The sequence below is a fragment of the Azospira sp. genome, from assembly GCF_030247495.1.
GTDB classification, from domain to species: Bacteria; Pseudomonadota; Gammaproteobacteria; order Burkholderiales; family Rhodocyclaceae; genus Azospira; species Azospira oryzae.
Window position 1 is genome coordinate 57,672 of record NZ_JAOTRW010000004.1, and the last position, 57,493, is coordinate 115,164.

General features: G+C 66.6%; 50 protein-coding genes and 1 tRNA gene (2 of these 51 only partly in view). 24 read left to right on the forward strand and 27 right to left on the reverse strand.

The features are described 5' to 3' along the window. The 15 genes from OEL49_RS06150 to motA all read right to left on the reverse strand — a co-directional run. Window positions 1-240: the 5' end (the start) of a chemotaxis protein gene (locus OEL49_RS06150; RefSeq protein WP_014236802.1), read on the reverse strand. The gene continues 699 nt to the left of window position 1, outside the view; the window shows 240 of its 939 coding nt (coding positions 1-240); its start codon is at window positions 238-240; its stop codon lies beyond the left edge, outside the window. Between the two features lie 21 nt (window positions 241-261). Continuing rightward, entirely contained in the window at window positions 262-1,230 is a 969-nt protein-coding gene (locus OEL49_RS06155) for a chemotaxis protein (protein ID WP_014236801.1), read from the reverse strand. Window positions 1,231-1,409: 179 nt separating this feature from the next. Continuing rightward, the gene (locus tag OEL49_RS06160; RefSeq protein WP_287874219.1) at window positions 1,410-2,990 is read right to left on the reverse strand and encodes a methyl-accepting chemotaxis protein; all 1,581 of its coding nucleotides are present in this window, start codon (window positions 2,988-2,990) and stop codon (window positions 1,410-1,412) included. A 161-nt stretch (window positions 2,991-3,151) separates the two neighbouring features. Next, window positions 3,152-4,906 (reverse strand): ATP-binding SpoIIE family protein phosphatase, encoded by a 1,755-nt coding sequence (locus OEL49_RS06165; RefSeq protein ID WP_014236799.1) that lies wholly within the window; start codon window positions 4,904-4,906, stop codon window positions 3,152-3,154. 14 nt (window positions 4,907-4,920) lie between these two features. Further along, on the reverse strand, window positions 4,921-5,226 hold the full coding sequence (locus tag OEL49_RS06170; protein WP_014236798.1) for an STAS domain-containing protein: 306 nt from the start codon (window positions 5,224-5,226) through the stop codon (window positions 4,921-4,923). 68 nt (window positions 5,227-5,294) lie between these two features. Continuing rightward, the gene (locus OEL49_RS06175; protein ID WP_014236797.1) at window positions 5,295-6,320 is read right to left on the reverse strand and encodes a protein-glutamate methylesterase/protein-glutamine glutaminase; all 1,026 of its coding nucleotides are present in this window, start codon (window positions 6,318-6,320) and stop codon (window positions 5,295-5,297) included. 6 nt (window positions 6,321-6,326) lie between these two features. Beyond that, window positions 6,327-6,974, reverse strand: coding sequence for a chemoreceptor glutamine deamidase CheD (gene cheD / locus OEL49_RS06180; RefSeq protein ID WP_014236796.1), 648 nt, complete (start codon window positions 6,972-6,974; stop codon window positions 6,327-6,329). Further along, window positions 6,949-7,827 (reverse strand): CheR family methyltransferase, encoded by an 879-nt coding sequence (locus OEL49_RS06185; RefSeq protein ID WP_014236795.1) that lies wholly within the window; start codon window positions 7,825-7,827, stop codon window positions 6,949-6,951. The genes cheD and OEL49_RS06185 overlap by 26 nt, the downstream gene beginning before the upstream one ends. Before the next feature lie 72 nt (window positions 7,828-7,899). Further along, a complete protein-coding gene (locus OEL49_RS06190; protein ID WP_014236794.1) occupies window positions 7,900-10,767 on the reverse strand; it encodes a methyl-accepting chemotaxis protein in 2,868 nt (955 codons plus the stop codon). Between the two features lie 70 nt (window positions 10,768-10,837). Beyond that, on the reverse strand, window positions 10,838-11,341 hold the full coding sequence (locus OEL49_RS06195; protein WP_130459976.1) for a chemotaxis protein CheW: 504 nt from the start codon (window positions 11,339-11,341) through the stop codon (window positions 10,838-10,840). A 16-nt stretch (window positions 11,342-11,357) separates the two neighbouring features. Continuing rightward, window positions 11,358-13,817 (reverse strand): chemotaxis protein CheW, encoded by a 2,460-nt coding sequence (locus tag OEL49_RS06200; RefSeq protein WP_287874220.1) that lies wholly within the window; start codon window positions 13,815-13,817, stop codon window positions 11,358-11,360. 49 nt (window positions 13,818-13,866) lie between these two features. Next, window positions 13,867-14,232 (reverse strand): response regulator, encoded by a 366-nt coding sequence (locus OEL49_RS06205; protein ID WP_014236791.1) that lies wholly within the window; start codon window positions 14,230-14,232, stop codon window positions 13,867-13,869. Window positions 14,233-14,247: 15 nt separating this feature from the next. After that, window positions 14,248-15,408 (reverse strand): methyl-accepting chemotaxis protein, encoded by a 1,161-nt coding sequence (locus OEL49_RS06210; protein WP_287874221.1) that lies wholly within the window; start codon window positions 15,406-15,408, stop codon window positions 14,248-14,250. 113 nt (window positions 15,409-15,521) lie between these two features. Continuing rightward, window positions 15,522-16,469, reverse strand: coding sequence for a flagellar motor protein MotB (gene motB, locus OEL49_RS06215; RefSeq protein ID WP_014236789.1), 948 nt, complete (start codon window positions 16,467-16,469; stop codon window positions 15,522-15,524). Window positions 16,470-16,499: 30 nt separating this feature from the next. Continuing rightward, window positions 16,500-17,357, reverse strand: a complete 858-nt coding sequence (motA, locus tag OEL49_RS06220; RefSeq protein ID WP_014236788.1) for a flagellar motor stator protein MotA — start codon at window positions 17,355-17,357, stop codon at window positions 16,500-16,502. A gap of 275 nt (window positions 17,358-17,632) precedes the next feature. On the opposite strand from motA, the gene OEL49_RS06225 reads away from it, so the two are divergent. After that, a complete protein-coding gene (locus OEL49_RS06225) occupies window positions 17,633-18,181 on the forward strand; it encodes an NUDIX hydrolase (RefSeq protein ID WP_130459979.1) in 549 nt (182 codons plus the stop codon). A gap of 14 nt (window positions 18,182-18,195) precedes the next feature. Here OEL49_RS06225 and OEL49_RS06230 read toward each other — a convergent pair whose 3' ends face one another. Next, complete coding sequence (locus OEL49_RS06230) at window positions 18,196-18,921, reverse strand: energy transducer TonB (protein ID WP_287874222.1); 726 nt, start codon at window positions 18,919-18,921, stop codon at window positions 18,196-18,198. Between the two features lie 213 nt (window positions 18,922-19,134). On the opposite strand from OEL49_RS06230, the gene OEL49_RS06235 reads away from it, so the two are divergent. Beyond that, entirely contained in the window at window positions 19,135-19,767 is a 633-nt protein-coding gene (locus tag OEL49_RS06235; protein WP_205231526.1) for an HNH endonuclease, read from the forward strand. A gap of 82 nt (window positions 19,768-19,849) precedes the next feature. Next, window positions 19,850-20,560 carry a DUF599 domain-containing protein gene (locus OEL49_RS06240; RefSeq protein WP_287874223.1) on the forward strand — a complete coding sequence of 237 codons (711 nt, stop codon included), beginning with the start codon at window positions 19,850-19,852 and terminating at the stop codon, window positions 20,558-20,560. Between the two features lie 12 nt (window positions 20,561-20,572). Here the strand turns inward: OEL49_RS06240 and OEL49_RS06245 are convergent, their stop codons facing one another. Then, the gene (locus tag OEL49_RS06245) at window positions 20,573-20,929 is read right to left on the reverse strand and encodes a DMT family transporter (protein ID WP_287874224.1); all 357 of its coding nucleotides are present in this window, start codon (window positions 20,927-20,929) and stop codon (window positions 20,573-20,575) included. 101 nt (window positions 20,930-21,030) lie between these two features. Continuing rightward, a tRNA-Ser gene (locus OEL49_RS06250) sits at window positions 21,031-21,123 on the reverse strand. Window positions 21,124-21,243: 120 nt separating this feature from the next. Here OEL49_RS06250 and mltF point away from each other — a divergent pair. Further along, window positions 21,244-22,680, forward strand: a complete 1,437-nt coding sequence (mltF, locus tag OEL49_RS06255; RefSeq protein ID WP_205231527.1) for a membrane-bound lytic murein transglycosylase MltF — start codon at window positions 21,244-21,246, stop codon at window positions 22,678-22,680. Between the two features lie 175 nt (window positions 22,681-22,855). On the opposite strand, the gene serS is transcribed toward mltF, so the two are convergent. From serS to OEL49_RS06285, 6 genes are all read right to left on the reverse strand, one after another. Next, window positions 22,856-24,139, reverse strand: coding sequence for a serine--tRNA ligase (gene serS / locus OEL49_RS06260; protein ID WP_287874225.1), 1,284 nt, complete (start codon window positions 24,137-24,139; stop codon window positions 22,856-22,858). A 36-nt stretch (window positions 24,140-24,175) separates the two neighbouring features. Beyond that, on the reverse strand, window positions 24,176-24,541 hold the full coding sequence (locus OEL49_RS06265) for a GxxExxY protein (protein ID WP_287874226.1): 366 nt from the start codon (window positions 24,539-24,541) through the stop codon (window positions 24,176-24,178). Between the two features lie 30 nt (window positions 24,542-24,571). Further along, window positions 24,572-25,897, reverse strand: a complete 1,326-nt coding sequence (locus OEL49_RS06270) for a replication-associated recombination protein A (RefSeq protein ID WP_287874227.1) — start codon at window positions 25,895-25,897, stop codon at window positions 24,572-24,574. A 1,150-nt stretch (window positions 25,898-27,047) separates the two neighbouring features. Next, window positions 27,048-27,680 carry an outer membrane lipoprotein chaperone LolA gene (lolA, locus tag OEL49_RS06275; RefSeq protein ID WP_287874228.1) on the reverse strand — a complete coding sequence of 211 codons (633 nt, stop codon included), beginning with the start codon at window positions 27,678-27,680 and terminating at the stop codon, window positions 27,048-27,050. Continuing rightward, window positions 27,680-29,995, reverse strand: coding sequence for a DNA translocase FtsK (locus OEL49_RS06280; RefSeq protein WP_287874229.1), 2,316 nt, complete (start codon window positions 29,993-29,995; stop codon window positions 27,680-27,682). Before OEL49_RS06280 ends, lolA begins: the two co-directional genes overlap by 1 nt. A 49-nt stretch (window positions 29,996-30,044) precedes the next feature. Continuing rightward, complete coding sequence (locus OEL49_RS06285; RefSeq protein WP_014236776.1) at window positions 30,045-30,704, reverse strand: Crp/Fnr family transcriptional regulator; 660 nt, start codon at window positions 30,702-30,704, stop codon at window positions 30,045-30,047. Between the two features lie 156 nt (window positions 30,705-30,860). On the opposite strand from OEL49_RS06285, the gene trxB reads away from it, so the two are divergent. Both trxB and OEL49_RS06295 read left to right on the forward strand, forming a co-directional pair. Continuing rightward, window positions 30,861-31,820 (forward strand): thioredoxin-disulfide reductase, encoded by a 960-nt coding sequence (trxB, locus tag OEL49_RS06290; RefSeq protein WP_014236775.1) that lies wholly within the window; start codon window positions 30,861-30,863, stop codon window positions 31,818-31,820. An 18-nt stretch (window positions 31,821-31,838) separates the two neighbouring features. Next, the gene (locus OEL49_RS06295; protein WP_287874230.1) at window positions 31,839-32,885 is read left to right on the forward strand and encodes a Smr/MutS family protein; all 1,047 of its coding nucleotides are present in this window, start codon (window positions 31,839-31,841) and stop codon (window positions 32,883-32,885) included. 191 nt (window positions 32,886-33,076) lie between these two features. Here OEL49_RS06295 and glnK read toward each other — a convergent pair whose 3' ends face one another. From glnK to ppa, 3 genes are all read right to left on the reverse strand, one after another. Further along, entirely contained in the window at window positions 33,077-33,415 is a 339-nt protein-coding gene (glnK, locus tag OEL49_RS06300) for a P-II family nitrogen regulator (protein WP_014236773.1), read from the reverse strand. 74 nt (window positions 33,416-33,489) lie between these two features. Continuing rightward, window positions 33,490-35,115, reverse strand: coding sequence for an NAD+ synthase (locus tag OEL49_RS06305; protein ID WP_014236772.1), 1,626 nt, complete (start codon window positions 35,113-35,115; stop codon window positions 33,490-33,492). A 118-nt stretch (window positions 35,116-35,233) separates the two neighbouring features. Beyond that, the gene (gene ppa / locus OEL49_RS06310; protein ID WP_014236771.1) at window positions 35,234-35,782 is read right to left on the reverse strand and encodes an inorganic diphosphatase; all 549 of its coding nucleotides are present in this window, start codon (window positions 35,780-35,782) and stop codon (window positions 35,234-35,236) included. Between the two features lie 196 nt (window positions 35,783-35,978). On the opposite strand from ppa, the gene OEL49_RS06315 reads away from it, so the two are divergent. From OEL49_RS06315 to OEL49_RS06400, 18 genes are all read left to right on the forward strand, one after another. Beyond that, complete coding sequence (locus tag OEL49_RS06315; protein ID WP_152090708.1) at window positions 35,979-36,638, forward strand: energy transducer TonB; 660 nt, start codon at window positions 35,979-35,981, stop codon at window positions 36,636-36,638. Window positions 36,639-36,644: 6 nt separating this feature from the next. Next, entirely contained in the window at window positions 36,645-37,388 is a 744-nt protein-coding gene (locus OEL49_RS06320) for a MotA/TolQ/ExbB proton channel family protein (RefSeq protein WP_014236769.1), read from the forward strand. After that, window positions 37,389-37,820 (forward strand): ExbD/TolR family protein, encoded by a 432-nt coding sequence (locus OEL49_RS06325; RefSeq protein ID WP_152090707.1) that lies wholly within the window; start codon window positions 37,389-37,391, stop codon window positions 37,818-37,820. After that, the gene (hemP, locus tag OEL49_RS06330; RefSeq protein ID WP_014236767.1) at window positions 37,804-37,992 is read left to right on the forward strand and encodes a hemin uptake protein HemP; all 189 of its coding nucleotides are present in this window, start codon (window positions 37,804-37,806) and stop codon (window positions 37,990-37,992) included. The genes OEL49_RS06325 and hemP overlap by 17 nt, the downstream gene beginning before the upstream one ends. Window positions 37,993-38,242: 250 nt before the next feature. After that, the gene (locus tag OEL49_RS06335; RefSeq protein WP_287874231.1) at window positions 38,243-40,555 is read left to right on the forward strand and encodes a TonB-dependent hemoglobin/transferrin/lactoferrin family receptor; all 2,313 of its coding nucleotides are present in this window, start codon (window positions 38,243-38,245) and stop codon (window positions 40,553-40,555) included. 1 nt (window position 40,556) lies between these two features. After that, window positions 40,557-44,672, forward strand: a complete 4,116-nt coding sequence (gene cobN / locus OEL49_RS06340) for a cobaltochelatase subunit CobN (RefSeq protein ID WP_287874232.1) — start codon at window positions 40,557-40,559, stop codon at window positions 44,670-44,672. 1 nt (window position 44,673) lies between these two features. Continuing rightward, window positions 44,674-44,946: a hypothetical protein gene (locus tag OEL49_RS06345; RefSeq protein ID WP_014236764.1), complete on the forward strand. Its 273-nt coding sequence runs from the start codon at window positions 44,674-44,676 to the stop codon at window positions 44,944-44,946. A gap of 24 nt (window positions 44,947-44,970) precedes the next feature. Continuing rightward, the gene (gene rpsD / locus OEL49_RS06350) at window positions 44,971-45,588 is read left to right on the forward strand and encodes a 30S ribosomal protein S4 (protein ID WP_014236763.1); all 618 of its coding nucleotides are present in this window, start codon (window positions 44,971-44,973) and stop codon (window positions 45,586-45,588) included. Between the two features lie 49 nt (window positions 45,589-45,637). Next, window positions 45,638-46,129, forward strand: coding sequence for a MotA/TolQ/ExbB proton channel family protein (locus tag OEL49_RS06355; RefSeq protein WP_287874233.1), 492 nt, complete (start codon window positions 45,638-45,640; stop codon window positions 46,127-46,129). Between the two features lie 79 nt (window positions 46,130-46,208). Further along, the gene (locus tag OEL49_RS06360; RefSeq protein WP_014236761.1) at window positions 46,209-46,535 is read left to right on the forward strand and encodes a DUF2149 domain-containing protein; all 327 of its coding nucleotides are present in this window, start codon (window positions 46,209-46,211) and stop codon (window positions 46,533-46,535) included. Window positions 46,536-46,539: 4 nt separating this feature from the next. Next, the gene (locus OEL49_RS06365; RefSeq protein ID WP_287874234.1) at window positions 46,540-47,268 is read left to right on the forward strand and encodes an EAL domain-containing protein; all 729 of its coding nucleotides are present in this window, start codon (window positions 46,540-46,542) and stop codon (window positions 47,266-47,268) included. 1 nt (window position 47,269) lies between these two features. Further along, a complete protein-coding gene (locus OEL49_RS06370) occupies window positions 47,270-47,776 on the forward strand; it encodes an RNA polymerase sigma factor (protein WP_130460006.1) in 507 nt (168 codons plus the stop codon). Then, window positions 47,776-48,708, forward strand: coding sequence for a FecR family protein (locus OEL49_RS06375; protein ID WP_165397537.1), 933 nt, complete (start codon window positions 47,776-47,778; stop codon window positions 48,706-48,708). The genes OEL49_RS06370 and OEL49_RS06375 overlap by 1 nt, the downstream gene beginning before the upstream one ends. A gap of 78 nt (window positions 48,709-48,786) precedes the next feature. Beyond that, entirely contained in the window at window positions 48,787-51,633 is a 2,847-nt protein-coding gene (locus tag OEL49_RS06380) for a TonB-dependent receptor (RefSeq protein WP_287874235.1), read from the forward strand. 8 nt (window positions 51,634-51,641) lie between these two features. After that, window positions 51,642-52,751 carry a cytochrome-c peroxidase gene (locus OEL49_RS06385; protein WP_014236756.1) on the forward strand — a complete coding sequence of 370 codons (1,110 nt, stop codon included), beginning with the start codon at window positions 51,642-51,644 and terminating at the stop codon, window positions 52,749-52,751. Between the two features lie 28 nt (window positions 52,752-52,779). Then, the gene (locus OEL49_RS06390; protein WP_014236755.1) at window positions 52,780-54,198 is read left to right on the forward strand and encodes a trypsin-like peptidase domain-containing protein; all 1,419 of its coding nucleotides are present in this window, start codon (window positions 52,780-52,782) and stop codon (window positions 54,196-54,198) included. Window positions 54,199-54,300: 102 nt separating this feature from the next. Further along, window positions 54,301-55,425 (forward strand): alpha-hydroxy acid oxidase, encoded by a 1,125-nt coding sequence (locus OEL49_RS06395; protein WP_014236754.1) that lies wholly within the window; start codon window positions 54,301-54,303, stop codon window positions 55,423-55,425. 249 nt (window positions 55,426-55,674) lie between these two features. Continuing rightward, on the forward strand, window positions 55,675-57,493 hold the 5' portion of the coding sequence (locus OEL49_RS06400; RefSeq protein ID WP_287874236.1) for a TonB-dependent receptor. 485 nt of this gene lie beyond the right edge of the window; the window shows 1,819 of its 2,304 coding nt (coding positions 1-1,819); its start codon is at window positions 55,675-55,677; the stop codon falls past the right edge of the window.

The following is a 57,493-nucleotide window of genomic DNA, read 5'->3' on the forward strand; positions in this document are numbered from 1 at the left end:
CAGGGACAGCACCGGGATCACGTTGCCGCGCAGGGAAATCAGGCCTTCCACTCCCCGGGGCATGTTCGGGGTCTTGGTGATATGGGGCGTGCGACCGACTTCCCGCACCTTGAACACGTTGATGCCGAAAGTCTCCCGGGTTCCCAGGGAGAACAGCAGGATTTCCATCTTGTTGGAACCCGCCAGACGGGTACGCGCATCCACGCTTTCCAGGAGATTCTTCTTTTCCGACATATCCATGATGGTCAGCTCCGGGCAGTATCAGGCTTCAACGGTGGCGGGAAGGGTAGCCCCCAGGCGCCGCGCCAGGGTCTCGGAAAGCTTCTGGGGCTCGAACTTGGGCACATATTCATCCACCCCGACCGATTGGCCCAGCTTCTGGTTGGACATGCCGGACAGGGAGGAATGCATGATCACGGGCACACCGGCAAAGCGCGGATCACTCTTCACCTTCTTGGTCAGGATGTAGCCATCCATTTCCGGCATTTCGATGTCGGTCAGCACCAGGCTCACCATTTCATTGACCGGACGCCCCAGGGAAACGGCATAGGCGGCCATTTTCTCCAGTTCTTCCCAGGCCTGACGGCCGTTGATGGCAGCCACGTACTTGACGTTCATGGCCTGCAGGGTACGTTCGATCTGCTTGCGCGCCACCACCGAGTCGTCGGCAAAAAACACCGTACATTCGGGCTTGTCGATGGGGACGATGCTGCGGTACATGAACTCGTCGTCGTACTTGGTGGTTTCGGACAGGACCTTTTCCACGTCCATCATCATCACCAGACGGCCATCGGCCAGTTCCGTCACGGCGGTCACCAGGCCGCCCATCTGGGCCACCAGCATCTCCGGCGGCACCCGCATCATGCCCCAGTCAAGGCGCAGGATGGTATCCACCGCCTCCACCAGGAATCCCTGGGTGTGGCCGTTGTACTCGGTGACGATCATGATGTCCCGCGGCGTGTCGGTCTGGACCCCGGCGTACTTGGCCAGATCCACCACCGGCACCAGGGCGCCGCGCAGGCTGACCATGCCTTCGACTGCGGCCGGCATGTCCGGCGCCGCCGTGATGGGCGGCGTGCGCATCACCTCGCGGACCTTGAAGACGTTGATACCGAAGGTTTCCCGCCGGCCATTGCGCGAATCGGTGCCCAAGGTAAACAGCAGGATTTCCAGCTTATTGGTGCCGGCAAGTTTAGTGCGGGCGTCGATACTTTTGAGCAGTTCAGACATGACCACTACCCCTCGAATGCGGGAACGATTGTTCTTAGAGATTCTAATTGCAATGGGCCAACAATCTACCTAGGTCGTTTCCCAGGGAAACCCATCACTTTTAACGACAATATACCTATAACCTTAAGAATACATGCAAAACCATGGGAGCGGAAAGGTAGAAAGCCACAGGAAGCCCATCAGGACTCCGTCCGGTAGCCAATCCGGACACCTCCCCAATGCTTGCCCTTGATGTAAACGGGGGCGGAAATGTCGTGCATGATTTCCCCCGTGTCGCGCCGGTAGGTCTGCAGCAGGAAAGGCTGTTCATGGGAACCGCAGCGCCGCCCGACCGGGTCGTCAAACACCCGCTTGGTGCGGTTGTTGATGAAATCCACTTTTTCATCACCGGTCAGGGGCTTGGAAAAGCGCTTGTTATGGGTCGGCACGTAACCCTTGCGATTGGTGGAAATGGCATAAACCACATGGGGATGCCGTTCCAGCAGCGGCTCCTGCAACTTTGGCAGCAACTGGTCGCACAGGGTGTCGAAGCGGGTGGAAAACTTCTGGGGCCGGGTTCCGGCGATGGGGGAGTAGTTTTCGTCGAACAGGTCCGCCAGGGAAATCTTGCCGGAATCGATGGCCTGCTCCAACAACTGGCCGACGCTGCCGGCCAGTTCCTGCACCATGGACGGCATGCTGGCGTGGACCGCCACGGACTCCTCGCCGGCGCTGCCCAGGCGGAAGACGTTGCCGATTTCCTTCAGATTCGTCGCCAGGTATTCCAGCTGACGGGCTTCCTGCAAGGTGAGCTCGGCGGCGGCACTGTTCGACTGGGCCATTTCCATGATCTGGGCCACATGGGAGGCGATGTCCTGACCGGCCTGGCTCTGTTGTTCGATGGCCCCGGCGATGGCATCCACCTTTTCCATGGTCTCCTGGGCGCCGCCATTGATGCGGGTGAGGGAGTCTGCCGCCTGGCGGGCAAGATGGGCGCCGCTCTGGGCCTGACCGGTACCGGCCTCGATGCTGGTGATGGCGGTGGCGGTTTCCTCCTGGATGGAACCGATGACGCTGCTGATCTCGCCCGTCGCCAGGGACGTCCGCTCGGCCAGCTTGCGCACTTCGTCGGCCACCACGGCAAAACCGCGCCCCGCCTCGCCGGCCCGGGCCGCCTCGATGGCCGCATTGAGGGCCAGGAGGTTGGTCTGGTCAGCGATTTCCCGGATGGTCTGGACGATCCCGGAAATCGCCTTGGAGCGGTCACCCAGGGCTCGCACCACCTCGGCGGAATGGGTCACCGACTCGGCGATCTTCTCCATTTCCCGGGAGGCATCATTGACGATGCCCACCCCCTCGCCGGACAACTCGCTGGCAAACTGGGCAATGGACGAGGTCTCGTGGGCCCGCTGGCTGACCTCGTGCATATTGCTCGACAGCACATCCACGGCTGCTGCGGTGGCCTGGGCGGCGTCATGCTGCTGGGTGGAGCCGGCAGCAACCCGGTTGGCCTCCTCCAGAACCTGGCGGGAGGCCTTGGCCACCTCGACCGCATTGAAGATCACCTTGCCGATGATGGTATGGATGCTGGCCACCAGGCGATTGAAGGAGGCGGAAGTCTCGGCCACATCGCCCTTGCCGGCCACCGGCACCCGTTTGGTCAGGTCGCCGTCAGCATACATGGTTTCGATCCCCTGACGCAGCACCCGCATCGGGCGCAGGAACAGGGCATCCATCACCGCCCCCAGCGCCAGGGACGTTCCCAGGGCCAGCAGCAGCATGGTCCCCGCCGCCGCCCAACCACCGCCGAGAGCCCCCCAACTCCACGCCCCCGATCCGAGAGCTGCCAGCATCACCACCAGGGCGATCGCCCGCCATGTCCAAACGGCACTCATCTTGTCTCCATCCCCTGGTTTTCCCAGTGTCTATAAGTATCTTCGGCTTACTGTCGGTCCCCGGCGTAGCCAAAGTCGGTCATATCATAATACGCGATGACCTCGTTACCCGGTGCGCAATAGTGCAGGGCGCTGCACAGGGAATGGACCAGGCGGATGCCCCGGCCATGGGGAACCTTGCCGCTACATTCGCTTTCCAGACTGGCCATGAAGGCAGCGTGATCGAAACCGGGGCCGGAGTCCCGCACCCGCATCACCAGCTCCGTGCGGCCACCGCGATGCTGCTGGGTCACTTCGAGGTCCACCGTGCCGTCGCGCAAGGCGGCCAGACGCCGCCCCCGCTCCTCCAGGTAGCGCTCAAATCCCTGGCTCTGGGCCTTGAGGCCCGAATCCAGGCCGAGCACCCCATGATCCAGGGCGTTGTTGTACAGCTCGGAGAGGATGAGGAAGATGTGGCTGCCATGGTCCTTGTCCCGATTGAACTGGCTCAACACCCCCATCAGGGTCGGCACCGGGTCCAGGTTGCGGATATCGTCGGCGGAGAGGGACATGGTGACCTGCCAGGAACCGGAGTGGCGCAGCACCCGGGGAGTTCCGCCACCGATGCGGGGGCTGCGGGCCGTCTGGTGGTAGCAATGCACCAGCATCAGGGACAGGTCGTCCTGGGCGCCGCGACCGGCCAGATGGGCATCCAGGGCGCCCACCACGCCGGCCAGGCGTTCTTCCCGTTCCTGGCTGAGCAGGGCATTGAGTAGGCGCTCCCGGCCGAAGGGCGTACCGCTGCCGTTTTCCGCCTCCACCACACCGTCCGAGTAGATCACCAGCTGCTTCGGCTCCTCGATGAAATGCACCTCGGTGGAGGCATCGAAGTCCTCGTCGGCGAGGATGCCCAGGGGCAGATGGGCCTTGGCAAAAGTGATGCTGGACAGCAACCCCTGGCTGTTCACCAGGAACGGCGGAGGATTGCCCCCATTCCACACCTGGATGGAACCGCTGGCCGAATCCACGGCGGCCAGGGTGGCGGCGACGAAACGCCCCACGGGCAGCAGTTCGGCCACCTTGCGGTTCATCTCCCGGGCGATGGCATCGATGCCGAAACCCTTTTCGGTCATGCGGTAGAAGGGCTGGGTCACCGGCATCACCGCCAGGGAGGCGGCCAGACCGTGGCCGGTGGCATCGGCCAGAAGAACATGCAGGATGCCTCCCGGGGTACGGGCGGCGGCGATGAGGTCGCCGCTGTAGGTTTCCGCCGGCCGCATCCAGTGGCTGACGGCCAGATCCCCCAGCAGTTCGGCATTGACCAGGCGATGCATCAGGTGCAGGGCGACGCTCTTCTCCTCCTCCACCTGGTCCCGATAGCGCTGCAGCAGCCGCTCCCGGGCCTGGGCCTCACGCTGCAGGTGCAGGCGCTGCTGGAAGACGCCCAGCTTGGCTTGCAGCACCGGGCGGCTGATGGGCTTGTGGATGAAGTCGTCGGCACCGGCCTGGTAGGCCTCCACCAGGGAGCTTTCGCTCTGGGCGCCGCTCATGAAGAGCACCGGCAGCCAGTGGGGGTGCTCCCGGGACTTGAGCTGGCGGGTCAGTTCGCAACCGCACATGCCCGGCAGGGAAATATCCGTCACCACCAGATCGGGACGGAAGCTGGCGTACAGGGCCAGGGCCTCCTCGCCGCTGCGGGCGACGCTGACCCGGTGGCCGAAACGTTCCAGCTCGAGCTGGGTCAGTTCGGCATCGAGGGGATCATCCTCCACCAGGAGGATGGCGAGCGCGGGAACAGCAATGGGGCCGGCTACCGCTTTCATGGCCCCGAACGGCATCAGGAGATTTTGAACAACTTGCCGAAGTTGGCGATATCCAGCACCTGCCGCACATTGCCCTGACAGTTGGCCAGGGAGACGGCCTTGTTTTCCAGGGCCACCTTGTCGCGCAGCAGGAGCAGCATGCCCAGAGCCGAACTATCCAGATAATCGACGCCGCCCAGATCGACCACGAATTCCTTCAGGTCGCCACGGCCGAGAAGGTTCTCGTAGGCAGCGCGGAATTCCCGGTGGGAATTGAAATCGAAGCGGCCGGAAAGCTTTACCACGGCCCGGCCATTGTCCTGCTCAACACTGGTATGCATACCACTCCCTTATCAATTATTCGCGTCTTGGCACTGCGGCCTATTATCTATGGAGCCGCAAGCGGCGGCTAGCGCCCCAGGCCGGCTAGCACCCGGCGCGACATTTCGTCGAGGCTGACCACCTCGTCCACCGCACCGATCTGGGCGGCTTCCCGGGGCATGCCGTAGACCACGCAGCTGGCCTCGTCCTGGCCGTAGGTGCGGGCTCCGGCCTGATGCATGGCCAGCAGGCCCTGGGCGCCGTCCTTGCCCATGCCGGTGAGGATCACCCCGAGGGCGTTGCGCCCCACCAGCTGGGCGGCAGAGTGGAACAGCACATCGACCGCCGGCCGGTGCCGGTTCACGGGCGGGGTCTGCAACAGTTCGGTCACCAGACCAGAGGCGGTCTTGCGTACCTGCAGGTGGGAATGGCCGGGGGCGATATAGACGGTTCCGGCCTCCACCTTTTCATTGCCCTTGGATTCAATGACCCGGGGCGCGCACAGGCTGTCGAGGCGCTTGGCGAAGGAGGCGGTGAAGGTCTCGGGCATGTGCTGCACCACCAGGATGGGTGGGCAATCGGCCGGCATGCCCAGCAGGAAATGCTTGAGGGCCTCGGTGCCGCCGGTGGAGGCGCCGACGAAAATGATCTTGTTGGTGGTCACGCCCCGGGGCACGGAGGGTACGGGCTGGGCTGCGGCCGGCGGCTTGCGCAGGCGCGCCCCCTTGGCCGCCCGGATCTTCTCCGCCAGTTCCTGGGCGTAGTCGTCCAGGGAATGGCCGGGCTCCACCCGGGGCTTGCCGATGAATTCGACGGCGCCCAGTTCCAGGGCCTTGAGGGTGGTATCGGAACCGGCCTCGGTATAGGAGGAGACCATCACCACCGGCATGGGCCGCAGGCGCATCAGGCGCTCGAGGAACTCCAGGCCGTCCATTTTCGGCATGGCCACGTCCAGCGTCAGCACGTCCGGATTGACGGTCTTGATCATCTCCCGGGCCGTCGGCGCGTCGGGAGCGGCTCCCACGACCTCCAGGTCGGGCTGGGAATTGATGAATTCGGTGAGCAGCTTGCGCATCACCGCCGAATCGTCGATTACGAGTACACGGATAGGCATGGCGGGTCAGGTAAAGAGTTCGATGTCCCCTTCCACCTTCGCTTGGCCCAGACGGGACTGGTACTCCTTTTCGCGGGTGAACAGGGTGTCGTTGTGGACCCGGTGCAGTTTCTTCACCAGGACCTTGCCGGTCTGGGGAAAGTAATAGACCTTCCGGGGATAGGAATCGAGCAGGTCCTTGGCAACCACGGGTATTTTTTCGGTCTTCAGGAAATTCAGCACGAACTCCGCATTGCGGGCGCCGACCTGGGCGGACGCCAGGCTGGAAAGGACCGCCCCGCCACCGAAGACCTTGGCCTCGAGGCGGCCGCGACGGGCGCCCAGCTTGAGCAGATGGTTGATCAGCACTTCCATGGCGTAGGTGCCGTAGCGGGCCGAGGTGCTGACCATGCCCTCACCGCCCGCTTCGGGCAGCATGAAATGGTTCATGCCGCCGATCCCGGAATCGCCGTCGCGGATACAGGCGGCGACGCAGGAGCCGAGGACGGTGACCAGCAGCATGTCGTCCCGGGCGACGTAGTACTCGCCCGGCAGGATCTTGGCGGCCGGCCGTTCGAAGCTCCGGTCGAAATATCGGTTGCTCGCCAGATGCTCCACATATTCGGCGCTGCCGGCGGCGGCAGCCAGGCTATCCCGGCTTTCGCGCCAGCTCATAGACCGTCTTTCCGAGGGAACGGAACAAGTCCGCAGCATGCAGGAAGCTCTCGGAATGGCCGGCGAACATCAGGCCCTCCGGGTTCAGCATGGGCGCAAAACGGGAAAGAATCTTGTACTGGGTCGGCTTGTCGAAATAGATCATGACGTTGCGGCAGAAGATCACATCCAGGGGGCCGCGCACGGACCAGCTGGGGTCCAGCAGGTTGAGGCGCTGGAAGGTGATCATGCGGCGCAGTTCCGGCCGCACGCAGACGTAGCCCTCCTGGTTGCCGGTGCCCTTGAGGAAGAAGCGCTTGACCTGCTCCGGGGACATTTTCTCCACCCGGTCGGCAGCATAAACGCCCTTGTCGGCCGTTGCCAGGACATTGGTATCCAGGTCGGAGGCAATGATGGAAACATTGCTCGCCGCGTTGCCCAGGGCCTCCTGCACGGTCATGGCGATGGAATAGGGCTCCTCGCCGGTGGAGGCGGCACAGCACCAGATCTTCAGGGGCCGCTTGCCGGCATGCTTCTTCAGGTAGTCGGCCAGGATGGGGAAATGGTGGGGCTCTCGGAAGAAGGAGGTGAGATTGGTCGTCAGGGAATTGACGAATTTCTCCCACTCCTGGGAATCGCTGTTCTTTTCCAGCCGGTCCAGATAGTCGCTGAAGGACTTGATGCCGGTGGCGCGCAGGCGCCGGGCCAGGCGGGAATAAACCATGTCCTGCTTGACCGGCGACAGGGAGATGCCCGCATGCTTGTAGATGAGCTTGCGGACCCGCTCGAAATCGGCGCTGGTGAAGACGAATTCCCGGGTGGCCGGGGCTGCCGCCGGCGGCAGGTTGAACAGGGGGCGCTTGGCATCGGTCATGGCTGACACTTCCTTGCTCGGAGAAGCTCCCGGCAACAATGGCCGGGAGCGGGCTGGGCGGATGGAAAGGGCTTAGAACTCTTCCCACTCGTCATCGAGGGAGGCCGGCAGGTTGACGGGCTTGCCGCCGAACTTGGGCGACGGCACCCGCACTTCCTGCTGCAGATGGGGAATGGCGGCCTGCGCCTGCCCCATGGCCGGGCTCGGGCCGGCGTGGCGGCCTGCCGGCGCCTCGTGGCCGAGGCGGAACACGGAAACCGCCTCCATCAGGCCGTGGGCCTGCTCCTCCAGGCTTTCGGCGGCAGCAGCGGCCTCTTCCACCAGGGCGGCGTTCTGCTGGGTGACTTCATCCATCTGGCTCACCGCCAGGCCCACCTGCTCGATGCCGGCGCTCTGCTCCCGGCTGGCCTCGGCGATGTCGGCCATGATCTTGGCGACGCGCTTGATGGAGGTCACCACCTCTTCCATGGTGCGGCCGGCGGAATCCACCAGGCGGGAGCCGTTCTCCACCTTCTCCACGGAATCGGAGATGAGGGCCTTGATTTCCTTGGCGGCGGCGGCGCTGCGCTGGGCCAGGTTGCGCACCTCGGTGGCCACCACGGCAAAACCGCGGCCCTGCTCGCCGGCCCGGGCCGCTTCGACGGCCGCGTTGAGGGCCAGGATGTTGGTCTGGAAAGCGATGCCGTCGATGACGCCGATGATGTCGGCGATCTTGCTGGAGGAGTGGTGGATGGCGCCCATGGTCTGCACCACCTGTTCCACCACCTCGCCGCCCTTCACTGCCACCTGCTGGGCGCCGCTGGCCAGCTCGTTGGCGGTACGGGCATTGTCCGCATTCTGCTTCACCGTGCTGGTCAGCTGCTCCATGGAGGAGGCGGTCTCTTCCAGGCTGGAGGCTTGCTCCTCGGTGCGGGAGGAGAGGTCGGTGTTGCCGGAGGCAATTTCCTGGGCCGCCGTGTTGATGGCCTCGGTGGCGCCCTTGATGCGCTCGACGATTTCCTTGAGCTGCTCGACGGTACTGTTGGCGTCGTTCTTCAGCTGGCCGAAGGTGCCAGCATAGTCGGCCTCGATACGGCTGGTGAGGTCGCCCTGGGACATGGCGTTGAGCATGCGGGCCACGTCGTCCAGGCCCTTCTGGCTGGTTTCCAGAAGACGGTTGATACCCTCGGAAAGCTGGCGGAAGAAGCCGTCCTTGCCCTCCAGCACCAGGCGCCGGGTGAAGTCGCCGTTGGCGGCACCGTTCACGATGTCGGCCACCTCGGCCTCCACCGCCACTTCGGCGGTCCGGTCCAGCCATTCCACGGCGGAGCCGAGGCGGATGCCGCGCTCGTTCACCACCGGGGTCACGGTCAGGGAGAAGGTGCGGCCGCCCAGGTGCACGGTGGCGCGGTGGGAGCCGCTGAGGCGCGACAGCAGCCCGCGCTGGTGGGCCGGGTTCTTGTGGAAGACGTCGATGTTGGAACCGAGCAGAGTGGCAGCGCGGAAGTCGGGCAGGTCGCGGCGGATGTCGTCCTCCACCCGGCGGAACATGTCTTCCACCGCCTTGTTCATGTAGATGATGTTGTGCTGGTCGTCCGCCACCATGACGTTGGTAGCCACGTTGTCCAGGCCGATCTTGATGCGCAGGTTCTCGTTGGCGATGCGCTGGGCCTCGGCCACATCGAAGCCCAGCTTGATCTGCATGGCCTGAATGCCCTGCAGCAGGCGGCCCATCTCGTCGTTGCGGGTGATGTCCACCTGGTGGTTGTAGCGGCCCTGGCTGACGGCGCCGAAGGCGGCCTGAGCATCGGCCAGGGAGCGCAGGATGCCGCCGGAAAGGCGCCAGGCGATGAAGGTCAGCAGCACGATGACCAGCACGATGGCGCCGACGATGGTGCCGGTGGTGGTGGCCTTCAGGTCATCGGCAGCCTGGGCGTCCTTGCGCGCCTGGTCGGCGTGGTACTGGTAGAGGGCGTCGGTCTTGGCGGAAACCTCGTCGTAGAGCGGATTGATCTTCTCCGAGAGGATGCGCTGGGCTTCGGCGAAATGGCCTTCGTTGAGGGCGTCCCGGGCCGGGTTGATGCCCTCGTCCACATACCGCTTGCGGGCGATGAAGTAGGCTTCGGCCAGGGCCTTGTGCTCGTCGCTGCGGATGCTCTGCTGGTAGCGCTGCCAGATGGCCGTCAGCTCTTCCCGGTTCTTGGCGATGATGTCGGTGTGGGCCGTCACCGGATGCTCGTGGCTGGCCGCATTGCTGGTGCCCGGCTCATGCTGCAGGCCGAGCAGCACCTGGGCCCGGTTGTCCGCCACCAGCTTGCCGATGCGGGCCAGACCCTGGACCGGCTGCAGGCGGTCGGTGAAGGCCCGCTCCAGGCTCTCGTTGGTGTTGTTCAGGGCATACAGGCCCAGCACGCCGACCACCACGGCAAACAGGACTGCCAGGCCGAAACCCAGGCCCAGACGGGTAGCCAGGGACAGGCTGGCAAAACGGTCGCCCAGGCTGGGGCCGCCGCGCACCACCTTGCCGCAGAGGATGCGCAGGGAGCCGGCCCGGTTCTCGCGGAACAGGCGGTAGGCATTTTCCGCCGCTTCCACCTGGTCCCGGGAGGGCTTGCGGCGCACCGACATGTAGCCGACCACCTGGTCGTTTTCCCGGATCGGCGTGGCATTGGCCTCGACCCAGTAGTGGTCCCCGTTCTTGCAGCGGTTCTTCACCAGGCCGGTCCACGGCCGTCCCGCCTTAAGGTGGGTCCACATATCCGCATAGGCTTCGGACGGCATATCCGGGTGGCGCACGATGTTGTGGGGCTCGCCGATCAGCTCGGCCTCGGTGAAGCCGCTGATCTCGATGAAATCCCGGTTGATGTAGGTGATCTGACCCTTGAGATCGGTCTTGGAGACGATCAGGGTGTCATCCCGCAGGGGCACTTCCACATTGGTGACCGGCAGATTGGTGCGCATGTTGGTCTCTCCGTCTGTTCCGGCCACCGCTTCCGGCGGCCAAGCAATTTTCTCTGTCTGGGTGCCTGTCTCAGGCCAGGGCGGCCACGTCGTCCATCAGTTCCATGTCCCGGGTGCTCATCAGCTGCTCGATGTCGGTGACGATCAGCATGCGTCCTTCCACCGAGGCCAGGCCCAGGATGAAGCGGGTATCGAAACTGGCGGAAAAGTCCGGGGCGGGGCGAATCTGGGGCGGGGTCAGGGCGATGACGTCGGAGACGCTGTCCACCACGATGCCCACCACCCGGCTCATCACGTTGAGGATGATGACCACGGTGAAGGGGGTGTATTCGATCTTGGGCTGCTTGAACTTGATGCGCAGATCGACGATGGGCACGATCAGGCCCCGCAGGTTGATGACGCCCTTGATGAATTCGGGCGCATTGGCGATCCGCGTCACCATATCGTAGCCGCGGATTTCCTGGACCTTGAGGATATCGATGGCGTATTCCTCCTGGCCCAGGGTGAAGGTCAGGAATTCGCTGGCCACCTGGTCTTCGTCGGTGGCGCCATTGCCGGCATTGTAGTTTTCCACTGTCTCGCTCCTTCGCTCAGGCTGCCCCGTCCGTCGCCTGGCCCTTGGCCATGGCCACCAGGGCCGAGGTATCCAGGATCAGGGCCACCCGGCCGTCCCCCATGATGGTGGCGCCGGACACGCCCTGCACCTTGCGGTAGTTCTGTTCCAGACTCTTGATCACCACCTGGTGCTGGCCCACCAGTCCGTCCACGAACAGGGCGGCCTTGGCCCCGTCCGCATTGAGCACCACCATGATCCCTTGGTGGAACTCCCGCACCTTGGGCTCGGCGGCGAAGACCTCGTGCAGCACCACCACGGGCAGGTATTCGCCCCGCACCTGGATCACCCGGCCCTGGTTGGAAACCGTCTTGATGTCGCTGGGCTTCGGCTGCAGGGACTCGACCACGTAGGACAGGGGAATAATATAGATTTCTTCCCCGACGGCCACGCTCATGCCGTCCAGGATGGCCAGGGTCAGGGGCAGGCGCACCGTCATGCGGGTGCCGATGCCGGTCATGGATTCGATTTCGATGCGGCCGCCCAGGGCCTGGATGTTCCGCCGCACCACGTCCATGCCCACGCCCCGGCCGGAAACGTCGGTCACCTGGTCGGCGGTGGAAAAGCCGGGCTCGAAAATGAGGGCCCACACGTCCTGGTCGCTCATCTGGTCGGAGGCCGCCAGGCCCTTCTCCCGGGCCTTGGCGAGAATTTTCTGGCGGTTCAGGCCGGCGCCGTCGTCCCCCACCTCGATGACGATGTTGCCGCCCTGGTGGGCCGCCTTGAGGGTGATGGTGCCGCCCGGCGGCTTGCCGGCGGCGACGCGCTTCTCCGGCGATTCGATGCCGTGGTCCAGGCTGTTGCGGATCAGGTGGGTCAGGGGGTCGGTGATCTTTTCGATGAGGCCCTTGTCCAGCTCCGTGGTCTCGCCGCTCATCTTCAGTTCGACCTGCTTGCCCAGCTTGCCGGAAAGATCCCGCACCACCCGGGGGAAACGGGAAAAGACGAAGGAAATGGGCAGCATGCGGATGGACATCACCGCTTCCTGCAGATCCCGGCTGTTGCGTTCCAGCTGGGTCAGGCCGTTGAGCAGACGCTCGGGCGCCGCCTCCTGCATTTCCTGGGCCGTGGCCAGGAGCATGGCCTGGGTGATGACCAGTTCCCCCACCAGATTGATGAGCTGGTCCACCTTTTCCACCCCGACCCGGATGGAACTGTCGCCCGCGGCCACCGGCGGCGCCTTCGGACGGCTTTCGACGCGGGCTTCGGCTGCCGGCGCCAGTGGCGCCGGCGCCGCGGCGGCAACGCTTGCCGGAACCACCGCAGGAGCGGCCGGAGGCGACGCCAGCGGAGCGGGCGCAGGCTCGCTCACCGCCGGCATGGTGCCGGCCTGGGGGAGCGGCACAAAGAAACCGTAGCCCTCCCCTTCCTCCAGCACAGGAGGCTCGCCCACCCCGGCAGCCGCACCGGCAGTGGCCGGCAGAGGCTCGAAAAAGCCGTAACCATCCCCTTCTTCAGCCACCGCTGCCGGAGTCGCAGCAGGATCGGGCAGGGGGGCGAAAAAGCCGTAGCCCTCACCTTCCTCGGCCACAGCCGGGATGGGGGCCAGGGCATCCTCTGCCGCCACCGGCTCGGGCAAGGGATCGAAGAAACCGTAGCCATCCCCCTCTTCCGCCATCGCGGCAGGCGCGGCGGGGGCCAGGCCGGGGGCGTCGTCGAAGAAGCCGTAGGCGGTCTCGTCCTGGGGCGCTCCGGGGGCATCGTCGAAGAGGCCGAAAGCCTCGTCGGCCGCTGCCGCCGGGGCTGCCAGGGGCGACAGGCGCCAGGCATCGGACTCGGCGACGAAATCGAGGGAATCGGCCAGGGCTTCCCGCGCCACCTGGCCGTAAAGGCGCAGCTGCCACAGGGAGGGAACGGGGCCGCTGGAACGGCTGAGCACTTCCAGGCGCCCCTGGCGTCCCAGGTCCTCGAGGAAATTTTCCAGGGTTTCCGGCACCGCCAGGGAAGCGGGCGTCGGCACGAACTCGATTTCCCAGCCGCCATCAACGCCGCTTTCCGCCGGGGCCACAACGGCTTCCGGCATGACGACGGCGACCGGCTCGGCCCCTTCGTCCCGGGACAGCTGGCGCAGCTTTTCGCAGATGGCCTCCTGGGCCTCGGCGCTGACCGCCTCGCCGCCCTGGTGGGCGGCCAGCAGCAGCTTGAGCAGATCGCCGGCCTCGAGGAAGGCATCCACCATTTCCGGGCGCAGGCCGATCTCGTGCTTGCGCAGTCGGTCGAGCAGGGTTTCCAAGACGTGGGTGACGGCGGTCAGGTCGGTGAAGCCGAAGGTGCCGGAGGAACCCTTGATGGAGTGGGCCGCCCGGAAAATGGCGTTGAGGTCCTCGTCCTCCGGGGCACCCACGTCCAGCCCGAGCAGCAGGGATTCCATTTCTGCCAGGTGCTCCGCCGACTCCTCGAAGAACACCTGGTAGAACTGGCTCATGTCGATGGCCATGTTCGCCTCTCTGACCGACGCAGGGACTGAAGGGGACCGGGGCCGCGGCTCAGCCGATCACCTTCTTCACCACTTCCACCAGCTTCTGGGGATCGAAGGGCTTGACCAGCCAGCCGGTGGCGCCGGCAGCGCGACCCTGGGTCTTCATGGCGTCGGAGGACTCGGTGGTCAGCATCAGGATAGGCGTGGCCTTGTACTGGGGCAGGCCGCGCAGGGTGCGGATCAGGGTCAGGCCGTCCATGCGCGGCATGTTCTGGTCGGTCAGCACCAGGTTGATGGCGCGGGCCTTGGCCTTTTCCAGGCCGTCCATGCCATCCACGGCCTCGACCACGTCGTAACCGGCACTCTTCAGGGTAAAGCTCACCATCTGGCGGATGGAGGCGGAATCATCGACGGCAAGAATGGTTTTGGGCATGGGAGACTCCGATTTTCAGAAGAGTTCGATTTCGCCGGTGTTGAAGCCTTCCTGGCTCACCGGATTATTGGAAGTGCGCTGGCGCAGGCCGTCCACCTGGGTGCGGGCCTGGAGCAGCGACTGCCGCAGGCTGTCGGCCTGAGCCGCGGACATCTCGCCCTGGCCGCACTGGGCCGCAGCCGCCAGGGCCCGGACCTCGCCCAGCACCGCCTGGACCGATTCGAGGCGGCCATTCACGTGGGACAGCAGCTGGGTCACCATGTCCTGGAACTGCAGGGAGACCACCGCCTGATTGACGCTCTGCTCCATGCTCTCGGAGATGTGGTTGAGCTCGTCGATGGTCTCGCCGGTACGGTGGTTGAGGGCCTCGATGTTCTGCATGGCCACCTCCACCCCCTGCTTGGACTTGAGGGCGAAGGTCATGTCCTGGGCCGCCATCTTGTTGATGGCCTGCTCGGTCATTTCGATGGACTGCTGCATGGTCACCAGCTGGCCGCGGATCTGCTGGCTGAAGTGGCTGGTGCGGCCGGAGAGGTCGCGCACCTCGTCCGCCACCACGGCGAAGCCGCGGCCCGCCTCGCCGGCCCGGGCCGCCTCGATGGCGGCATTGAGGGCCAGCAGGTTGGTCTGTTTGGAGATGCCTTCGATCTCGCCCAGCATGCCGGTGATGCGCTTCATCTGTTCCGACATCTTGTCGGTCATTTCCACCAGTTCCATGGCCAGCTTGGAGTTGGCCACCACGCTGTCCACGAAGGCGTGCAGGGTTTCCGAGGTGTGCTGGGCGAAGCCGGCAAAATCGGCGGCGCCGTCCTCGCCGCGCTGGCTGCTGATGATGCCCGTACCCAGCTCCTGCTGACGCCGGGCCTGCTGGCTCATTGCGGTGAAACTCTGGATCAGGGTGCCGATGGCTTCCGAGAAAATCTGCTGGGTCCGCGTCACGTCGGCCCGGGCTTCCTCGAACTGGCTGTGGAATTCGTCGCTGGCCCGCTGCATCACCTCGCCGGTCTCGGCCAGCAGGCGCACGCCTTCGCCAGCGGCCACGTCACCGCCGGACGACTCCTTGCCGTCTGCGGAGGAATCGCGCAGCAACAGGGAAAACAGCAGCCAGCCGACGACGATGACGCCGATGCCGACGGAAAAGGGGGCGCCGCGCAGGGCAGGGTCGATCGCCGCCATGGTCGCCGCCACGAGCAACGCCCATACCAGTCCGAAGCCAGACAATTTGGCCCATCCGTTCATCGTACCCAGTCTCCCCTTATTAGTTTGCTTGTGCTGGCTGACCGGACATTCTACAGGGGCGGGCGCCCGGATGGCACCTTGGTGCCGGGGGTCAGCGTTTCGGACGCAGGGATGGCGTCGTTGCTCACTTCCACATCAGGCGCGGCGTCCCGCAGGAACGCCTCTTCCGTCTCCTTGTTGAGGACGACGATGCTGATGCGGCGATTGACCGGATTGAGGGGGTCGTTGCGGTCGAACAGCACGGTGGAGGACATGCCCACCACCCGCAGGACCTTGTGATCGTCCATGCCGCCGCTGACCAGTTCGCGCCGGGAGGAATTGGCCCGGTTGGCGGACAGCTCCCAGTTGGAGAAGCCCCGGGCGCCGGCGGCGAACTGGGCCGCATCGGTATGGCCGGAGAGGGTGATGCGGTTGGGCACCGCATTCAGCACCTTGCCGATTTCCTTGAGGATTTCCCGGGTATAGGGCTTCAGCTGGTCGCCGGCCAAGTCGAACATGGGCCGGTTCTGCTCATCCACGATCTGGATGCGCAGGCCCTCGCTGGTGATGTCCAGCAGCAGCTGGTTCTTGAACTGCTGGATGGCCGGATTGCTCTGGATGGCATCCTCGATGCGCTTCTTCAGCTCCTTGAGCATGGCCCGTTCGCGCTGCTTGGCTTCTTCGGAGGACTTGGAAACGCTGTGCTTGGCCGCGTCCTCGCCTTTGCGCACCTGGCCGTTCTGCCGGGTCAGGTCCAGGCCACCGCCCTGGATCACCGCCGTGGCGTCGCCGGAACCGGAGCCGCCCTGCATGGAAACCTTGAGGGGATTCTGGAAATACTCGGCGATGCCTTCCAGGTCGCCCTTGGCGGTGGAGCCGAGCAGCCACATCAGCAGGAAGAAGGCCATCATGGCCGTGACGAAGTCGGCGTAGGCCAGTTTCCAGGCCCCGCCATGGTGGCCGCCGCCACCCTTCTTGATGCGTTTGATGACTATGGGGCGAGAGGAATCGTCGCTCATCGGCGCTTACCGGGCAAAAGGGTTCAGGACTTACTTGCCCTTGCGAGCCTTGAGTTCTTCTTCAAGTTCGCGGAAGGACGGGCGGACATCGGAGAAGAGAACCTTGCGCCCGAACTCGATGGCCACCTGGGGAGCGTAGCCGGACATGGCGGCCAGCAGCACCACCTTGATGCACTGGTAAATCTTCGAGCCTTCGTGGGCCTTCTGCTCCAGCAGGCTGGAGATGGGCGAGACGAAGCCGTAGGAAAGCAGGATACCGAGGAAGGTGCCCACCAGGGCGCCGCCGATCATCTTGCCGAGCACGGCGGGCGGCTGGCCCACGGAGCCCATCACGTTCACCACCCCCATCACCGCCACCACGATACCGAAGGCGGGAGCGCCGTCGGCCACCTTGGCCATGGCATGGCCCGGCACCTCTTCCTCGTGATGGTGGGTCTCGATTTCCATGTCCATCAGGGCTTCGATTTCCAGGGTATTGAGGTTGCCGCCCACCATCATGCGCAGGTAGTCGGTGATGAAATCGAGGACGTGGTGGTCGCCGGCAATGTCCGGGTACTTGCTGAAGATGGGGCTGGATTCGGGGTTTTCCACATCGGCTTCGATGGCCATCAGGCCTTCCTTGCGCACCTTGGCGAGGATTTCGAAGAGCATGGCCAGCAGGTCGATGTAGAGGGCCTTGGTGTACTTGGAGCCCTTGAAGATGGAAGGCAGGGCGCCGACCGTCTTCTTGATGACCTTCATGCTGTTGCTGGCGACGAAGGCGCCCACCACCAGACCGACGATGGCGGCATATTCGGCGGGCACCCACAGGGCAGCCAGGCTGCCGTGGATGGCGTAGGTGCCAACCGAGGCCAGCAGGATGACTACATAACCAATGATGAGAAACATGCTTCCCCCCACTGCCCTTCCGGCAGCGCCTGCTGTATTAATTCGGTGTATGCCATTCTAGCAACAACCCTTACGGCTGAGCAAAATAGCATCGGGCCGGACAAAAGCCCCAGAAAAACTCCGCCAGCCGGCGGATTCTGGCCCCCGGAGGCGATCCATTTTGCCATTCATTATGGTGTCCCAAGGGCCCGGGGGCGAGGACAAATGTCTCTTATTTGGGCCCGGAAACTGTTTTAAACTGGCAAACATGCGCCACGCACACTCCTCCTCCCGCGATGAACTACTGTAGCCACTGCGGCGCTCCGGTGCACCTGCGCATCCCGCCGGGAGACAGCCTGCCCCGCCACGTCTGTGACGCCTGCGGCACCATCCATTACCTCAATCCCAAGCTGGTGATCGGCTGCATTGCCGAATGGGAGGAGCGCATCCTCCTCTGCCGCCGCGCCATCGAACCGCGCCACGGCTACTGGACCCTGCCGGCCGGCTTCATGGAAAACGAGGAGACCACCGGCCAGGCCGCGGCCCGGGAAACCCTGGAGGAAGCCTGCGCCCGGGTGGAAATCGGCAGCCTTTTCGCCGTGGTGAATGTGCCCCACATCAACCAGGTCCACCTCTTCTACCTGGGCAAGCTGGTGGACGGCCGCCACAGCCCGGGGGAGGAAAGCCTGGAAACGGCCCTGCTGCAGGAAAGCGACATCCCCTGGCACGACCTGGCCTTCCGCAGCGTGCGCTTCGCCCTGGAACGCTATTACGCCGACAAGCGGGAAGGCCACTTCCGCCTGCACAGCCTGGACCTGCCCCCGCCGCCGGCGGACTACCTCTAGGGCCGGCCCGCCCCCTACTCCTCCAGCTTGAATTCGATCGGCAGCACCAGCCGCAACTCCCGGCCGCGCAGGGCTTCCGGCAGCGGCGTCGCCGCCAGGGCCCGGTTAAGCATTTCCAGCCCCTGGTCGTCGAGCAGTCCATAGCCACTGGAGCGCTGCAACTGCACCGTGCCGGCCAGGCCGGCGGGACCACCCACCAGCACCACCACTTCCACCGTCCCCTCCCAGCCCCGCTCCCGGGCCAGCCGCGGATAGCGCTTGAAGCGCCGCGCCTCCAGGGCCAGGGCCAGGCGGTACTGGCGCAGGGCATCGCCGCTGGCACCTTCCCGGGCCGGCGCTGCCGCGCCCCGCTCGCCGCCGCCGGTCGCCGGACTGGCCGCCGCGCCGGCATGGCCCTCCCCCTCCCCCCGCCGCTCCGGCGCAGCCTCGGCCGACGCCGGCGGACGGGCGGCAGCAGCCGCCACCTGGGCGGTGGCACCGGGAACGGCCAAGATGGGGACCGGCCGCTCAGGCAGGCGGGACGGCGATTTTGGCGGCACCTGCCGGGAAAGCGGCGCCAACTGAGCCTCCCGGGGCAGGGCCTCGGCAGCGGGCCGGCCGCCGCGCAGATCCACCCGCATGCCGCCAGCCGCCGCGCTGGGCGTGGGCGTCAGACTCCAACGTCCCCAGGCCAGGAGCACGGCATGGGCCAGCAGGGAAACCACCAGGGCGGCTTTGAGGGTGGAAGATGGGGCAGCCATGGAACGATTGGGCAGACAAATGGATGGAAGACAGGGCCGCAGCCGCGGCAGTGGCGGCAACGGGGGAAAATCGGAGCCGCCGCTGCCATACAGGCGCAAGGATACCCGAAAGCCTCCCCTTCCCCAGCCGCCACCCGGCAGCCGGGCCATGCCCTAGGAAAAGCCGGCGGCCTTTGTTACTCTGGCGCAAACCGATGATTTTTATGGACTCCCATGAACGATCCGGTATGCCTGCCGCCCCCGCACTGCCTCCCGGCCCCCCACCTGCTGGCCGAGTACGCCTGCGCGCCCCTGATCCTGGCCCTGGACCAGAACGGAGTGCCCCAGCGCTGGATCTCCTGGCAGGAGGCCTGCTTCTACTACGCCCGGGAAATGGTGGCCTGGGATGCGGGCGACAACGCCTTCACCCTGCGCGGCGGCATTTCCCGCCTCACCGGCCAGCGCTCCGCCATCACCGCCAACAGCATCATCGCCCTGCGCGGCCACAGCCACGGCCAAGGCTACAACCGCCACGTACCGCCCCTCTCCAACCGGGAACTGTTCCACCGGGACCGCCACCTGTGCGCCTACTGCGGCCGGGAATTTTCCAGCCAGCGCCTGACCCGGGACCACGTCATCCCCATTTCAAAGGGCGGCAGCGACACCTGGACCAACGTGGTGGCCGCCTGCATGCCCTGCAACCAGAAGAAGGGCGCCCGCCTGCTGGAAAAGGCCGGCATGGAACTGCTCTACCTGCCCTACGTGCCCAACCGGGCCGAATTCCTGATTCTCTCCAACCGCCAGATCCTGGCCGACCAGATGGACTTCCTGGCCCGCCACGTGCCGGCCAAGAGCCGGGTCATCTGAAGCCGCCCCGCGGCGCCGGGAACGGCCCGGCCCCGGCTGTGGCAAAATCGGCCCATCGGCTTTCATTGACGCGGAATTCCCCATGCCCCAAGGCCCCCTGGCCCATCTGACCCTGCTCGACTGGAGCGCCCTGAGCTGGTTCCTCTTCTGCTGGATCGGCTACGTCTTCTTCGCCGAACGGGGGCCTCACGCCCGGGAGAACCTGGTGGGCCAGGGCCACGCCTACCGCCTGCAATGGGCGCGGCGCCTGCTGGAGCGGGAAGTGCGCATCACCGACGCCTCCCTTATCGGCAACCTGATGAACAGCGTCTCCTTCTACGCCAACACCACCATCTACATCATCGCCGGCCTCTTCGCCGTGCTCGGCACCCTGGACAAGGTGGTCTCCGTCACCGCCGACTTCCCCTTCGCCCGGGAAGTCACCCGGGACCTGCTGGAACTGAAGCTGCTGCTACTCTTCGGCGTCTTCGTCGTTGCCTATTTCAAGTTCACCTGGTCCCTGCGCCAGTTCAACCTGCTCTCCATCCTGGTGGGCGCCGCCCCCACCGGCAGCTGCGACACCGATCCGGAACTGGAAGCCAGCGCCCGGCGCATGGCGGCGGTGAACAGCTACGCCGGGGACGACTTCAACCGGGGCATCCGGGCCTACTACTTCGGCCTCGCCGCCCTCACCTGGCTGGTGGGTCCGGGCCTGTTCCTGGTGGTTACCAGCATCATCGTGGTGGTGCTCTACCGCCGCGACTACCATTCCGAGACCCTGCTGGCGATGCGCCCGCCCGGCGGCGGCACCTGAGAAACAAAGGGCTCAGGCGCTCAGCTTGAGCCCGGCCACCCCGGCCAGAATCAGGCCGATGCTGCACAGACGCAGGGGACTGGCCGATTCCCCCAGCAGGAAAACCCCCACCAGGGCGGTGCCGGCGATGCCGATGGCCGTCCACACCGCATAGGCCAAGCCCAGGGGCAGCTGTTTCAGGGCCAGGGCCAGCAGGCCCACGCTCGCCGCCATGGCCGCCAGGGTGACGGACCACATCAACGCCGGACGGGAGGAGGCGGCCGCCGACTTGAGGCCCAAGGCCCAGCCGATCTCCAGCAGACCGGCGAGCAGCAGCACAGCCCAGGCCAGCAGGGGCGAGAGGGAAAAGACAGTAGTGGGGGAAAACATGGGCGACCTCCGTGACAACGGGGCCGTCCCCAAGGTACGGACGCTGGCGGGGTCGTCCCCGCAGCGGGCGGCAGGCGCCGCCGGAAGAAGCAGAAAAGGAGTGGCGGTGAGGGTGGGATTCGAACCCACGTGCCAGGTTTCCCTGACCATCTGATTTCGAGTCAGCGCCGTTATGGCCACTTCGGTACCTCACCGGGGAGGCGGATTTTAGCACGATTCGCCGCCCCGGGCGCTGACCTGGGCCCCTTTGTCGGGCTGGGCGTCCATGGCACAATCCGGGAACTTTTTTCCCGGACAACCCCGGAAAGGCGAGGATGCGTCCACAGGTATTCCGCTGGCTGCTGGTTGCCCTGCTTGCCCTGGTCCTGGTCTACGCCTGTGCCGACAGGAAGGTGGCCTCCTGGCGGGAAAGCAACGAGCTGGTGGTTCTCACCAGCCCCGGCCCCCTGACCTACACCCCCGGCGCCCAGGACAACGGCGGCGAAGCCGGGGCCGGCTTCGAGTACGACCTGGTCAGCCTCTTCGCCGAGGAGGCCGGGCTCAAGCTGAAGCTGGTTTCCGTCGGCAATTACCGGGAAGTGGCCCAGGCCCTGAAGCGGGGCGCCGGCCACATGGCCGCCGCCTGGCTGGTCTGGCACCCGGGTGTGGCCAACAGCGAATTCCAGGCCACCACTCCCTTCTTCCAGAGCAGCCACCTGCTGGTGCAGCACGAGGCCTCCCTGCCCATCACCAGCACCGAACAGCTGGCCGGACGCACCGTGCACGTGGTGGCCCGCAGCCGCCACGCCGACCTGCTGGCCGGGCTGCCGGCCCTCAATCCGCCGGTGACGGTGCAGGAACATCCGGAATGGAGCGACCTGGACCTGCTGCAGGCGGTGGCCGAGCAGCGCATCGAGCTGGCCCTCACCGACGGCCCCATCCTCGACATCGCCCAGAACTACTATCCCCAGCTCAGCGCCACCCTGCAGATCGGCGAGCCCCAGCCCATCGCCTGGCTCTTCCCCGGAGATGCGGACCCGGAGCTGGTGGCCAAGGCCGAAGCCTTCCTCGGCCGGGTGCACAAGGACGGCACCCTGGTGCGCCTGAAGGACCGCTATTTCGGCCACGTGCGCCGCTTGAAGCAGTTTGACGTGGTGCAGTTCCTCGAGCGCACCCGCAGCCTCCTGCCCGATTTCCGCACCCAGTTCGAATCGGCCCAGGCCCGTACCGGCATCGACTGGCGCCTCATCGCCGCCCTCGCCTACCAGGAATCCCAGTGGGACCCCATGGCCACCAGCCCCACCGGGGTGCGGGGCATGATGATGCTGACCGAGGAAACGGCGGACCGCCTCGGCGTTTCCAACCGGCTCGACCCGAAACAGAGCATCAGCGCCGGCGCCCGCTACCTGGCGGACATCCGGGACCAGCTGCCGGAAACGGTGAAGGAGCCGGACCGCACCTGGATGGCCCTGGCCGCCTACAACCTGGGCCTGGGCCACATGAAGGGCGGCCTTGCCATCGCCCCCAGCACCGAGGCGGACCCGGATTCCTGGTTCGAGATGAAGCGGGTGCTGCCCCTGCTCTCCCGCCCCGAGTATTACCGGCGCTTGAAGAGCGGCCGCGCCCGGGGTGGCGAAGCGGTGATCATGGTGGAGAACATCCGCATCTTCTACGACATCCTCACCCGCCACGAGCCGCCCTACATTCCGCCCAAGCCGGTGGCGGAAAGGAAGGAGAAAAAGGGCGACAAGAAAGGCAAGAAACGACACTGAGGCACCGCCGGACAGGCAAGGCGCCAAGGTCGAACGGGGCATGGCGCAGAGGCAGGCAGCAAGCCATTATCCAGACAGGCCATGCCAGGAAGCCCGCCCCGCCTGCCTTGCAGCCGGGGCAAAGAAAAAGGCCGGGATCTTCCCGGCCTTTGCTTTTTGCGGAGAGCGACGCGGCTTAGGCGGCGACGATCTTCTCCAGGCCGCCCATGTAGGGACGCAGCACGGCCGGCACGGTGACGGAGCCGTCGGCGTTCTGGAAGTTTTCCAGGATGGCCACCAGGGTGCGGCCCACGGCCAGACCGGAACCGTTGAGGGTGTGCACCAGCTCCGGCTTGTTCTTCTCGTTGCGGAAACGGGCTTGCAGGCGGCGGGCCTGGAAGGACTCGAAGTTGGAGCAGGAGGAGATTTCCCGGTAGGTGTTCTGGGCCGGCAGCCACACTTCCAGGTCGTAGGTCTTGGCGGCGGAGAAGCCCATGTCGCCGGTGCACAGGGTGACGCGGCGGTAGGGCAGCTCCAGCTTTTCCAGGATCGTTTCGGCGTGGCGGGTCAGCTCTTCATGGGCCTCGGCGGACTTCTCGGGGGCCACGATCTGCACCAGCTCCACCTTGTCGAACTGGTGCTGGCGGATCATGCCCCGGGTGTCGCGGCCGTAGGAGCCGGCTTCGGAACGGAAGCAGGGGGTGTGGCAGACCAGCTTCAGGGGCAGGGCCTCGGCGGCGAGGATTTCGTCGCGCACGATGTTGGTCACCGGCACTTCGGCGGTGGGGATCAGGTACAGGGGCTCGGCATCGGCCCGGGCGATCTTGAACAGGTCTTCCTCGAACTTGGGCAGCTGGCCGGTGCCGAAGAGGCTGGCGGCATTCACCAGGTAGGGGGTATAGACCTCGGTGTAGCCGTGCTCGCCGGTGTGGGTGTCGAGCATGAACTGGGCGAGAGCCCGGTGCAGGCGGGCCAGTTGGCCCTTCATGACGGAGAAGCGGGCGCCGGAAATCTTGGCGGCCACGGCGAAATCCAGCTGACCCAGGGATTCGCCCACGTCGGTGTGATCCTTGACCTCGAAGTCGAAAGTGCGGGGCGTGCCCCAGCGCTTCACTTCCACGTTGTCGGTTTCGTCCTTGCCCACCGGAACGGTTTCATTGGGCAGGTTGGGAATGGCGGCGACGATGGCGTTGAACTCGCCCAGCAGCTCGGTGAGGCGGGCTTCGGCCTGCTCCAGCTCGGTCTTCATGGCGGCCACCTGGGCCATCACCTCGGAAGCATCCTCGCCCTTGCCCTTCAACATGCCGATCTGCTTGGAAAGGGAATTGCGGCTGGCCTGCAGCTCCTGGGTGCGGGTCTGCAGGGTCTTGCGCTCGGCCTCCAGGGCGGAGAACTGGGTGAAGTCGATAGCCTTGCCGCGGGTCGCCAGGCGGGCAGCCACGGCGTCGAGGTCGTTGCGGAGCAGTTGAATGTCGAGCATGGAATCAAAACCTTTTTGCCACAGAGGGCACAGAGATCACAGAGAAAATCGTTTCACGCCGTCGGCAAGCCTGGGCTCGCCAAAGTTGATAAGTAAACCACGTTTCAAACCAGTTGCCTTCAGGTAGGACAAGACCTGGGCCGATACTGCTTCGGGCAGCGCCCGTTGGGACTTCAGCTCCACCACCACGGCATCGGCCACCACCAGATCAAGGCGCTGGCCGGCAATCACCCGGCCCTTGTACACCACCTCCACCGCCACCTGCCGGGCAAAGGAAATATCCCGCAGGGACATTTCATGGCAGAGGGCCTCCTCATAGACACTCTCCAGCAGCCCCGGCCCCAGCAGACGATGCACCTCGATGGCGGCGCCGATAATCTGCTGGGTCAGTTGGTCTGCCATGACACTCGGTGTCCTCTGTGCCCTCTGTGGCTAGCCTTTTTTGCCTTTGCGGGCGGCCTGGGCATCCAGGTCCCGCAGGTGGGCGAGCTTTTCGCCGATCTTGATTTCCAGGCCCCGCTCCACCGGCTGATACCAGGTGGCGGGCACCATGCCGTCGGGGAAGTAGTTCTCACCGGCGGCGTAGCCTTCGGCTTCGTCGTGGGCGTAGCGGTAATCCTTGCCGTAGCCCAGATCCTTCATCAGCTTGGTGGGGGCGTTGCGCAGGTGCTCGGGCACCGGGCGGGAGCCGTCCTTGGCGACGAAGGCGCGTGCCGCATTATACGCGTTGTAGGCGGCATTCGATTTGGCGGCGCAGGCCAGGTAGATCACTGCCTGGGCCAGGGCCAGCTCCCCTTCCGGCGAGCCCAGGCGCTCGTAGGTCTGGGCCGCGTTCATGGCGATCTCGCTGCCCCGGGGGTCGGCCAGGCCGATGTCTTCCCAGGCCATGCGCACGATGCGCCGGGCCAGGTAACGGGGGTCGGCGCCGCCATCCAGCATGCGGCAGAACCAGTAGAGGGCGCCGTCCGGGTTGGAGCCCCGCACCGACTTGTGCAGGGCCGAAATCTGGTCGTAGAAGGCATCGCCGCCCTTGTCGAAGCGGCGCAGGCTCTGGGCCATGGTGGCCTCTATAAAGGCCCCATCCACCTTGGCCAGCTTGGCGGTGCGGGCCGCGGTGCGTACCTGCTCCAGCAGGTTGAGAAAGCGCCGGGCATCGCCATCGGCCAGGCCGATCAGGCGGGTGCGGGCCTCCTCGTCGAAGTCCAGCTCCGCCAGGGCTTTTTCCCGGGCGCGGTCGAACAGCTGGCCCATCTCCGCCTCGTCCAGGGACTTCAGTACATACACCGACGCCCGGGAAAGCAGGGCCGAATTGACCTCGAAGGAAGGGTTCTCGGTGGTGGCGCCGATAAAGGTGAACAGGCCGCTTTCGACGAAGGGCAGAAAGCCGTCCTGCTGGGCCTTGTTGAAGCGGTGGATTTCATCGACGAAGAGGATGGTGCGCTTGCCCTGGGCCTTCCACATCTCGGCCTGGGCCACCGCCTCCCGCACTTCCTTGATGCCGGAGAAAACAGCGGAAAGGGCAATGAACTCGCAGTTGAACTGGGTCGCCATCATGCGCGCCAGGGTGGTCTTGCCCACCCCGGGCGGCCCCCACAGGATCATGGAATGGGGCTGCCCCGACTCGAAGGCCAAACGCAGGGGCTTGCCCGGCCCCAGCAGATGCTGCTGACCGATCACCTCGTCGGGCGCACGCGGCCGCAACTGTTCCGCCAGGGGCGCCCCGGCATCCACCGTTCCTTGGGAAAAAAGATCGTTCACTCAGAATCCATTGGCAGCAGGACTGCCCGTGCAAAAGCCGCAGTTTACCTTAAGGCGTAACTGGCCCAATGCACCATGCTCAAGGCAAAAACACGTTCGCTTCGTCAGCTTCCGTTCCCCAGGCGTTCGCCATGACGAAGGCGTACGCATCCCGGATATACTTCAGAAAGACTAGTCGCAACTGAAACGAAGTCGAGCAATTCGCCTGAACAACTCAGCCCGCAAGCTGCCCTAGTGTTTTCTCTTCAAAATTTCACCACTACAGTAGTCCATCACATCAACCATGCGAGCACTCCAGCACATGCGATATCACTGGCTTCAAGCTCTCTCAGCATTAGTCTGCATAACATTCACCGGCTTGGTACATGCAGAATCGCCGCTATACATGCTCAAGCACAACTGGATGCAATGCGCCAACGAAAGCGACGTAATTGATCTTGCAGACACCAAAACTCAATTGGATCTCTTGCGTGAGGGATGGGCCAAGTTCATTTCTGGAAGATGCACCGCACCTAACCTTCCGATGTGGCGAATTAGCCGGCTTACCGAAAAAAGAACCCCGAAAGGATAGCTCTATTACTGTTTCAACCGGATAGAACTCACACAGGTAGGAGAACCACAGAATCAGATTTATGAGGAGAGCACCCTCGAAGAGCGAGAGTGTGTTCCGTCATTTATGCTTTCCACAGTAGATGCCGAACTTCGAGCAAGGAAAGGCGACTACACCGTACGCGTTGATGATCCAGGATTTACTAAAGCCTTCTGTACCGAGGGTGGCCATGTCCAGTTGCGGAAGACAGAAAATGGACTTCTTAGAACTGTATTTGACCTCCCTTGGAAGCACCCGCCCTATTTTGTGTGGGACGTCCCAGCTGGGACCGATATCCATACAGCGACTAGAGAAGGATGCAAGGGCGCTGACGTTCGGTGACTACTCGTAATCGAAATGTTGGCTGACGATTCGCAGACCAGCTTTACGATGTAGCAATACTTGATGACCTGATTGTCCAGATTGACTCAGCAATCTTGGGACGATGGAAGCCCTTGTTTCTGCGGAATATTCCGAGCCCAACTTTAGGCCTTGTATCAGTTCTCCAGATGGGCACCGGAAGGATGTGCTTCGCCACAAATTTCTAACGTCTGTAGCCCCTCACTCCCCCGCCACATCCGCTCCGGGCGGCGGGGTGAAGCGGAAGAGGCCGGGGGCCAGGGACGGGTTGCGTTCGACCCGGTTGAAGATGAGGGCGGTGGTCTGGCCGAAGCTGTCGTGCAGTTCCATGGCCCGCAGGTTGTCGCCGGCAAAGCCGAGGCGGACTTTTTCGAAGCCGGAGTCGGCGCTCCTGGGGGTGGCTTCGGCCCATTCCAGGCCGTCCTTCTCGCCGCCTTCGGCCAGGGTGAAGTTCTTTTCCAGGGAGGCGGAGCCTTCGCCGGCCAGCAGGGCGGCCGGGGTGGCGCCCAGGGTCTTGCCCATTTTCTTTACCGTCACCTGCTTCAGTTCCGGGTCGTAGATCCAGAATTTTTCGCCGTCGCCCACCATCAGCTGGGGATAGGGCTTTTCCACCTGCCAGCGGAACTTGCCGGGGCGCTGGAACATCATCAGCCCGGCGGAGTTCTGGGGCTTGCGGCCGCTCTTGGCCACCACGGACTGGACGAACTCGGCCCGCAGGCTGCGGGTGTTGTCGAGGAAGGACTTGAGCTTGGCGACGCCGGAGGCCTGGGCGGCGCCGGGCAGCAGGGCGGCGGCCAGGAGGGCCGCCAGCAGGAACTTGGGGGGAGTTTTCATCATTCTTCCGTCTTGCGGCCCAGCACTTCGCGCCCGCCGCGGCCATCCATGGCGGAGACCAGGCCGGCCCGCTCCATGGCTTCGATGAGGCGGGAGGCCCGGTTGTAGCCGATGCGCAGGTTGCGCTGGACCAGGGAAATGGAGGCCCGGCGGGTCTTGAGGACGATCTCCACGGCCTGGTCGTACATGGGGTCGTTTTCGGGGTCGTCACCGCCCTCGCCGTCGCCGCCGCCATCTTCGTCACCGCCGGCACCGCTGAGCACATCCTCGATGTAATCGGGGGCGCCGGTCTTCTTCAGGTATTCGACCACGTGGTGCACTTCGTCGTCGGCGACGAAGGCGCCGTGCACCCGGGTGGGATAGCCGCTGCCCGGCGTCAGGTAGAGCATGTCACCCTGGCCCAGCAGGGCTTCGGCGCCCATCTGGTCAAGGATGGTGCGGGAGTCGATCTTGCTGGAGACCTGGAAGGAGATGCGGGTGGGGATGTTGGCCTTGATCAGGCCGGTGATCACATCCACGCTGGGCCGCTGGGTCGCCAGGATGAGGTGGATGCCGGCGGCCCGGGCCTTCTGGGCCAGGCGGGCGATCAGTTCTTCCACCTTCTTGCCCACCACCATCATCAGGTCCGCCAGCTCGTCGATGACCACCACGATATAGGGCAGCTCGGTCAGGGGCTCGGGGGATTCGGGGGTGATGGAGAGCGGGTTGGGAATCTTCTGCTCGTTCTTCTCCGCCTCGCGGATCTTGGCGTTGAAGCCGGCCAGGTTGCGCACGCCCATGGCGCTCATCAGCTTGTAGCGCTTTTCCATCTCGCCGACGCACCAGTTGAGCGCGTTGGCGGCCTGGCGCATGTCGGTCACCACCGGCGCCAGCAGGTGGGGAATGCCTTCGTAGATGGAAAGTTCCAGCATCTTCGGGTCCACCAGGATGAGGCGCACATCCTTGGCGGTGGACTTGTAGAGCAGGGACAGGATCATGGCGTTGATGCCCACCGACTTGCCGGAACCGGTGGTGCCGGCCACCAGCAGGTGGGGCATCTTGGCCAGGTCGGCCACCGTGGCCTGGCCGCCGATGTCCTTGCCCAGGGCCACGGTGAGGGGCGAGGCCATGTCGTAATAGGCCTTGCTGGAAAGGATTTCCGAGAGGCGCACGGCCTGGCGCTTGGGATTGGGCAGTTCCAGGGCCATGCAGGACTTGCCCGGCACCGTTTCCACCACCCGCACCGAGATGAGGGCCAGGGCCCGGGCCAGGTCCCGCGCCAGATTGACGATCTGGGCGCCCTTGACGCCCACCGCCGGCTCGATTTCGTAGCGGGTGATGACCGGGCCGGGGTAGGCGGCCAGCACCTTCACCTGGACGCCGAAGTCAGCCAGCTTGCGTTCGATGAGGCGGGAGGTGAATTCCAGGGTGTCCGCCGCCGGCAGATCGGTCTGGGGCGGCGCCGGGTCCAGCAGGTGCAGGGGCGGCAGCTGGCCGCCCTCCACCGCCTCGGGGAAGAGGGGCGTCTGGCGCTCCCGCTCGATGCGCTTTTCCACCTTGGTGGAGACTTCGATCTCGGGCTCGACGATTTCGATGCGGATGGGCTCGTGGTCTTCCACCCGGGCCCGCTCCACTTCCACCACGGCTTCCCGCTCCCGGGCCACTTCGCGGCCGATGCGCTGATCCTGCCAGCGCTCGATGAGGCCGCGGATGCCGAAATAGGTGCCTTCCACCAGGGTGCCCAGACGCTCGAAGGTGGACAGCCAGCTCATGCCGGAAAAGAGGCTCCAGCCCAGCACCACGCCGGTGAGCAGGACCAGGGTGGCGCCGGTGTAGCCGAGGGCGGCGACGGCGGCGTTGCCCAACTCAAGGCCCAGCATGCCGCCGGGCACCAGGGGCAGGGGCGTACGCAGGGTGTAGAAACGGATGGCTTCGAGGCCGCAGCTGGCCACCAGCAGGAGGAGGAAGCCGATGGCGGCGACGATCAGGGGGCGGCGGTCGCCGTTGCCGCGCAGGCCGTCGAGGCGGCGGTAGCCCCACCACACCAGGGCCAGCATGAGGGTGACCCACCACCAGGCGGAAGCACCGAAGAGATAGAGCAGAAGATCGGAGAGCCAGGCGCCGAAACGGCCGGCGGGGTTGTGCAGGGCGTCCACCTGGGCCGCATGGGACCAGCCCGGGTCGGCCCGGTCGTAGCCCCACAGGGCCAGGGAGAGGAAGCCGGCGAACACCACCAGCGCCAGCCAGCGGGATTCCTGCAGGATGACGGCAATCTTTTCCGGCAGGGGGCTGGGGGACTTATCGGAGTTGCGACGGGCGGATTGGGGGACGGCCATTGGCGGCGAACAGTTGGTAGGTTCGCCCGATTATAACGGCAAGCGTCCCTTAGATTTCGTGCAGGACAATGCGGCCGTCCTGAACTTCGATGTAACCGCTGGTTTCCAGGTCCTTCATCACCCGACTGACCATTTCCCGGGAGGCGCCGATCATCTTGGCGATATCCTGCTTGGTCAGCTTGCGGGTGACGATGCGCCGGCCTTCCTGCATCTCGGAAAACTCCAGCAGCAGCTTGGCGACCCGGCCGAAAACGTCCATCAGGGCCAGGCTTTCGATCTTGCGGTCGGCTTCCCGCAGGCGCTGCACCAGGCTGCGCAGCAGGTAGAAGGTCAGATCCACGTGCTCGGTGAGGAGGCGGCGGAACTCAGCCTTGGCGATGATCAGGACCTCGCACACTTCCAGGGCCACCACGTTGGCCGAGCGGGGCTCGCCATCGAGCAGGCCCATTTCGCCGAAAAACTCGCCGGTGCCGAGGATGGCCAGGATCACTTCCCGCCCTTCCTCATCGCTGTTGAGCACCTTGATGCTGCCCGAGATGAGGATGTAGAGGGAGTCCGTGACGTCGCCGGCCCGCACAATGGTCGTACCCCGGGTCACCTTGCGATAGGTGGATACCCGGGCCAGATGTTCCAGTTCGCTGTCCGGCACACGCTCAAACATGGGCAAGCCCCGGAGCGTGGCGAGGCTTAGTCCTCTCCCAACCTGCATACTCAGCCTTATTTTTGCTTGTGGTGTGGATAAATCAGCGCCGATTATATGCCAAATCCGTCACGCGCCACCGCCGCCGGCGAGTTCGGCTACAGCCCCCCCGCTTTCGCTATAATTTCCCCCCCGACCCGAAAATCCGACCGCGAGAGAAACGCCATGACCACCCAACGCCACAGCCGCCTGCTCATCCTCGGTTCCGGCCCCGCCGGCTACACCGCCGCCGTCTATGCCGCCCGCGCCAACCTGAAACCCGTGCTGATCACCGGCCTGGCCCAGGGCGGCCAGCTGATGACCACCACCGAAGTGGACAACTGGCCCGCCGACGCGGCCGGCGTCCAGGGCCCCGAGCTGATGCAGCGTTTCGAGGAGCATGCCCGCCGCTTCGAGACCGAGATCATCTTCGACCACATCCACACCGCCAAGCTGCAGGAAAAGCCCTTCCGCCTCATCGGCGATGCCGGCGAATACACCTGCGACGCCCTCATCATCGCCACCGGCGCCTCCGCCCAGTACCTGGGCCTGCCCTCCGAAGAGAAGTTCGCCGGCCGCGGCGTCTCCGCCTGCGCCACCTGTGACGGCTTCTTCTACCGCAACCAGGCCGTGGCCGTGGTGGGCGGCGGCAACACCGCCGTGGAAGAGGCCCTGTACCTGGCCAACATCGCCAGCCACGTCACCGTGATCCACCGCCGCAACAAGTTCAAGTCCGAAAAGATCCTCCAGGACAAGCTGATGAAGAAGGTGGAAGAAGGCAAGGTCACCGTGCTGTGGGATTCCACCCTGGAAGAAGTGCTGGGCGACGATTCCGGCGTCACCGGCCTCAAGGTGAAAAACGTCAATACCGGCGCCACCCAGGAAGTGCCGGTCATGGGCGTCTTCATCGCCATCGGCCACAAGCCCAACACCGAGCTGTTCGAGGGCCAACTGGAGCTGGAAAACGGCTACATCGTGACCCAGTCCGGCCGCGCCGGTAACGCCACCCAGACCAGCATCACCGGCGTCTTCGCTGCCGGCGACGTGCAGGACCACATCTACCGCCAGGCCTGCACCTCCGCCGGTACCGGCTGCATGGCCGCCCTGGATGCCGAACGCTACCTGGACGGCCTGGAGCAGGCGTAAGCCCTGGAACACCGCTCCATGAAGCCTGCCAAGCCGGCCGCCGCCGGCTCCCCCTTTCAGGTCCTGCGGGACCTGAAAGGCCATCTGGAGCCCGCCAAACAGGCCAAAGCCGCCCCCCCTGCCGCACCAGGGCCATCTGCCACGCCCGCGCCGCCGCCTGTATCCACGGCCGGGGACGAGGATGCCGCCCTGCTGGCCCAGGCCTTCGCCGGCGCCAAGCCCCTGGCCCGTGACAACCACGCCCGTCTGGACAAGCCCAAGCCAGCCCCCAAGCCCCGTCCCCGGCTGCAGGATGAGACGGATAGCGCCCCGGCGCCCCGGCCCCAGCGGATCGACCCCAACGACCCCCTGGCCCTGTTCCGCGCCAGCGTCGGCGAGGTCACCCCGGTCAAGGACACCGGCCGGGCCGAGGTGGGGCCGCGCCTGTCGCGGCAGAAGCGCCAAGCCCAGGCCGCCGCGCCGGTCGCCGAGGCGACGCCGGAGTTGTACATCCCGGACCTGCCGGACGACGACCCGGCCGCCCTCTTCCGCCGCGCCGCCGGCCCGGTGACACCCCTGGCGGACAAGAACCAGGCGGCCCTCAACAAGCCCCTGCCGGCGGCCCGCCCCCGGCCCCGGGAGCAAGCCGAGCCGCCGGCAGCCACGCCGACGCCCGTCCACCCGCCCCTGTCCGACCGGGCCGACACCGCCGCCGAAGGCGAGCACCTGCGTCCCGGCGCCCCCGGCCGCCTGCTGGCGGACCTGCGCCGGGGCCGCATCCCGGTGGAAACGGAAATCGACCTGCACGGCTACACCCGGGACGAAGCCCGGGACTTCCTCAGCGCCGCCCTGGCCCGCTGCGGCCGCCGCGGCCAACGCTGCCTGCGGGTGATCCACGGCAAGGGCCTGAGCTCCCCCGGCGGCGAATCCCTCTTGAAGAACCTGACCCGCAACTGGCTGGCACAGCATCCGGAAGTGCTGGCCTTCTGCGAAGCCAAGCCGGCGGACGGCGGCAGCGGCGCCCTGCTGGTGCTGCTGCGCAATCCCCGCCGGGAGGGCGCCACGGCGGACGATTCCCGGGGCTGAAAGCAGCCTGCCCCGGGAGGCAACAGGGACGGGCATGGGCGCCTGCCCATGCCGGAGAATGGCTTCCCGCCTGCCTCTGCGGCCATGCCTCGGCAACACGCCTTCCCCATCCCCAAAAAGCAAAGGGCCGCCCCGTGGGACGGCCCTTTTGCCGCACCGGTCCCTGGGGGCCGGCGCCGGCGTGTCTTGCCTCAGATGGCGGCTTCGTCGGTCTCGCCGGTGCGGATGCGCACCACCTGCTCCACGGGCATAACGAAAATCTTGCCGTCGCCGATCTTGCCGGTGTGGGCGGCCTTGACGATGGCGTCGATGGCGGGCTCCACCTTGTCGTCGGAGATGATCAGTTCCACCTTGATCTTGGGCAGGAAGTCGACCACGTACTCGGCGCCGCGGTACAGCTCGGTGTGGCCCTTCTGGCGGCCGAAACCCTTGACCTCGGTGACGGTGAGGCCGGTGACGCCGATTTCGGACAGGGCTTCGCGCACTTCGTCGAGCTTGAAGGGCTTGATGATGGCTTCGATCTTTTTCATGAACTCTCCTTATTTAAATTCTTGGGCGGGGCAGCGGGGCATTCCCAACCGAATGCCGTCATCTTCGCGTCGGCTCACCATTCGTCAGCATAACGGTTTGTGATCGGATAGCGCCAGTCCTTGCCGAAGCCCCGCTGGGTGACGCGGATGCCCACCGGTGCCTGGCGCCGCTTGTATTCGCTGATCTTGAGCAGGCGCACCACCCGCCGCACGTCGGCCTCGGCGTAGCCCTGGGCGACGATCTCCCGGGGCGACAGGTCCTGCTCCATATAGGCTTCCATGATGGCATCCAGCACCTCGTAGGGCGGCAGGCTGTCCTGGTCCTTCTGGTCCGGCTTGAGCTCGGCGGAAGGGGGGCGGACGATGATGTTGTCCGGGATGATCTCCCGTTCCCGGTTGATCCAGCGGCACAGGCGATAGACGAAGGTCTTGGCCAGGTCCTTGATGACGGCGAAGCCGCCGGCCATGTCGCCGTAGAGGGTGCAGTAGCCCACTGCCATCTCGGACTTGTTGCCGGTGGTCAGCACCAGGCTGCCGCTCTTGTTGGAGATGGCCATCAGGATGTTGCCGCGGATGCGGGCCTGGAGGTTTTCCTCCGTGGTGTCGGCTGCGGTGCCGGCGAATTCCTGGGCCAGCATCTCGCCATAGACGCCCATGGCCGGGGCAATGGCGATCTCGTCGTAGCGCACGCCCAGGGTTTCCACCAGCTGGCGGGAATCGTCCAGGCTCATCTGGGCGGTGTAGGGAGAAGGCATCATGATGGCCCGCACCTTGTCGGCCCCCAGGGCCTCGGCGGCCACCACCAGGGTCAGGGCCGAGTCGATGCCGCCGGAAAGGCCGATGACGGCGCCCTTGAAGCCGTTCTTGCCGATGTAGTCGCGCACCCCCAGCACCAGGGCGCGATACACCTGTTCCTCCAGGGCCGGCTCCGGCAGGAGCACGCCGCTGACGCGGCCGTCGGGAGTCAGCTGCAGCAGCTCCAGGGCTTCCTCGAAACGGGGCAGGCTGGCGCCGACGCTGCCGTCGGCGCACAGGGCCAGGGAGGCGCCGTCGAACACCAGCTCGTCCTGGCCGCCCACCAGATTGTTGTAGATGAGGGGAATCCGGGTCGCCGCCACCCGCTCCCGCAGCACGGCGAGGCGGTCCCCTTCCTTGTTCATGTGATAGGGCGAGGCATTGAGCACCAGCAGGGCCTGGGCCCCGGCCTGGGCCGCCTGCTCCGCCGCCCCGGCCTCCCACACGTCGGCACAGATGTTGAGACCCAGGGTCCAGCCCTTGACCTCGATCAGGCAGGGCTCGCTGCCGGCTTCGAAGTAGCGCTCCTCGTCGAAGACCTCGTAGTTGGGCAGGCGGTGCTTGCGGTAGGTGGCCTGGATGCGGCCGTCCTTCAGGTAGGAGGCGGCGTTGTAGCGCTGGCCGGCCACTTCCAGGGGATGGCCGACGACGATGCCGATCTCCGGCACTTCAGCCGCCAGCAGTTCCAGCTCCCGGGCGCAGGCCCGGTAAAAATCGGGACGCAGCAGCAGGTCTTCCGGCGGATAGCCGCACAGGCCCAGTTCCGGGCTCAGCATCAGGTCGGCCCCGCGGGCCTGGGCCTGGCGGGCCAGGTCGGCCAGGCGGGAACGGTTGCCGGCCAGGTCGCCGAGGACGGCATTGAACTGGGCGACGGCGACGGCAAGGGCGGAAGTGGGAGCAGCCATGGGCGGACGATCCGGGGAGAAAGGCGTCGGGCGAGGAAGGACGGGAGGCGGACTACGGTAAAACCGGGTACGGCGGGAAAGCGGCCGGAGGACAAGCTCCCCCGGCGCCTCGGACAGCTTAGAAGTGGGGTTTTTCGCCGGAAGCGTCGTAACGGGCCACGCCGTCCACGATTTCCTTCTTGGCGGCTTCCAGGTCGCCCCAGCCGGTGACCTTGACCCACTTGTTGGGTTCCAGATCCTTATAGTGCTCGAAGAAGTGCTCGATCATCTTCGGCAGCAAGTCGGGCAGGTCGGAGACGGCCTTGACGTTGTCGTAGATGGAGGTCAGCTTGGACACGGGCACTGCCAGGACCTTGGCGTCCAGACCGGCTTCGTCTTCCATGTGCAGGATGCCGATGGGGCGGCAGCGCACCACCACGCCGGGGTGCAGGGGATAGGGCGTCACCACCAGCACGTCCACGGGGTCGCCGTCGTCGGACAGGGTGTGGGGCACAAAGCCGTAGTTGCAGGGGTAGTGCATGGGGGTGGACATGAAACGGTCCACCAGCACGGCGCCGGAATCCTTGTCCAGTTCGTACTTGATGCCGGGCGCCCGGGCGGGAATCTCGATGACCACGTTGAAGTCGTTGGGGACGTCCTTGCCGATGGACAGTGCGTCGATGTTCATGAATCAGTCTCCTTATAAAAGTCCCTAATTATACGTCAGGCGCTCCCTCGACGCGGCACCAAATGCCGGGAAATCCCGGAAAAACAAGGCTCCGCCCCCCTATTGCGCAGCAACAAAAGCAGTTGACACAAATTCTCACAATCTGCAGAATGAGAATTGTTGTCATTTAATAACCATTCCCAGGAAACCGCTCGCCATGCTGGTACCAGCCATGCCGTATTCCTGCCCGACCGACTCCGGCTGGCTTTCCCGGAGTCCCTGGGTCGGCGCCGCCGTGCTGCTGCACGGAGCCGCCCTGGCCTGGGCGTTGGGCACGGCACAGCCAAGCCCCATTGAAGCCCCCCAGGTGATGAGCATCGCGCTCGTCACCCCGGCTCCGGAGCCCGCCGCCAAACCCACGCCGACTCCTCCGCCGCCCAAGCCCCAGCCGGTGATCAAGCAACAGGCGCCGGCCCCCAAGGCGGTGAAGAGCGAACCGGCCCCGGCACCGACGCCCGCCTCCATCACCTCCTCCGCGCCGCCGCCCCCGGCGCCCGCCGCCGCGCCCCCCGGACCGGCCGCCCCGGCGCCTGTGGTGGAAGCCAAGTTCGACGCCGACTACCTGCAGAACCCCAAGCCCACCTATCCGCCGGCCTCCAAGCGCCTGGGAGAACAGGGCAAGGTCTGGCTGCGGGCCCACGTGCTGCCCAACGGCACCACGGACAACGTCGAACTCAAGCAGACCTCCGGCAGCCCCCGCCTGGACGCCGCCGCCCTCGAGGCGGTGAAGCGCTGGCGCTTCGTGCCCGCCCGCCAGGGCAGCGAAGCCGTGGCCTCCTGGGTCGTCATTCCCGTTTCTTTCAGTTTGGAAAGCTAAGCCATCATGCAAGCCAATTTCGATTTCTCCCATTTCTGGGCCCAGGGCGACGCCGTCTCCCATTTCATCGCCATCGTCCTGCTGGTCCTCTCCGTCGCCAGCTGGGCCGTGATCCTGGGCAAGGGCTGGAAACTGTGGCGCCTGCGCCACGCCGCCCCGGTGGCCATCGACAGCTTCTGGCACGCCTCCACCCTGCAGGAAGGCCTGGACCGCCTGGAACCTGCCGCCCCCTTCGCCGACCTGGCCCGCCGCGGCAGCCAGGCCGTCAGCCACTTTGAAAGCCATTCCGGCAGCGCCCCCCACCTGGATTCCCACCTCTCCGCCAGCGAACTGGTGACCCGGGCCCTGCGCCAGGGCATCGCCCGCACCACCAGCCACCTGGAAGGCGGCCAGACCCTGCTCGCCTCCATCGGCTCCACCGCTCCCTTCATCGGCCTGTTCGGCACCGTCTGGGGCATCTACCACGCCCTGGCCACCATCGGCATGACCGGCCAGTCCAGCCTGGACAAGGTGGCCGGCCCCGTCGGCGAGGCCCTGATCATGACTGCTGCCGGCCTCTTCGTCGCCATTCCCGCGGTGCTGGCCTACAACACCTTCAACCGCAACCTGCGCGTCATCGGCGGCGACCTGGACGCCTTCGCCCACGACCTGCACACCTTCCTCACCACCGGCCACCACATGGCCGAATCCCCCGTGGTCCCCCACGGCCGCGGCAACGCCGGCGCCCGCAAGCTGGCCGAGGTGGCTTAAATGGCTTTCGGCGGATTCGAATCGGGCCCCTCCCAGCCCATGGCCGACATCAACACCACGCCCCTGGTGGACGTGATGCTGGTGCTGCTGATCATCTTCATCGTCTGCGCCCCCCTGATGACCCAGGCCATCAAGGTGGACCTGCCCCAGGCCAGCGCCGCCCCGGCGGACCCCAAGCCGGACACCGTGCAGGTGGCTCTGGATGCGGCGGGCAAACTGTACTGGAACAAGACGGAAATCAACGCTGAGGAGATGGTGACCCGCTTCTCCGGCGCCGCCGCCCAGAACCCCCAGCCGGAAGTCCATCTCTCCGCCGACAAGGAAACGCGCTACCAGCGCGTGGCCGAAGTGATGGCGGCGGCGAAGGAGGCCGGCATCGTCAAACTCGGTTTCGTCACCCAACCTGGAGGCACCCATGAACCACGCCGATGAGCTCAAGCCCACCCTGGCCGTCGTCACGGTGGACAACCCGCCCGCCGGGCAAGCCCCGGTGGTGGCCAGCCGGCAGCTGTTCCGCGGCAACAACACGGTCCGCATCGAACACGGCGGCCAGTGCTACCTGCTCCGCCTGACCCGTGAGAACAAGCTGATTCTGACCAAGTAAAGAGCAACGCTTCACCCTCGACGCATCACCCTCTTGCCGCCAGCCAGCCCCCGGGCGAGCCAGCCTTCTTTTTTTGAGGTCCCGGTACCGGCCCCGCGCTGGCGCCTCCCTTTTCCTCGAAGCGAAGAGCCCCCGGCGGCAGCGGCGGATGCCCGACCCGTTTTTCCGTACCACCCACGACAACACGTAGCCAGCCACCGGTAGGCTTTCATGCCGGGCAGCAAGCCACGCATCAAGATCAGGAGAGATCATGCGCCTTGCTTCCCGCCCCGCCGGGGGACGTCCCGCGTCCACCCATTCAGTACCCCTGCGCCCCCTGGCGGCCCTCGTCGCCGCCATCGCCCCCGCCGTCCTCGCCCTTGGCGCCAGCCAGGCCCAGGCACAAGCCCAGACGTCCGAACTGAAGGAAGTGGTGGTCACCGCCACCCGCCAGGAGGCGGACCCGGACCTCATTCCCGCCACCATCACCAGCATCGACCGCAAGACCCTGGACCGGCGCATGCCCCACGACGAGGCGGCGCTGATGGAAAACGAGGCCGACGTGGTCATCTCCCGGGACCTGCGCCGCTACGGCAGCGCCGCGGTGAACATCCGCGGCATCGAAGGCATCCGGGTGCTGCAGCAGGTGGACGGCGTGCGCCTGCCCGACTACTACTACGGCGGCGGCCCCTCCAACATCACCGCCTCCATGCCGGACGGCCCGGAGATGGACTTCCTCAAGCGGGCCGAGATCCTGCGCGGCCCCGCCTCCAGCCTCTACGGCTCCGACGCCCTCGGCGGCGTCGTCGGCTACCTCACCCTGGACCCCCAGGACCTGCTGCAGGGCCGCAGCAGCGCCATGCGCTACAAGGGCACCTGGCGCCAGGCCGACCACAGCTTCCAGAACACCATCTACGCCGCCGGCGGCAACGACCTGGTGGAAGGCCTGCTGGCCTACAGCCAGCGCAACGGCAAGGAGCTGGACAACAAGGGCAATGTGGGCGGCACCGGCTACAACCGGGAGCAGCCCAATCCCCAGGACACCAAGTCCGATTCCGTCCTGGCCAAGATCATCCTCAAGCCCGCCGCCGGCCACCGCATCGGCCTCACCTACGAGAACCGGGAGCAGGACAACCACGTGGATTCCCTGCGCCTTTCCATCGGCGTACCCAAGGTGACCCAGACCTACGGCGACGAGAACACCAAGCGGGAACGCTACGGCATCGACTGGGAATGGAAACCCACGGACCGCTGGTTCGACCGCCTGGCCCTCAAGTTCTACCACCAGGAGGCGGATTCCAAGACCTACACCATGCAGCGACGCAGTAACACCAGCGCCAGCTGCTCCGCTTCCTCCGGCGCCGGCAACAACTGCCTGGTGGACATGAACTTCATGTTCAACCAGAAGACCGACGGCCTCAACCTGCAGCTGGACAGCTACTTCCAGACCGGCGCGATCAGCCACTCCCTGGCCTACGGCGCCGACTGGCGCCAGACCCGCACCGAGGAACTGCGGGACTACACGGTGCACAACCTGACCACCGGCACCACCGGCAAGACCCTGGCCGGCGACACCTATCCCCTGAAGGACTTCGCCCCCGGCGAATCCACCAACCTGGGCCTCTTCGTCCAGGACGAGCTGTCCTTCATGGACGGCAAGTTCCTGCTCACCCCCGGGGTGCGCTACGACGAGGTCAAGCTGCGGCCCGACGGCATGAGCAAGGTGGCCGGCAGCGGCGGCAGCGCCGTCACCCTCAGTTCCGCCAGCCAGAACCACTCCGCCGTCTCCCCCAAGATCGGCGCCCTGTGGCAGGCAAGCCCGGCAGTGGCCCTCTACGGCCAGCTGGTGCGCGGCTTCCGGGCTCCCAACTACGAGGAGGTGAACGGCCTCTTCTACAACGCGGCCCAGAACTACGTCACCCTGCCCAACGGCAACCTCAAGGCGGAAAAGAGCACCGGCCTGGAACTGGGCACCCGCCTCAAGGCCCTGGGCGGCGACATCAAGGTGGCGGTGTACGACAACCGCTACGACGACTTCATCGAACAGGTGCGGGTGTGTAACGACACCGCAGCCCCCTTCACCTGCCCCGGCGGCACCCGCAGCGCCTACCAGAAGCTGAACCTGTCCAAGGTCCGCATCCAGGGCGCAGAAGTGCGGGGCAGCTGGCTCTTCGCCGGCGGCTACGCCTTCCAGGGCAGCATCGCCACGGCCCGGGGCGACGACGAGCAGAACAACCGCCCGCTCAACAGCATCGAGCCCCTGCGCGCCGTCCTCTCCTTCCTCTGGGACAAGGGCCAGTGGGGCGGCGAGACCCGCCTGCGCCTGGCAGCCGCCAAGGAGCGCATCAACGACGCCGACACCGACTACTACAAGCCGGCCGGCTACGGCGTCATGGATGTGTCCACCTGGTGGCAGGTGGACAAGCGCTTCCGCCTCACCGCCGCGGTGAACAACGTCTTCGACAAGCAATACACCCTGTGGAGCGACGTACGCCATGCGGGGCTGCTGAGCACCGATCCGGGCCCCAGCTTCTTCACCCAGCCCGGCCGCAACGTCAGCCTCTCCCTGCAGGCGGATTTCTAAGATGACGCCCCTGCTCCGCGCCCTGCTGCTGCTCCTGCCGGCCCTGCTCCACGCTGCCGCAGTAGCGGCGGCCCCGGCTGCCGGGAACAGCGCCCAGGGCGTGGCGCAGGCCCCTGCCGTCCTCTTCGTCAGCACTGCTCCCATCCAGCCGGGCAAGTTCCGCCTGCTGGCCGACCTGGCCGCCAGGCAGGGCCTGCGGCTGGAATCCCGCTTCGCCGAGAAGCTGCCCACGGACGCGGATGGCCGCCTGTTCCAGGGCTACCGCGCCGTCTTTTTCGATGCCCCGCGGGACCACCTGCGGGACTTCGTCCAGGTCCGCCTGGCCACCGCCCTGCCCGGCCTCAAGGCGCCCCACCTCTGGCTGCACGAAGGCAAGCCCGCCTGGGCCGGCCTGCCCGAGCCCCTGGCCCGCCGCCTGCACGCCTACTACGTGAACGGCAGCCGGCCCAATTTCGAGAATTTCTTCCGCACCCTGGCCGCCCACCTGGCGGGCCGTTCCCTCCAGGGCATCCCGGAACCCATCGTCTTCCCCAAGAGTGCCATCTACCACCCCAAGGCCCCCGGCCTGGTGTTCGCCGACGCCGCCGCCTATCTGGCCTGGAAGGGCGTGCAGACGGGCGTAGACATGGCCCCCGGCAAGCGCCCGCCGGTGGTGGCCATCGCCCTGCACCAGCAGTACATCGCCGCCGAGCAGACCGCCTTCATCGACGACCTCATCGAACGCATCGAGGCCGCCGGCGCCGTGGCCCTGCCCTTCTACAGCCCGGTCATGGACCCCATGGCGGTGCGCCGCCTGGTGCGGGTGGGGGAGCGCAACGTGGCCGACGCCCTCATCAACACCCAGATCATGCTCAACCCGGAAGGGCGGCGCAGCGAGTTTGCCGACCTGGGCATCCCGGTGGTCCAGGCCATGCCCTACCGCAAGGGCGACGCCGCCGACTGGGCCGCCGATCCCCAAGGCATCGCCCTCATGGACGTGCCCTTCTACCTGGCCCAGGCCGAATACGCCGGCGTCACCGACATCCAGATCGCCGCCGCCACCCGCAAGCACGACGACCAGGTGGTGAGCATCCCCGCCCAGGCATCGGCAGTGGTGAACAAGGCCCTGAAGCTGGTAGCCCTGCAGCGCAAGGCCAACGCCGAGAAGAAGGTCGGCGTGCTGTTCTGGAACTACCCGCCGGGGGAAAAGAACCTCTCCGCCTCCTACCTCAACCTGCCCCGCAGCCTGGAAGCCACCCTGCAGGCCCTCAAGGCCGCCGGCTACCGCACCGAGGAAGTGGCGGAGAAGCCCCTCACCACCCTGCTGCAGCGCCTGCTGGCCCCCTATTACAGGGACGGCGAACTGCCGGGCCTGCTGCGGGACGACCTGGCCGAACGCCTGCCGGTGGCCGTCTACAAGCGCTGGCTGGCGACCCAGCCGGAAGCGGTGCGGCGCAGCCTGCAGGAACGCTGGGGCGAGCCGGAAAAATCCGCCATGGTGCTGCGCCAGGACGGCCAGGCCTGGTTCATCGTGCCCCGCCTCAAGCTGGGCAATGTGGTGTTCATGCCCCAGCCGCCCCGGGGCGAAAAATGGGAAGAGAAGGAAAAGGCCCTCTACCACTCCACCAAGGCCCTGCCCTCCCACTTCTACCTGGCCGCCTACCTGTGGCTGCGGGAACGCCAGGGCGAGGGTGAAAAAAGCGGCGCCAAGAGCGGCGCCAACGGCAGCGGTTTCGGCGCCGACGCCCTCATCCACTACGGCACCCACGGCACCCAGGAATGGCTGCCGGGCAAGGAACGGGGCCTGGCGGTGAGCGACGCCCCCATGCTGGCGGTGGGCGACACCCCCGTGCTCTACCCCTACATCGTGGACAACATCGGCGAATCCCTCCAGGCCAAGCGCCGGGGCCGGGCCACCATCGTCAGCCACCAGACCCCGCCCTTCGTCCCCGCCGGTCTGCACGAGGCCCTCACCCGCCTGCACGACACCCTGCACGCCTGGCTGGCCCAGGACGAGGGGGCGGTGAAGGAAAAGCTCAAGGCCGACCTGCTGGCCCAGGCGAAAAAGGAGCGCATCGACAAGGACCTGGGCTGGGCTGGGTCAGACGGTGAAGCGCGCCTGCAGCAGGAATTCCCCGCCTTCGTCGAACAGCTGCACGACCACCTGCACGAACTGGCCCGCACCGCCCAGCCCCTGGGCCTGCACACCTTCGGCCGGGCGCCGGCGGAAGTGCATCGCCTGGGCACGGTGCTGCTGATGCTGGGCAAGCCCTTCTGGGAGGCCCACGCCGCCCCCGGCGAGGAGGCGGACGAGACCCTGGTAGGCGACTACCGCAAGCTCACCGAAGCCGCCCCCTACCGCCTGCTCAAGCGCTACCTGGTGGAGCAGCCCCAGGCGGCGCCCCCCGCCGCCCTGGCCGAAACCGTGGCCCGGGCCCGCCGCTGGTATGCCGACCTGGGCGCCGGCAACGAGCAGGCGGCCCTGCTGCAGGGCCTGGCCGGGCGCTACATCCCCACCTCCTACGGCGGCGACCCGATGAAAAATCCGGAGGCCCTGCCCACCGGGCGCAACCTCTACGGCTTCGACCCGTCCCGCATCCCCACGCCCCAGGCCTGGGCCGCCGGCAAGGAAGCCCTGGAGGCCCTGCTGGCCGAGCACCGCAAGCAGACCGGCAAGCAGCCCGCCAAGCTCACCTTCTCCCTCTGGTCCGTGGAAACCATGCGCCACCAGGGCATCCTGGAAGCCCAGGCCCTGTGGGCCCTGGGGGTGGAGCCGGTGTGGGATTCCGGCGGCCGGGTCAGCGGTGTCAAGCTGGTCTCCCGGGAAGCCCTGGGCCGGCCCCGGGTGGACGTGGTGCTCTCCGCCACCGGCCTCTACCGGGACCATTTCCCCAACGCCATGAAGCAACTGGTGGAAGCGGTGCGCCTGGCCGCCGAGGCCGAGGAGGCGGACAACCCGGTGGCGGCCAACGCCCGCCGCATCGCCGCCGACCTCATCAAACGCGGCGTGCCGGCGGAAGCCGCCAAGCGGGCCGGCCAGACCCGCCTCTTCTCCTCCGAGTCGGGCAAGTACGGCACCGGCCTGGACGACGCCGTGCTGGCCACGGACACCTGGAAAGGCAAGGCCGAAGGCGACCGCAAGCTGGCCCAGCTCTATCTGTCCCGCATGCAGTTCGGCTACGGCCCGGACGAGGCGGAATGGGGCCAGGCCGGCGCCAGGGACGGCAAGGGCAAGGCCCTGGCCGGCCTCAACCTCTACGCCGAGCAGTTGAAAGGCACCGAGGGCGCCGTGCTTTCCCGCTCCTCCAACCTCTACGGCATGCTCACCACGGACGATCCCTTCCAGTACCTGGGGGGCATCGCCCTGGCGGTGCGCCACCTGGACGGCAAGGCGCCCCAGCTCTACATCTCCAACCTGCGCCAAACCGGCAACGGCGGCGGCAAGGTGGAGGGCGCCGCCCAGTTCCTGGCCAAGGAGCTGGCCACCCGCAATTTCCACCCGGGCTACATCCAGGGCCTGATGCAGGAAGGCTACGCCGGCACCCTGCAGGTGCTGGACAGCGTGAACAACTTCTGGGGCTGGAACGCCACCGCCCGGGAAGTGGTGCGGGACGACCAGTGGCAGGAATTCGTGGACGTCTACGTGCGCGACAAGCACCGCCTGGGAGTGAAGGACTGGTTCGAGAAGGAAAACCCCCACGCCCTGGCCCAGACCATCGAACGCATGCTGGAAGCGGCCCGCCAGGGCTACTGGCAGGCCGATGCCGCCACCGTGGACGAACTGAAGCAGCGCTACCGGGAACTGGCCGCCAAGCACGACGTGCGCACGGACAACGCCGCCTTCGCCAAGTTTGCCGGCTACGGCCTGCAGACCCCGGCCGCGGCGCCCGCACCGACCCGGCCGCAAAGCGCATCGCAGCTGGCCGAGCCGCCGCCTCCGCCGGAGACGCCCGCCCCGCCCGTGATCCAGGGCATGCAGCTGGAGAAGGTAGAAAACAAGCCCCTGCCCGCCACCCCGCCCCTGCTGGCCGCATCCCTGCTGCTTCTGCTGGCCGCCCTCGGCGGCGGCGCCTGGCAGGCCCGCCGCGAGCAGGGCCGCCGCCCCCTTTCCACTTCCACCCCTTCCAGGAGCCTCTGACATGTCCATGGATATTCCGGAAATGCCCGTCGACCTGCGGCTCGCCGCCGTGGTGCACCTGCTCTCCTCCTCCGCCCTGCGCGGCGCCACCCCCAACAAGACCGAGGCCCTGCGGGCCCATCTGCGGGGCCTGGCGGCCCAGGCCGACCTCAACCCCTACCTCAAGAGCGCCCTGCAGGAAGTGCTGCAGGGCTGGGAGGCGGTGGATTGCCATCCGGCCTCCACCCCCGTCGATTTCTACCCCCTGGTCGCCCCCGGCGCCGTCACCCACTAACCCCAAAGCAACAGGAGTTCTCCCATGTCCCGTCACACCGGCCCCCGTCTCAAGATCATGCGCGCCCTGGGCACCGAGCTGCCCGGCCTCTCCCGCAAGACCCGCGGCGAGCGCGAGCAGCCGCCGGGCCAGCACGGCGCCCGCAAGGTCGCCGGGCGCAAGTCCGAATTCGGCCTGCAGCTCATGGAAAAGCAGAAGCTGCGCTTCAACTACGGCGTCTCCGAAACCCAGCTGCGGCGCATCGTCAAGGACGCCCGCCGGGACCAGGGCGCCACCGGCCACAAGATCGTCGAACTGCTGGAGCGGCGCCTGGACAACCTGGTCTTCCGCGCCGGCCTGGCCCCCACCATTCCCGCCGCCCGCCAGCTGGTGAGCCACGGCCACATCGCCCTCAACGGCCGCCGCGCCACCATTCCCTCGATCCGGGTCAAGGCCGGCGACGCCTTCGGGCCGGTGGAAAAGAGCCGCAACCTGCTGGCCATAAAGGCATCCCTGGCGGAACCGGCCCTGGAACGGCCCGAGTGGATCGCCTTTGAGGAAGCCAGCCTGACGGCCCGCCTCAGCCACCTGCCGGACGGCGACGCCGCCCCCTTCCCCCTGGACCTGCAACGGGTAGTCGAGTACTACGCCACCCGCCTGTAACCCCATGCCAAGCGCCGCCCCGGCGACCGGGGCGGCCCAGGAGTTCTCCATGCAACAGCTCGTCGAAATGTCCATGTACCAGTTGGGGCAGATCTTTCTCTTCCCCACCCTGGCCCTGGTGTCCCTGCTTTTCCTCTACGCCTTCTGGCTGCTCGGCCATTTCGCCCTGCAGGCCTGGCAGCGCCGAAACGGCGGCGGCCGGCCCCTGCTGGCCCGCTTCCGCGAGGCGCCCAACCTCAACGGCGACGAGCTGGACGTGTACGCCCACACCCTGCTCGAGGCGCCGCGCATCGCCAGCCGGGTGACGCCCATGCTGGGCCTGGTGGCCACCATGATCCCCATGGGCCCGGCCCTCAAATCCCTCTCCGACGGCAACCTGGCCCAGGTCTCGGAAAACCTCATGGTGGCCTTCTCCGCCGTGATCCTGGCCCTCATCGCCGCCTCCATCACCTACTGGATCGTCAATGTGCGGCGCCGCTGGCTGGCGGAGGAACTGCTGGAAGTGGAAGCCCTGCGGCAGCGGGCGGGGGGCGTGGCATGAGCGCGAACGCACGGCCGACCGCAGGGAGCGCGCTCCCTCCCCCGGGGAGGATGTCGCTCCGCGACAGGAGGGCCCATCAATGAGCCTCAAGCTGCTGCACGAACCGGAGACCGAGGACCCCATCCTCTCGGTGGTGAACCTGATCGACATCTTCCTCGTCATCATCGCCGCCCTGCTCGTCACCGTGGCCCAGAACCCGGTGCTCAACCCCTTCTCCAAGCAGGACGTGACGGTCATCACCGACCCGGGCAAGCCCACCATGGAGATGGTGATCAAGAAGGGCGAGAAGATCGAACGCTACAAGGCCAGCGGCAACATCGGCCAGGGCGAGGGGGCCAAGGCCGGCGTCGCCTACCGCATGAAGGACGGTTCCATGGTGTACGTCCCCGAAGGGGAAGGCCAGTAGTCCGATGCACCCTCACACCCTGCTGGAATGCCTGCTCGCCCGCCGTTTTGCCGTCGAATACCAGCCCCTGGTCTGTCCCGCCAGCGGCGACAGCCTGGGCTGGGAGGCCCTGGCCCGCTTCAGCGCCGCCGACGGCACGCCCCTGCCGCCGGACCTGGTGTTCCAGGCCCTGCACCACGATCCCCTGCTGCTCTTCCACACCGAACTGGAGACCAAGCGCCTGCAGCTCTCCCTGGCGCCGCCGGAGGGCCTGCTGTTCGTCAACCTGGACCCGGACAGCTTCGCCGCCGGCCACGGCCCGGACGGACGCAACGCCTTCACCGAGCTCTTCCTGCCGCACCGGCAGCGGCTGGTGGTGGAGGTCATCGAGAACCTGGACATGGGCGACGTGGCCCTCTCCCATCAACTGGTGGAGGAGCTGAAGGCCGACGGCGTCCTGCTGGCCATGGATGACCTGGCCGCCTCCCGGGGTCTCATTTCCTTCGCCGCCCTCAACGATTCCGCCTACCTCAAGTTCGACCGCTCCTGGCTGGCCGACTCGCCGGAACGGGAGCGGCGCACCGCCATCCTCTCCTGGACCCTGCCCGCCGCCCGCAGCCTGGGCGTGCGCACCGTGCTCGAGGGGGTGGAGACCGCCAACGACCTGAAGCTGGCCCGGCGCCTGGGTTTCGACCTGGTGCAGGGCTTCCTTTTCCGCGACCGTTTCCACTACAGCCGTCGCGCCGAGGCCTGACATGCCCCCCAGCGATTCACTGCTATCCCGCATCTACCTGGAAAACTACCGGGAGATCGTGGATTTCCTCTCCCTGCGCACCGGCTGCCGCCATGCCGCCCAGGACTGCGCCCAGGATTGCTGGTTCAAGCTGTGCAAGGCCCGCCCGGCGGAGCCGGTGGACAACGGCCGCAGCTACGTCTTCCGCGTCGCCGCCAACATCGCCGTGGACTGGCACCGCAGCAACGGCCGGGAACTGCGACTGCAGGCCGACTACGCCGCCAGCGGCGACCCCACGGCCACCAGCCCCGACACCCTGGAGACGGTGCAGCAGCGGCGCAACCTGGAGCGCCTGGAAGCCATCATCCGGGCCCTGCCCCCACGCACCGTGGAGGTCTTCGTGCTCAACCGGCTGGAGGGCCTCACCTACACGGAAACGGCAAAGCGCCTGGGTATTTCAGCTTCCGCCGTGGAAAAGCACATCGCCCGGGTGCTGCTGCAATGCCTGCCCATCCTGGAGGAGATGTGATGCCGCGCCTGCCGCCCCCCCGCGCCCTGGAACAGGCCTCCCGCTGGATCGCCCGCCAGGGGGCCGACGACTACGATGCCGCGGCGGAGGCGGACTTCGCCGCCTGGTACGGCGCCGCGGCGGAGAACGCCCGGGCCTACGAGCAGATCCGCCGTCTCTGGGGCACCCTCGGCCAGGTGCAGCGGCAACGCCTGCAGCCGCCCCGGGGGCGCCGCCACGCGGCGGCCGGCGCCGTCAGCCTGGCCCTGCTCCTGGGCAGCCTGCCCTGGCTGCCGGAATGGTGGCTCGCCGCCCGGGCCGACCACCTGGCGGAGCTGGGCGGCAACCGCCACATCGAGCTGGCCGACGGCTCCCGGGTGGTCCTGGAATCGGGCAGCGCCCTGCGCGTGCGCCTGGGCCAGGCAGGGCGGGAGGTGGAACTGCTGCGGGGCCGGGCCCTCTTCGAAGTGGCGCGCCAGCCCCAGGGCGAAGGCTTCGCCCCCTTCTCCGTCGCCGTCGGCGAAACCCGGGCCACCGCCCTGGGCACCCGCTACCAGGTGGAAAAGCTGGCGGGGGAAACCGTTGTGACGGTGCTCGAAAGCCGGGTCGCCGTGCATTGCGGCGATTGCCAGGAAGGCCCGCGGGAAGCGGTGCTGGGGCCGGGGGACATGGCCCGGGTGGGCCCCGGCGGCCTGGAAACGGCCCGGGCTCCGGCTGGCGCCGATGCCTGGAGCGACGGCATGCTGGCCTTCGACCGCCAGCCCTTTGCCGTGGCCGCCGACCAGTTGCAACGCTACCTGCCCCAGAAGGTGCTGCTGCTGAGCCAGGCGGCGCAGCAGCAGCTGGTCTCGGGCACGGTGGACCCGGCCCGGCCCGAGGCCGCCCTCGGCCTGCTGGCCAGGGGCGCCGGCCTGCAGGTGACCCGCCTGCCGGGGCTGTTGCTGGTGCGATGAAAAAAATTCCGACCCGGGGGTGGGGTGTACCGGGCCGGCAGACGTCCTACGGAAAAGAACCATTTTTCCGGAGTCATCATGCGCCCCCAGAATCCCCTCTCCTCCCCCGTGCCCCTGCCCCGCCTGCGGCCCCTGGCCCTGGCCGTGGCCCTGCTCTCGCCCCTGGCCGCCCTGCCGCTGCAGGCGGCGGAGGCGCCGGCCGCCGGCGTCGCCGTGCGCCTCAACATTCCGGCCCAGGCCCTGGGACCGGCCCTGATCGAGCTGGGCCGCCAGACCCGCCTGCAGATCAGCTTCCCGCCGGCCCTGGTGGAAGGCCGCCGTTCCGCCGCCGTCAGCGGCAGCCTGCCACCCCTGCAGGCCCTGGAACGCCTGCTGGCCGGCACCCGCATCGGCTACCGCAGCACCGGCAACAACACGGTGCTGCTGGAGGCCCTGCCGGCACTGGCGCGGCCGGCGACGCCCATCCTCCCCGCCGCCCCTGCGGACCGTCATTTGCCTGAAGTGAAGGTGGTGGACCAGCGGGACCCCTTTCTCGGCGGCCGTACCATCGACGAGGAACTGATCCGCAGCTTCCCCGCCGGCAACGGCGACGCCACCAGCCTGCTGAAGATGCACCCCGGGGTGCAGTTCAGCGAGACCCGCATGCAGAGCAAGCGCCAGGGGGAAATCGCGCCCCAGGACATTTCCATCAACGGTGCCAAGTACTACCAGAACCTGTTCCAGGTGGACGGGGCTCGCATCAACAACGACATCGACCCCGGCTCCAACAATCCCAACCATTTCACGGACCCGCCCAGCGCCGCCCAGGGCATCGCCCTGGACACCAGCCTCATCTGCAAACTGCAGATCGCCGACAGCAACGTCTCGGCCCGCTACGGCGGCTTCAACGGCGGCGTAGTCAATGTGGAAACCTGCGACCCCAGCGCCGAGCTGAGCGGAGCCATGAGCGTGCAGTACACCAGCAGCAACTGGACCAAGCTGATCGTGGACGAACGGGATTACGAGGCCTTCCAGAATTCCAGCGAATACACGGCCCAGCCCCGTTTCCGCAAGGTTTTCTACAAGGGCAACGTCAGCGGCCGCATCAACGAGAGCTGGGGCGTCACTGCCGCCTTCAGCCGCCGCACCTCCGACATTCCCCTGCGGGCCTACAGCAGCAACGGCAGCACCACGGATGCGGCGGAGAAAACCCAGACCCGGCAGATCGACAACCTGTGGCTGAAGAACGTCATCAACATCTCGCCGGACACCCGGCTGCGGGTGACGGTGGTGGACGCCCCGGGAGAAGACAATTACTTCATCAAGAACCAGAAGGATTCCGGCTTCACCTTGACTTCCGGCGGCCAGCAGCTGCAGGCGGCCCTGGAGCATCGGATGAGTACCGGCAAGTGGTTCGTCCAGGCCGGCTATAGCAGTAGCGACAGCTCCCGCCGGGGTGAAACCGACTACATGAAGTCCTGGCGCCCCTCCGCCGCAAAGAACTGGAATCCGGCGCCCAATGCAACCACTGTGGTGGAAGGCGCCTGGGGCAATGTGGACCAGAGTTCCAAGGCCGCCTCCCTGCAGGCCCGCTTCGAATCCATCCCCTTGGCCCTGGGCCCCACAGCCCACCGCTTCATGGCCGGTGCCGAGTTCGAGACGGAGGAGGCCCGCTATACCCGCCTTAACAACCACTACTCCTACCTGCCGGCCAACGCCAAGAGCACGACCACCTGTGCCCTAGCCGGTGGTGGGACGGACAGCGACACCTGCTCCCTCTCCCCCTATTCCTACGTCAGTGGCGGAACCACCGTCAGCGGCCCTGGGCAGTATTTCAACAAACGGGATATTTATCGGGCAGGAGAGATATCTTTCTCCACCAAAAAATTTGGTTACTTCCTGGAGGACGACATCAGTTGGAAACGCCTGCGCACCCGCTTCGGCCTGCGCGGCGACTGGGACGACTACATGGACAAAGCCACCCTGGCGCCCCGTTTCTCCCTCAACCTGGACGTGCTGGGGAATAACCGCACCAACGTCATCCTGGGCCAAAACCGCTATTACGGCCGCTCCTTTTACGCCTATCGTCTGAAAGAAGGCCGGGAAGCCTTGAAGATCACCGAGTCCCGCACCATTACCGCCGGTAAGATCACCGACTGGGTATATAGCGCGCCCAACAGCGCCGCTGCCAACCGCTTCAACGAAATCAATATTCCCTTCGACGACGAGCAGATGCTGGGCCTCTCCCAGCGCTTCGATGGCTGGCTGGCGGAACTGAAGTTCATCCATCGGGAAGGCAAGGACCAGGTTACCCTGCGCACCATCAAGGATATGGTCACCAACAAAAACTATTACAGCTATACCAACGACGGCCGTACCGAAACCGACATCACTACCCTGACCCTGCGCTCCACCGTGCCCTGGAAGCTAGCCGCCACCACCCATCAATGGGAGCTGGGCTTAGACATCACGGAAAACAAGCGTTCCCACACCGACATCAGCGAGAGCGCCATCAGCCAGAGCAACTTCGACAAGTACATCGTCTACAACGGCCAGCTGATTCACTATCTCGACCGCCCCGCCAACAACTTCAACCGGCCCAAGACCCTGCGCCTGACCACCCTTTCCAGCATCCCGGCCTGGAACCTGACCATCACCAACTTCTTCCGCCTCAAGAGCGGCTACAAGGCGGTGGTGGATACCGGCACCACCCAGACCATCAACGGCGAAACCTATGACGTATGGAAAACCAAGCAGTACCCGGGCTCCCTCAGCTGGGACATGAACATCGGCTGGAGCAAGAAGGTCAGCGGCACCCAGAGCATCTTCGCCAACCTGCGCATCGACAACGTGCTCAACCGCTCCATGCAGCTGGAGCCGGTCAACAACATCCCCCAGTACGAAACCGGCCGCCAGTTCTGGCTGGAACTGGGTTACCGCTTCTGAGGCCCGCCATGAACGTCACACCACTTTCCAAGACCCTCCTCCTCACCCTGCTGCTGGCGGCCGGCCCAGCCCTGGCCGCCGCCCCCGATATCGCCTGCCGCAGCAATGGCAGCTGGGACAACGCCTGCCTGCGCCGGCTCTACCAGGGTGCCCCCGGCACCTGGCCCAAGCCCCAGGTGGATGCGGGCGTGACCTGGCAGGAAATGGCGCCGGTGCCCGCCGTGGCGCCCGCCGCAAGCCCCCGCCAGGCCGCCCGGGTGGCCCTGGGCCGGGCCCTCTTCTTCGACCCCCACCTCTCCGCCAAGGGCCAGGTTTCCTGCGCTTCCTGCCACCAGCCGGAAAAATCCTTCACCGACGGCAAGCCCCTGGCCGTGGGCGAGGACCAGCTCATGGGCCGCCGCCGCACCCCGCCCCTCTTCGCCGCCCCCTTCGCCGCCAAGCTGTTCTGGGACGGCCGGGTGGACAGCCTGGAAGCCCAGGTGCTCGGCCCCATCGCCAACCCGGTGGAGATGAACCACCCCATCGCCGCCGCCGTGGCCAGGGTCAACGGCCTGGAGGAACACCGCAGCCTGATCCAGGCCGCCTTCGCCGCCCCCGCCCTGGATGAGGCCCAGCTGGCCTGGGCCCTGGCCGACTTCGTGCGTAGCCTGCGCCCGCCGGCCACGGCCTTCGACCGTTTCCTGGCCGGGCGCAGGAACGCCCTTTCCGACAAGGAGTTGCAGGGCCTGCACCTGTTCCGCACCCAGGCCCGCTGCATGAACTGCCACAACGGCCCCCTGCTCACCGACCACGGTTTCCACCACATCGGCCTCTCCTACTACGGCCGCCGCAACCAGGACCTGGGCCGCTTCGAAGTGACCCGGGAGAAGGCCGACCTAGGTGCCTTCCGCACCCCCAGCCTGCGGGGCGTGGCCCAGGCCGGGCCGTGGATGCACAACGGCGTCTTCCCCGACCTGAAGGGTCTGCTGCGCATGTACGGCAACGCCATGGGCAACCCCACGGCCAAGGCCGTGGCCGCCGGCGACCCCTACGCCCCGCCCCTGTCGCCCCTGATCCGCAAGCTGGAACTGAACGAGGCCGACGTGGAGGCCCTGGCCGCCTTCCTGCAGACCCTTTAAGCTGCCCTACCCCGCCAGGAACACCGTCATGACCCACACCTCCCCCCTCCGCCACGCCCTCTGGCTGGCCTTCTTCACCATGGCATCCGCCGCCGCCAATGGGGACACCGCCCTTACGCCGGGCCAGCCCCAGATCACCGCCCCGAGCCCCTCCCCGGGCACGGCCGGCCAGGGCAGCCTGGCCATGCGGGTTGCCGAGCGGCTGCCCTCCGTGGTGCAGATCCGCGTCCGCCGCAGCGAGGGTGTTGCCGCCGTCGCCGCCGCCAACACCGCGCCGGGCCTGCCGGTGCCGGACGGCACCGGCTCCGGTTTCGTCTTCGACGCCCAGGGCCATCTCCTGACCAACGCCCATGTGGTGCGCCGCGCCCGGCAGATCCTGGTGATCGCCCCCAACGGCCAGGAGGTGGAGGCCAAGGTGGTGGGCAGCGACGACACCACCGACATCGCCGTGCTCAAGACCACCGCCCCCCTGGCGCCGCCGGTGCCCCTGGGCAGCAGCAAGGAGCTGCGCCCCGGCGACCCGGTCTTCGCCGTCGGCTCGCCCTTCGGCCTGGCCCACAGCGTCAGCGCCGGCATCGTCAGCGCCAGCGGGCGCTTCCTGCCGAGCAATCCCCACGTGGCCTTCCTGCAAACGGATGCGGCCATCAACCCGGGCAATTCGGGCGGCCCCCTGTTCGACGCCGAGGGCCGGCTGGTGGGCATCAATTCCATGTCCTTCTCCCGCTCCGGCGGCTATACCAACATCGGCTTCGCCATCCCGGTGGAAGAGGCCCGGCGGGTGGCCGCCATCCTCATCCGGGACGGCCAGGTGAAGCGGGGCTGGCTCGGCGCCGAGCTGCAGGCGACGGAAACGGCGGCCCGGGCCCTGGGCCGGCAGCGGGGCGTGCTGGTGACCCGGGTCCATGCCGACACCCCGGCGGAAAAGGCCGGGCTGCAGGCCGGCGACCTGGTCATCGGCATCGCCGGTCGCCCTCTGGCCGACGGCGGCGACCTGCACCGCTTCCTCGCCGCGGCGGCCCCCGGCGACCGGCTGGAACTGGAACTGTGGCGCCAGCAGCAGTCCTGCAGCGTGCGGGTGGTCCTGGGGGAAAAGCGGGAAGTGCCGCGCCCCGCCACCAACCTGGCCGCCTACGACCCGGCCCGCAGCCTGGGCCTGGTGCTGCAGGAACTGCCGGCCAAGGGCGGCCTGCGCATCCTCGCCGTCCAGGGCATCGCCGAGCAGAACGGGCTGGACCCGGGAGACGAGATCGACAGCCTGGACGGCCAGCCGGTGAAGGAAATCCACGATCTCAACCTGGCCCTGGGCCGCATCCCCAACCGGGAGATGGGCCTCCTCGGCATCCGCCGCCAGGGCCGGGCCCTGGTGCTGCCCCTGGGGCCCCGGCCCCAGGTGGGCACCACCAGCACGACCGCCCCCGGCCAGCCCCGCAGCACCACCGACGACTGAGCCGGCGCCACCGCTGCCTCCGCCCCGACCCGGGCGCGGTGGCAGCGGCAGCGCCGATTTGCCGGTAAAGTTTGCCCTATCGCCTCTCGCCCCCATTCCGCCATGGCCTTCAACGCCCCCCTGCTGGAACGCATCCCCCGGGAAATCGCCGCCGTCGGCGATTACGAGCCCTATGCCCGCCGCCGCCTCGACGACAACGCCTGGACCTACCTGCACAGCGGTTCCGCCGACGAGCTGACCTTCCGCTGGAACAAGGAGGCCTTCGACCGCCTGCGCCTCAACGGCCGGGTCCTGGCCGACGTGCGGGGCGGCCACACCCGGCTGGAACTGTTCGGCCAGCGTTACGAGCATCCCCTCTTCCTCGCTCCGGTGGCACACCAGAAGCTGTTCCATCCCGAAGGGGAACTGGCCACCGTGCTCGGCGCCGGCGCCCTGCAGGCGGGCATGGTGGTATCCACCCTGGCCAGCACGCCCCTGGAGGACATTGCCGCCCAGGCCGAGGCGCCCCTGTGGTTCCAGCTCTACTTCCAGCCGGACCGGGACTTCACCCGCCAGCTGGTGCAGCGGGCCGAGGCCGCCGGCTACCAGGCCCTGGTGGTGACGGTGGACGTGCCCATCTTCGGCCTGCGCAACCGGGAGCAGCGCATCGGCTTCCACCTGCCCGCCGGCATCGACCCGGCCAACCTGCGGGGCATGGCGGCGCCGGCCCAGCCCGCCCTGCATCCGGGCCAGAGCATCGTCTTCGACGGCATCATGGCTGCGGCCCCCACCTGGGAGGACATCGCCTGGGTCCGCTCCCTGACCCGCCTGCCGCTGATCCTCAAAGGCATCACCCACCCGGGAGACGCCCGCCAAGCGGCCGACCTGGGGGTGGATGGCCTGATCGTCTCCAACCACGGGGGCCGCAGCCTGGACACCCTGCCGGCCAGCATCGAGGCTTTGCCGGCGGTGGTGCAGGCCGTGGCGGGCCGTCTGCCGGTGCTCCTGGACGGGGGCATCCGCCGCGGCAGCGACGTGGTCAAGGCCCTGGCCCTGGGCGCCGCGGCCGTGCTCCTGGGCCGGCCCTGGGTCTACGGCCTGGCGGCGGCCGGCCCCCTGGGCGTGGCCCACACCCTGAAGCTGCTGCGGGAGGAATTGGAGGTGACCATGGCCATGGCCGGCTGCACCACCCTGGCCGACATCAACGCCGACCTGTTGTTTTCACACCACACCTGGATGCAACCTTGATCCAGGTTGAAATCCATTGAAAATCAAGGCATCGCCGCCTGCTATCCGCGCGAAACCCCTGATCTGGCAAGCCTTTCCGGCCTGCCTACGGTTTGACCATTACAAATGAAAACAATTATCATTGGCTTCATTACGAGATTTAACGATCCCGGATAGCCAGCCACCTGCAGACGCCGCCCGCCGGCACGTCATCGGTCAGGAAGCCAGCCTCAACGACTTCCCACAAAAATCCCCACGGAGATTTGACCGATGGCCTACATCCAGAGCCACAAGCACGCCCCCGACCAGCAGCCCCGTTTCAAGCGCAGCGCCGCCTTCACCGCCCTGGCCCTCGCCGTTCCCGGCGTCGCCCTGGCCCAGCAGGAACAGACCCTGTCCACGGTCAGCGTCACCGCCGAGACGGAAACCTTCAAGGCGGATACGGCCGCGTCCACCAAATACACGGCTCCCCTGGTGGATACGCCCAAGACCCTGACGGTCATCACCAAGGAAGTGTTGCAGCAGACCAACGCCACCACCCTGCAGGATGCCCTGCGCACCACCCCCGGCATCACTTTCGGCATGGGCGAAGGCGGCACACCGGCCGGCGACATCCCCATCATCCGCGGCTTCAAGTCCGAAGCCAATTTCTTCATCGACGGCCTGCGCGACCCCAGCTCCCAGTCCCGGGACATGTTCGCCGTGGAGCAGGTGGACGTCACCAAGGGCCCCGATTCCGCCTACAGCGGCGGCGGCGCCGTCGGCGGCAGCATCAACCTGAGCACCAAGAATGCCCGCCTGGGCAACTTCGGCGATGCCAGCATCGGCGTCGGCACCGCCAACTACAAGCGGGCTACCGCCGACATCAACCGGCAGATCGGCGACCACATGGCCGCCCGCCTCTCCCTGATGAAGGAAGACAGCGATGTGGCCGGCCGCGAAGCCGTGTGGAACAAGAAGGACGGCGTCGCCGCCTCCCTCGCCGCCGGCCTGGGCACCCCCACCCGCGCCAGCCTCAGCGTCTACCACTACCAGACCGAAGGCCTGCCGGATTACGGCATCCCCTACAACAATCCCATCGCCAAGTACGCCACCGTGGCCCAGGGCACCGGCGGCTCCACCGCCACCACCCCGCCCACCGTGGCCCCGACCCTGAACCCCACGGCCGTGGCCAAGAACGGCGACGGCGGTCCCCTCGGTGTAAACCGAAACAACTTCTACGGCCTGGTGAATCGGGACTTCAGCCGCACCGAGGTCAACAGCCAGACCCTGAAGCTGGAACACGACATCAACGACAAGTGGACGGTGCGCAACTCCACCCGCTTCACCCAGACCAAGAATGACTACGTGGTGACCAACCCGGGGGATTCCAACGCCTCCATCGTCACCGGCACCACCCTGCCGCGCAGCTCCAAGAACCGCAACTCCACCAGCGACAGCGTCATCAACGCCACCGAGCTGGTGGGCGAGTTCTTCACCGGCGACATCAAGCACAACATCGCCACCGGCATCGAGTTCATGCACAACGAGGTGGACAGCCGCGGCTACACCGTGACCGGCGCATCCAACGCCAACATCCAGAATCCAAACCCCAACGATCCCTGGACCGGCACCGTCACCCGCAATACCGCCGGCACCTACACCCGCACCGCCTCCCGCGGCATCTACGTCTTCGACACCCTGACCCTGAACAAGCAGTGGCTGCTCAACCTGGGCCTGCGCGACGACGAGTTCCGCACCTCCCTGGACGGCTACACCACCAACGGCACCAAATCCACCACCGTGCCGCTGCAGAGCCGCTCCAGCTTCACCAGCTACCAGGCCGGCGTGGTCTTCAAGCCGAAGGACAACGGCAGCATCTACGCCAACTACGCCACCGCCGCCAACCCCTCCGGCATCACCGCCAGCGACGGTTCGGACAACCTGTCCCTGACCAACAAGGACCTGGAGCCGGAAGAGGTGCGCAGCCTCGAGCTGGGCACCAAGTGGAACCTGTTCAACAACAAGCTGGCTCTCACCGGCGCCGTCTTCAACATCGAGAAGACCAACGCCAAGATCAGCCTGGACGCCAACACCATGGCCACCGTCG

Coding starts and splice junctions, on each gene's coding strand:
- OEL49_RS06240 (WP_287874223.1), top strand. CDS start 19,850: ATGCCCCAAGGCCCCCTGGCCCATCTGACCCTGCTCGACTGGAGCGCC.
- OEL49_RS06210 (WP_287874221.1), bottom strand. CDS start 15,408: ATGGCGGCGATCGACCCTGCCCTGCGCGGCGCCCCCTTTTCCGTCGGC.
- OEL49_RS06175 (WP_014236797.1), bottom strand. CDS start 6,320: ATGCCTATCCGTGTACTCGTAATCGACGATTCGGCGGTGATGCGCAAG.
- OEL49_RS06360 (WP_014236761.1), top strand. CDS start 46,209: ATGAGCCTCAAGCTGCTGCACGAACCGGAGACCGAGGACCCCATCCTC.
- OEL49_RS06315 (WP_152090708.1), top strand. CDS start 35,979: ATGCTGGTACCAGCCATGCCGTATTCCTGCCCGACCGACTCCGGCTGG.
- glnK (WP_014236773.1), bottom strand. CDS start 33,415: ATGAAAAAGATCGAAGCCATCATCAAGCCCTTCAAGCTCGACGAAGTG.
- OEL49_RS06355 (WP_287874233.1), top strand. CDS start 45,638: ATGCAACAGCTCGTCGAAATGTCCATGTACCAGTTGGGGCAGATCTTT.
- OEL49_RS06230 (WP_287874222.1), bottom strand. CDS start 18,921: ATGGCTGCCCCATCTTCCACCCTCAAAGCCGCCCTGGTGGTTTCCCTG.
- OEL49_RS06160 (WP_287874219.1), bottom strand. CDS start 2,990: ATGCTGCTGCTGGCCCTGGGAACGTCCCTGGCGCTGGGGGCGGTGATG.
- OEL49_RS06375 (WP_165397537.1), top strand. CDS start 47,776: ATGCCGCGCCTGCCGCCCCCCCGCGCCCTGGAACAGGCCTCCCGCTGG.
- OEL49_RS06305 (WP_014236772.1), bottom strand. CDS start 35,115: ATGGCTGCTCCCACTTCCGCCCTTGCCGTCGCCGTCGCCCAGTTCAAT.
- OEL49_RS06205 (WP_014236791.1), bottom strand. CDS start 14,232: ATGCCCAAAACCATTCTTGCCGTCGATGATTCCGCCTCCATCCGCCAG.
- hemP (WP_014236767.1), top strand. CDS start 37,804: ATGAACCACGCCGATGAGCTCAAGCCCACCCTGGCCGTCGTCACGGTG.
- OEL49_RS06390 (WP_014236755.1), top strand. CDS start 52,780: ATGACCCACACCTCCCCCCTCCGCCACGCCCTCTGGCTGGCCTTCTTC.
- OEL49_RS06165 (WP_014236799.1), bottom strand. CDS start 4,906: ATGAAAGCGGTAGCCGGCCCCATTGCTGTTCCCGCGCTCGCCATCCTC.
- OEL49_RS06225 (WP_130459979.1), top strand. CDS start 17,633: ATGAACTACTGTAGCCACTGCGGCGCTCCGGTGCACCTGCGCATCCCG.
- serS (WP_287874225.1), bottom strand. CDS start 24,139: ATGCTCGACATTCAACTGCTCCGCAACGACCTCGACGCCGTGGCTGCC.
- OEL49_RS06245 (WP_287874224.1), bottom strand. CDS start 20,929: ATGTTTTCCCCCACTACTGTCTTTTCCCTCTCGCCCCTGCTGGCCTGG.
- OEL49_RS06365 (WP_287874234.1), top strand. CDS start 46,540: ATGCACCCTCACACCCTGCTGGAATGCCTGCTCGCCCGCCGTTTTGCC.
- OEL49_RS06280 (WP_287874229.1), bottom strand. CDS start 29,995: ATGGCCGTCCCCCAATCCGCCCGTCGCAACTCCGATAAGTCCCCCAGC.
- OEL49_RS06235 (WP_205231526.1), top strand. CDS start 19,135: ATGAACGATCCGGTATGCCTGCCGCCCCCGCACTGCCTCCCGGCCCCC.
- OEL49_RS06200 (WP_287874220.1), bottom strand. CDS start 13,817: ATGGCCATCGACATGAGCCAGTTCTACCAGGTGTTCTTCGAGGAGTCG.
- motA (WP_014236788.1), bottom strand. CDS start 17,357: ATGTTTCTCATCATTGGTTATGTAGTCATCCTGCTGGCCTCGGTTGGC.
- OEL49_RS06190 (WP_014236794.1), bottom strand. CDS start 10,767: ATGCGCACCAATCTGCCGGTCACCAATGTGGAAGTGCCCCTGCGGGAT.
- cheD (WP_014236796.1), bottom strand. CDS start 6,974: ATGAGCTGGCGCGAAAGCCGGGATAGCCTGGCTGCCGCCGCCGGCAGC.
- OEL49_RS06370 (WP_130460006.1), top strand. CDS start 47,270: ATGCCCCCCAGCGATTCACTGCTATCCCGCATCTACCTGGAAAACTAC.
- cobN (WP_287874232.1), top strand. CDS start 40,557: ATGACGCCCCTGCTCCGCGCCCTGCTGCTGCTCCTGCCGGCCCTGCTC.
- trxB (WP_014236775.1), top strand. CDS start 30,861: ATGACCACCCAACGCCACAGCCGCCTGCTCATCCTCGGTTCCGGCCCC.
- OEL49_RS06285 (WP_014236776.1), bottom strand. CDS start 30,704: ATGCAGGTTGGGAGAGGACTAAGCCTCGCCACGCTCCGGGGCTTGCCC.
- rpsD (WP_014236763.1), top strand. CDS start 44,971: ATGTCCCGTCACACCGGCCCCCGTCTCAAGATCATGCGCGCCCTGGGC.
- OEL49_RS06385 (WP_014236756.1), top strand. CDS start 51,642: ATGAACGTCACACCACTTTCCAAGACCCTCCTCCTCACCCTGCTGCTG.
- OEL49_RS06320 (WP_014236769.1), top strand. CDS start 36,645: ATGCAAGCCAATTTCGATTTCTCCCATTTCTGGGCCCAGGGCGACGCC.
- OEL49_RS06295 (WP_287874230.1), top strand. CDS start 31,839: ATGAAGCCTGCCAAGCCGGCCGCCGCCGGCTCCCCCTTTCAGGTCCTG.
- OEL49_RS06345 (WP_014236764.1), top strand. CDS start 44,674: ATGTCCATGGATATTCCGGAAATGCCCGTCGACCTGCGGCTCGCCGCC.
- OEL49_RS06155 (WP_014236801.1), bottom strand. CDS start 1,230: ATGTCTGAACTGCTCAAAAGTATCGACGCCCGCACTAAACTTGCCGGC.
- ppa (WP_014236771.1), bottom strand. CDS start 35,782: ATGAACATCGACGCACTGTCCATCGGCAAGGACGTCCCCAACGACTTC.
- motB (WP_014236789.1), bottom strand. CDS start 16,469: ATGAGCGACGATTCCTCTCGCCCCATAGTCATCAAACGCATCAAGAAG.
- OEL49_RS06265 (WP_287874226.1), bottom strand. CDS start 24,541: ATGGCAGACCAACTGACCCAGCAGATTATCGGCGCCGCCATCGAGGTG.
- OEL49_RS06185 (WP_014236795.1), bottom strand. CDS start 7,827: ATGACCGATGCCAAGCGCCCCCTGTTCAACCTGCCGCCGGCGGCAGCC.
- OEL49_RS06325 (WP_152090707.1), top strand. CDS start 37,389: ATGGCTTTCGGCGGATTCGAATCGGGCCCCTCCCAGCCCATGGCCGAC.
- OEL49_RS06395 (WP_014236754.1), top strand. CDS start 54,301: ATGGCCTTCAACGCCCCCCTGCTGGAACGCATCCCCCGGGAAATCGCC.
- OEL49_RS06170 (WP_014236798.1), bottom strand. CDS start 5,226: ATGCATACCAGTGTTGAGCAGGACAATGGCCGGGCCGTGGTAAAGCTT.
- OEL49_RS06335 (WP_287874231.1), top strand. CDS start 38,243: ATGCGCCTTGCTTCCCGCCCCGCCGGGGGACGTCCCGCGTCCACCCAT.
- lolA (WP_287874228.1), bottom strand. CDS start 27,680: ATGAAAACTCCCCCCAAGTTCCTGCTGGCGGCCCTCCTGGCCGCCGCC.
- mltF (WP_205231527.1), top strand. CDS start 21,244: ATGCGTCCACAGGTATTCCGCTGGCTGCTGGTTGCCCTGCTTGCCCTG.
- OEL49_RS06380 (WP_287874235.1), top strand. CDS start 48,787: ATGCGCCCCCAGAATCCCCTCTCCTCCCCCGTGCCCCTGCCCCGCCTG.